Source organism: Micrococcus sp. 63XJN7_8_ISO-PGPR-S23-253 (assembly GCF_056173425.1).
In genome coordinates, this window is the sequence record NZ_CM149673.1 from 114,317 (window position 1) to 169,074 (window position 54,758).

Sequence of the window (54,758 nt, forward strand, 5' to 3'; positions counted from 1 at the left end):
GTCGGCAAGCCCGGCAAGCTGATCGAGTACGACGACACCGACGTCATCTTCAACAACCCCTCGAGCCAGCAGACCGAGGACTACGTCTCCGGCCGTTTCGGCTGAGCCGCCCCGCGCTCCGTCCCCGACCCCGTCCGGCCGCACGCCGGGCGGGGTCGCGGCGTCTGCGGGGCCGGGCGTCGTCGTCGGGCGCGGCCTCAGGCCAGCGGGAGGAGGGCCAGGGTGCCGAGGAGGCCGAGGAGCGCGCAGGCCACCGGCGTGAGCAGCCACCAGCCGACCACGCGCAGCACGGTGGGCCAGCGCACGGACGCGTAGGTCTGCGTCTGGCCGGCGCCCACGATGGCCGCCGTCGCCGTGTGGGTGGAGGACAGGGGCAGGTGGAACACCAGGGATCCGACGAACAGCAGGCCCGCGGGGATGACGGCGGCCACGGACGCCCGCAGGGGGTCGAGGCGCACGAGACGCTCGGTGAGGGTCCAGGCGATCCGCCAGGCGCCGCCCAGCGTGCCGAGCCCGACCGCGAACGCGAACAGGAACGCGCCCCCCACGAACTCGGCCGTCAGGGCGTCCGGCGCCAGGACGGACCCGGACCCCACCAGCACGGCGGCCCACAGCACCCCCATGCGCTGACCGGCCTGCAGGCCGTGGCCCATGGCCATGGCGCTGGCGGAGATGCCCAACGCGACGCGGGCCCGGTGTTGGACGTTGACCGTGGTGCCCCGGGTGGCGAGCCGCATGGCGGGGGCGGTGAGCAGGCGGGCGAGCGCCCACGCGATCAGGGGCGAGAGCAGCAGGCTGAGCAGCACCTCGGCGCGGACGAGGTCGAAGATGGTGTGGGCGACGTCGATGTGCAGGCTCAGGCGCACGGCGAGGTGGCTGCCCGCCAGCGCGGAGATCAGCGCGTGCGTGCTGGAGCCGGGCAGGCGCCGCCACCACAGCAGCAGACCCCACACGAGGGTCACCGCGCAGGACACGCCCACGGCCAGGGGGCCGATCTCGCTGCGCACCGCGGGCGAGGTGAAGTAGTGCACGCTCAGCGTGATGAACCCGATGCCCAGCAGGGCGCCCACGGTGTTGACCGCCCCGGTCAGGAGGAGGGCCCCGCGTGGGGTCAGCGCCCGGTACCGGACAGGCAGCGCCGCGGCGTTGGGGGCGTCGCGGAACCCCATCAGCGCGCCGACGGCGCACAGCAGCACGAGGACGACGGCGAGCCCCGCGGTCACGGCGCCTCCACCGGCTCAGGACTCACGGACAAGCACCATGCCCAGGTCCATGTTCACGCGGGAGAGGGCCTCGAGCGCCGCGTGCAGCGCCCAGGCGACCTCGCGCTGGCGGTTGTAGTCGCGCTGCAGCAGGTCCATGCCGAGGTCGGCGAGCCACTCGACCATGATCCGCTCCGTGCGGCGGGAGGCGCGCAGCAGCTGCATCCACGTGGCCTCCAGGGCATCGAGGTCGCGCACCTCGGCGGCGCCGCGGGCGAGCAGCTCGGCCTGCCGCCCCACGGTCTCGAGGACGTCGAGGGCGTGCGTCGGCAGCTCCTCCAGGTCGGCCCGCTGGATCAGCACGCCCGCCGACACGACGCGCCGGGTGGTCGCGTGCACGCCGCTGGCCAGCCGGTAGAGGTCCTGACGAGGCAGCGGAGTCACGTAGGCGCTGCGCAGCGCGGTGAGGAAGGCCATGAGGGTGGCGCTCGAGGACGAGTCGAGCTCCTCGAGCTCACGGGCGGCACGGTCCGCCTCGGGGCCCCGCGTCCCTGCGACCTGGGCCACCAGATGCACGGACCGGTGCAGGGCCTCGGCGAGGTCCGCCATGTGGCGCAGCGCCGGGGTGTCGCGCGTGACGAGCCAGGGCATGCGGGGGGACATGGGCAGCGGTCGCTCTCTCGTCGACGGGTGGCGAAGGGGTCGACGACGACGCCGGACCGGGAACGCCTCTCGGCGGAAGGCCGCTCGCAGCGGCTATGTGTTGGAGCCCGGGGTTACCAGCGGCCCGGCGCCGTCCCCATCAGTCTAGCGATCCGTCCCGAAACGCTCGACCCGCCGCCTCCAGGGCGTCGGCGGTGCTGACCAGGCGCGCGGCCCGGCGGGTGAGGGCGGCGGCGCGGTCCGGGGCGGCGGCCTCGGAGCCCTCGGCGTGCTCGACCTGGCCCAGGGCCACGACGCGGGCGTAGGCCGCGGCGCGCTCGAACGCGACGTCGATCTCGGAGCGGTAGGCGCCCGTGAGGATCGTGTCCGTGAGGCGGCGCAGCTCGGCCGGCCCCGGCGGCTCGACGGCGCCCGCCACGACGCGCGAGGCGTAGGCGGCGTGCCCGGCGCGGTACCAGGCGGCCCAGCGTTCGCCGTCGCGGGCCGTCGCCTCCTGGAGCACGTACAGGCGCCACAGGGCGCCGGCGAGCGAGACGGGCGGAACGTCCGCCCACAGCTCGGCGAGCGTCTCGACGCCCAGCTCGCGGACCAGCCCGACCAGCCGCTCGACGATGGCCGGGTCCTCCTCCGCGCGGCCGCCGGCCACGAGGGCGTGGGCCAGGCGCGAGGCCGCCGCGGCCACTTCCTGCGGGTCTTCGCCGCCGGCGAAGTGCGTGAGCTCCTGCGGCTCCGAGAGGCGGGGCCGGTGCGGGCGCAGCACACCCGAGGCGCTCGAGCTGGCGCCGCGGCCGGCGGGCAGGCGGTGACGTGCCATGGGCGGGCTCCCTTCGAGGGCGCATCGGGGTGGGGATGTGGTCGCCGGAGGCGGCGGCCCCGTCCACGGTAGTGCCCCGGACGCCTGGGCTACCATCGGAGGGCACCCGCAAGGGTCGCCGTCGTCGGCCGCACGCCGTCGTCGTCGGCCGCGGGTGGGGGCCTTTAGCTCAGCTGGCAGAGCATCGGACTTTTAATCCGCCGGTCGCGGGTTCGATCCCCGCAGGGCCCACCCGAGAGCGGCCCCTGACCAGGCATGACGCCTGGTCAGGGGCCGTCTCTATTGTGGGCCGGGGGCTACGATCCACGCGAAACCCACCCGATTCACTCTGACGGGCGATCGCCTTCCGTGGGCTCCGCCGGGAGAATCTTGCCGGAAGCCCACGCGGCGATGGCGACCCCCTCCATGGTCCTAGACGCCAGATTCCATAGCCAGTTCACCAATGAGGGGTCGGGGGCGCCTACGGCAACCATCACTGCCATGGCGAACCAGGCCACGGTTACCGCTGCAAACACTCCCCTGCGAACGTCCTCGCGGGATATCTCACCTGCCCCCTCCGGCGGGACGGCGGCGACGACCAGGTCGGCTACGGCTGTCAGGTCTTCGTTACTGGCCCCGGCTTGATCGACCGCGCCTGCGAGGTCCGTGTCCTCGGAAATTGCCCGCCCGACCGCCGCGAGTGCTGACAGGTCCAGTTGTCCAATCGGAATGCGAGTCTTGTGTTGAAACTGTGCCAGTACGTCCGTTGCCGCTCGCAGGCTCGGGGCGAGTTGTCGGTTCACCTGAGCGGTCACCTCGGCCATGGCTTCGAGGCTCGGGGCGAGTTGTCGGTTCACCCCCTGGATGACTTCGGCAAGTTGGCCGAGGGTGTCAGAAGGAAGTGAGGGGACCGGTACTTGAAAGGTCCCCTCCCAGGAACCTGTCGCTTGGCGGGCCGCTTCGCGGATCGATTGAACTGCCCGACGAAGCTCCTCCGACGACACTCCGAAGTCGCCGTCGTCGGGAAACGCTGTAGTGGTCATGATTGATTCTCTCCGTCCGATTCCCAGAATCCAGCCAGTACGGCTGTCATGCCCGTTGCTTTCGGCGCCTTGGCCCGGTAGTGCGGCCGCGTGACGGCCTCCCCGGAGTGGCCCAGGTACGTCGATGCCACAGCCAGGCACGCCGCATTCGCCAAGCGCGTGACCACAGTCCTATGGAACGTGTGCGGGGTGGCCCATCCGAATCCGATGACCTCACGCGCCGTCCGCCCCTGCTTCCGGTAGTTAGACGGGTCCCGGGCGGTAGCCGCGACCGAGGGGAACACCATCGGAGACAGCATGCCAAGGTCCATGGACCGCCCCCAGCAGCGCCGGAGCAAGTCCGCCGTGTACGTCTGGGGGGTGGCCAGCTTGGGGTGACCCTGACGCGCCGCGCCCCGGCGGCCCGCCACCACGACGGCGCCCGTGATGGCCACGTTCCGCGCGTCCACGACATCCGGGAGGTCGTCCGGGCGCCGCCGCTGTCCGTTCGCAGGCGGTTCCGACTGCCATGCCGCCAGGAGGATGCGCACGACGCCCATGCCCACCAGGACCCCGACCTCGCCCAAGACGCCCTGGACCGCCACCGCCAGGACCGCGAGGCCGTCGTCCGCACCCCTTACGCCCAGGCCCTCCGCCCGATCCGCGAGGACTACGACCGGGCGGCCCGCCTGAACGCCAAGGCCCTGGCCAAGTTCCCGACGCCCACCGGCTCCACCGCCGACGTCTGGCGGCGCGTGGAGATGCGCCTGGACGCGGGCGCCACCCTGGATCAGATCGTGGCCACGGCCGACGTTCCGACCCTCCAGGCCGGCCGGGGGTGGGTGCCCACGTGGCTGGCCGTGAACGGCGGGGACCCGGCCGCCGCCCCCACCCTGGGGGACCGCCTGGACCGGGCCACCCTGGACCGCTACGCCGACATTACCGAGGACGCGGACATGGCCGCCGCCCTGGCCAAGGCCCCCGCGCTGGCGGGCCTGGCCGTGACCCTGGCCGACGCCGAGGCTGAGGCCGACGGCGCACCCGGCGCCGGGGGACTGGCGGGCGCCGTGGCCGCGGCCTTGGCCGAGCGTGAGGCCGCTCGCGGGAATGTGGACCCCGGCGCCACTGTCTGACAACAGCAAAGCCCCGCGCCGTTCATCGGCGCGGGGCTTTGCGGGCGGCAGTCTCAGGCGGTCTCAAGGGTGCTTGAGGTGCGTCGAGACTTCCAAGTTGTCTGCGGGCGGAACCGCCCGTCACTGCCCGTGGACTGGGGGGCGTCCATGAGGCGCTCAAGTTCCTTGGCTGCGATAGCCAGGCAGGACCAGATGGCGCTGTCCCAGCCGTTCTCAGACACCATCTCGTCTACGGGGATGGAGCGCACAGGCCCAAACACCTCAAGGCCGTAGACGGTTCCGTCTGAGGCGAAATCAACTGCAAACAGGTCTCCGTAAGGGACCGTGCGGGCGACCTGGCCCTCCCCGAGGCGGACGTAGCCCAGGGCAAGGCCGCGGTCATAAGTGACTTCTCGGATCTCCATGTTGCTCTCTCCTCTTTTGTGGGGCAACGGCTCACGCCGAGCCCCTAGCACTCCCAGACTGACACGACGGTTACGGAACCGCCAGGGGGGCAGTCCTTTACGGGTGGCGTCGTGACCACTTCGATACGGCGGCCGTCGGGCAGTTCGACAAGGTGAACAACACGGCCCGGGAGTTGTCCTGGGCGCGTCTGGATAATCCTGTGAGGAGTAAGGACCTCGCGGACTTCCTGCGCGGTAATGCCTCGCTGACTCATCCGTTGGAGTGCGTGGCCCGAGAACGTGACGCCCATAGATCGCGTCAGTCGTCCGTCTCAGTGTACTCGGCTACCTCAAAGTACAGGTCGCGCACGACCTGCCCCTCCAGAATGACCTGCACCTGCTTCATGCCTGGAGACGCGAACGTCACTGGCAAGCCGACCGCGAACGTCATACCCGCTCGACCGCGATAAGGGGCGACGGCGTCGGCGGGATCTAGGGAGGTGACCATGATGACGGCCGGGTCCTCATGCGCCTTCCCAGCGTGGACCTCTACGGCGAAAGGGCCTCCATCCGCGGGGGCGCGGAAGCGACCCGCCACATAGATGGTGGTGCTGAACGGGACGACGGGGACGGCCAGCGAGGTGAAACTAGCCCCGACCGCCGTAAGGCTGTTGCCTTCAACTCGCGCGTATTCGGCCAAGAATGCGTAGTCGAGTTCAGGTCGTGAGATCGGCGCTGCATCCATGGGGCCAGGCTAGTCGGTGCCCACTCCGTATCCGGCGAGGTGCGGCGCCTGACTGTGAACCGCCCACCCTTTACTCACCCGAAACGTCCGGAAAGGACGTGCTTGGACAGGGGTAAGAGGAGATGGGGCGGGCCCGTGAACCGCAGAATCATGCGGCGGATGGGTAGACCTCTGAAGGGTCCAGGACCAGGCCCCGAGAATCCGCCGGTCGCGGGTTCGATCCCCGCAGGGCCCACCCGAGAGCGGCCCCTGGCCCGGCATGATGCCGAGTCAGGGCCCTCCCTAGGATGGAGCCATGAGCCCCACGCCCACACCAGTCACCGAGACGATCAGTTCCGGCCACAGCGTGGTGTGGTCGCGCCCGCCGGCGGAGCGCGCGGGCACGGACCTGGTGCTCGTGTTCCACGGCTACGGCTCCAACGAGGTCCGCGCGGCGCGCCGCCACTTCCCGATGCTCCCGGAGCGGTGCACCGGCCTGGCGGTGCGCGGCGGCTTCGAGATCGACGAGACGGCGTCCGAAGGCCCGGGCGACCCCGGCGCGCACGGCTGGTTCCTGCTCGACCTGCTGCTCCAGTCCGACTTCGCCCAGGTGCTCGCCGCCGCCCACCGCGTGTTCGACGTGCTCTCCGCCGAGGAGGTCGTGGTGGCCGGCTTCCGCACCGTCTCGGTGCTCGGCTTCTCCCAGGGCATGGCCATGGCGACGACTGTCCTGCGCCTGCGCCCCGAGGCGTTCACCTGCGGTGTGGGCCTGAGCGGCTTCGCCGTCGACAACGAGCTGCTGGCCATGCTTGACTCCCCGGCCGAGGGACCGGGCCCGCGCCCGTTCTTCTGGGGCCGGGACGCCGAGGACCCCGTGATCCATCCGGACGCCGTCGCCCACACCCGCGCGTGGGCCGAGGAGCACACCCGCCTGACCGTGCGCACCTACCCCGGGATCCTGCATGGGACCGGCCCCGACGAGGTCCGTGACGTGCGCATCTTCCTCGAGCATTCCCTGCGCGCGGCGACGCCCGGGTCCTGACCGCGGGGATCGCGCGCCGATACTCTGGCGCGCATGGCAAAGAACTCGACGATCGGCCGGTACGCGTCCGGGAAGGTGAAGGACTTCGCGCTGAAGTCGGCACTCGATGAGAACGGCGAGCCCACGGAGGGCTTCGAGAAGGCCCTCTCCACGGTGTTGGCGGTCCAGCGCCCCCTGGTCCTGAAGAACATCCAGCGCATGGCGGCGAAGCACCCGGGGGAGAGCCCGGAGCGTCTCGCCGAGCGGCTCGGGCAGCAGTACCTGACCACCGTCACGGGGGCCGGTGCCGCCGTGGGCGGCACCGCGATCGTCCCGGGCATCGGCACCGTGGCCGCGCTCGGCCTGTCCGGTGTCGCGGTCGCCGGCTTCATGGAGGCCACCGCCCTCTACGCGCAGTCCCTCGCCGAGCTGCACGGCATCACCACGCAGGACCCGCAGCGCGCCCAGGCCCTCGTCATGGGCCTCATGCTCGGCGACGACGCCAAGGAGCTGCTCCGCGAGGCCGCCGCCAAGGCCGGCCGTCCCTACGACCCGCAGTCCAGCCTCAACGCGCTCGCGGGCACCGCATCGGGCACCGGCATCAGCGCGTTCGTGGTGGATCGCCTCAAGAGGACGTTCATGCGCAAGATGCGCCTGCGGCAGGGTGCCGGCTTCGTGGGCCGCGCCGTGCCGTTCGGCGTGGGCGCCGTGATCGGCGGCGTGGGCAACCGCGCCATGGGCAAGGCCGTGATGGAGAACGCCGCGGAGCTCTTCAGCCCCCTGCCGATGGTGATCCCCGGCGAGATCCGCGAGGGCGCCGCACAGGGGCGCGCCGATGGCACCAAGGACGACGGCGGCGTCTTCGGTGCGATCCGTCGCGCCCTGCCCGGCGGCAAGGACGAGAAGGACAAGCCCGCCGCCTGACGGCCTCGTCCCCGCGCTTTCGAACGTGAGAGAGGCCCAATCTCACGTTCGAAAGCGCCCATTCGCCCCATTCCACGTTCGAAAGTGCGGGGCGGGAGCCGCGGCTCAGAGGAACAGCGTCGCCACCCCGTGGATCCCCAGGCCCGCGAGGGCGCCGACGATCGAGCCGTTGATGCGGATGAACTGCAGGTCCTTGCCCACGAACAGCTCGAGGGTGCGCGCGGTCTGCTCGCCGTCCCAGCGGGCGACCGTCTCCTCGATCACCCCGGTGAGCGCCGGGCCGTAGGAGCTCAGCGCATACGCGGCGGCGCGGCGGGCGTGGCCGTCCACGCGGTCGCGCAGCTCGGGGTCCTCCTGCAGGCGGGCGCCGAGGTCGCGCAGGGCGGCCACGAGCGCGCGGTGCAGGTCGGAGGACGGGTCCTCGAGCGCGCCCAGGAGCGAGTCCCGCAGGGAGACCCAGGCCCGCCCGGCCCACGCACGCAGCCGTTCGTCCGCGAACAGGTTCCGCTTGAACCGCTCCACCGAGGCGCGGGTGGCCGGCTCGTTCCGCATCTCGTCCGCGAGGCGGTCGAGCCAGTCGTCGACGGCGCGGCGGGCCTCGTGCTGCCGGTCGCGGCGGATGCCGGCGAGGTACTTGAGGGTCTCGGCGTGCAGTCGCTCGGCGAGGAGGCGGTCCACGAGGTCCGGGCTCCACTCGGGGGAGCGACGGCGCACCGTCTCGACGAACAGCTCGGGGTGGGCGGCCACCCAGTCCCCGGTGTGGGCGACCACGAGGTCCACCACGCGCTCGTGGTGGCGGCCGGCCACCACGTCCTCCAGCACGCCCGCGAGCGTGGGGGACCAGTCCGGGGCCACCATGTGGCGTTCCATCAGCTGGCGCAGCAGCTCCTGGACGGCGTCGTCGTCGGCCGCGGCCATGGCGCCCCGGGCCGCCGTCGCGATCTCCCGGGCGGTGCGGGCCGCGTTCTCCTCACGGCGCAGCCAGCCGCCGGCGGCCTCGGCCACCTTCAGTCCGTCGACCTTCTCGTGGGCGACCTCCGAGTCCAGGAAGTTCTCCTGCACGAACTCGGTCAGCGCGGCGCCGAGCTGGTCCTTCTTCCGCGGGATCAGGGCGGTGTGCGGCACGGGCACCCCCATCGGGTGGCGGAACAGCGCCGTGACCGCGAACCAGTCCGCCAGCGCGCCGACCATGCCGCCCTCCGCGGCGGCGCGCACGTAGCCCCACACCGGGTGGGTGTCCTGCAACGGGAACGCGACCACGAACACCACGGCCAGCAGGATGAGCAGCCCCAGGGCGACGGCCTTCATGCGCCGCAGGCCCGCCGCGCGTTCGAGGGCGCCGGCGCTGAGCAGCTGCTGGGCGGGGTCGGGGGAGAGGGACACGGGAGGCTCCTGATCGCGCGCACCGAATGGTCCCCACCAGTTAACCAGCCGGGCACCCTGCGGTGACGCGGCCGGCACACGCGCTCCCTAGCCTGGCGGCGTGCCCGCCCTCGTGATCGCCCACCGCGGTGCCTCCGCCGCTTTCCCCGAGCACACCCGCGCCGCCATGCTCCACGCCCTCGGCGTGGGCGCGGACGGTCTCGAATGCGACGTCCAGCTCACGCGGGACCGCGAGGTCGTCTGCTGGCACGACCCCACCGTGGACCGCACCTCGGACGGCCGCGGCGCCGTCGCGGACCACACGCTCGAGCGGCTGCGCGGCCTCGACGTCGTCTCGTGGCACGCCCGGCGTCCGGGGGGCGAGCCCACCACGACGACGGCGCCGCCCGCCGCGTACGGCGGCGCGGGGGAGCAGGTGCTCACCCTGGCCGACCTCCTGGCGATCGCGACGGCCGCGGACCGGCCGCTGCGTCTGGCCGTGGAGCTCAAGCACCCCTCCCCGTTCGGACATGAGCTCGAGGAGCGGGTGCTGCGGGAGCTGTTGCGGGCCGGCTGGGACCCGGAGACCGGCCGGGTGGGTCAGGTGCAGGTGTCTCTCATGAGCTTCCACCCGGACGCGCTGCGCCACGTGGCTCCGCTGGCCGGCACGGACCCCCTCTGCCCCCTGATGGACCTCCTGCCGACGGAGCTGCCGACCCGGCTCGCGCGGGGGCCACTGAGCCGGGCGGCGGTGCGCGCGGCGGCGCGCCAGTCGCTGGCCGGGTCCGAGGCGCTCGTCTGGCGCGGCCGGGCCGGGATGGCGGGGCCCTCCGTGGCCTACGTGCGGGAGCACCTGGCGGACGTGAAGGCCTGGCTGGCGGCGGGGCGGCGGCTGCGCGTGTGGACCGTCGACGAGCGCGAGGACGCCGAGTTCCTCCTCGCCCAGGGGGTGCAGGAGCTTACCACCAACCGTCCGGAGGACGTGCTGCGCTGGGTCCGCGAGCGAGCCTCCGCACGACGGGAGCAGGCGCCCACCGGGGCCTGAGGGTGCCGTGCCGCACGCGCAGACGCGGCCTGCGTTGCGTTCCTGCCCGCGCTTGTGCCTATAGTCACGTCCAAGACCGTGCTCCAGGTCACATCCGACGGTGCGGTCCCCTCGCACCCGCGTCTCGGCTGAGACCTCTCCCGGAGGAGCCCCCATGGCCACCCGTCTGCGTCACCGACTCCTGTCCGCCGCCGCGCTCACCGCGGCCGGCGCCCTGCTCGTCACCGGCTGCGCCCAGAGCCAGCGCGACGGCGGCGGCTCCGGCGGCTCGGGCGGGGGCGACGCCGCCCAGGTGGACGGCTCGTTCATCTTCGCCGCGTCCTCGGACCCGAAGACCCTGGACCCGGCCTTCGCCTCCGACGGCGAGACCTTCCGGGTCTCCCGCCAGATCTTCGAGGGCCTCGTGGGCACGAAGCCGGGCACCGCGGACCCCGCGCCGCTGCTGGCCGAGTCCTGGGAGTCCTCAGAGGACGGCCTCACGCACACCTTCACCCTGAAGGAGGGCGTGCGCTTCCACGACGGCGAGCCGTTCAACGGGGAGGCCGTGTGCGCCAACTTCGACCGCTGGTACAACTTCACGGGCATCCAGCAGTCGGAGACCCTCTCGTACTACTACGGCAAGCTGTTCCGCGGCTTCGCGGACAAGCCCGAGGACGCCGTCTACAAGGAGTGCGAGGCCACCGGCGAGCACGAGGCGAGGATCACGCTGGCGCAGCCGTTCGCGGGATTCATCCCCTCCCTGTCCCTGCCGGCCTTCGCCATGCAGTCGCCGAAGGCGCTCGAGGAGTACAAGGCGGACGAGGTGGGCGGCACCGCCGAGTCGCCGCAGCTGTCCGAGTACGCCCGGGCCCACCCCACCGGCACCGGCCCCTACAAGTTCGAGTCCTGGAGCGTGGGCGAGGACATCAAGCTCACCGCCAACGAGGACTACTGGGGCGAGGGCGGCGAGGTCACGGACATCACCTTCCGCGTGATCGACGACCCGGTGGCCCGCCGTCAGGCGCTCGAGGCCGGGGACATCGACGGCTATGACCTCGTGGCCCCCGCGGACACCGCGGCCCTGTCCGAGGCCGGCTTCAACGTGGTGGCCCGCGACCCGTTCACCATCCTCTACCTGGGCCTGAACCAGGAGAAGGAGGAGCTCCAGGACGTCCGGGTGCGCCAGGCGATCGCCCACGCGATCGACAAGGACGCCCTCATCGCGCAGACCCTCCCCGAGGGCACGGAGCCCGCCACCCAGTTCATCCCGAAGTCCGTGAACGGGTACAGCGAGGACGTCACCACGTACGAGCACGACCCCGCCAAGGCCAAGGCGCTGCTCGCCGAGGCCGGCTACCCGGACGGCTTCACGATCGACTTCAACTACCCCACGGGCGTCTCGCGCCCGTACATGCCGACCCCCGAGCAGGCGTTCTCCAACCTCTCGAGCCAGCTGGCCGAGGTGGGCATCACGGTGAACGCGAAGCCGGCCAAGTGGAGCCCGGACTACCTCGACCAGGTGCAGGGCTCCGCGGACCACGGCATCCACCTGCTCGGCTGGACCGGCGACTACAACGACACGGACAACTTCGTGGGCGTGTTCTTCGGCCAGGAGAAGCCCGAGTTCGGCTTCACCGACGAGGAGCTGTTCTCCGCCCTCGAGGAGGCCCGCCAGATCCCGACGCTCGAGGAGCAGACGCCGAAGTACCAGGAGATCAACGAGCAGATCTCCGAGATCGTCCCGGCGGTCCCGCTCGCCCACCCGGCCCCGTCGCTGGCCTTCGACAAGCGCGTGGCCTCCTACCCGGCGAGCCCGGTCAACGACGAGGTCTTCAACGAGATCGACCTGACCGAGTGAGCCCGGAGGGCCGGGGACGACCCGCCCCACCGGCGACGACGGCGCCGCGCCCCGGCGCCGTCGTCGCGGGCCCGCCCGCCACCGCCCGTCCCTCGCACCGACCGGCCCGGCCCCCGCGCCGGCATGGAGGCCCCTCGTGCTCAGACTCATCGGCAAGCGCCTGCTGCTGCTGATCCCCACCCTGTTCGGACTGTCCGTCCTGCTGTTCGTGTGGGTCCGCAGCCTGCCCGGCGGCCCCGCCACCGCCCTGCTCGGCGACCGCGCCACCCCCGAGGCCGTGGCCCGGGTGAACGCGGCGTACGGCTTCGACAAGCCCCTGCTCGAGCAGTACGTCACCTACATGGGGCGGCTGCTGCGCGGCGACTTCGGCACCTCGATCATGACGAATCGGTCCGTGGTCGAGGAGTTCGCGGACCGCTTCCCGGCCACGCTGGAGCTCTCGATCTTCGCGATCGTGTTCGCGGTGGTCATCGGCATCCCGCTCGGCTACTGGGCCGCCCGCCATGTGGGCCGGTGGCAGGACGACGTCGCCGTCGTGCTGTCCCTGATCGGCGTGGTGGTGCCCGTGTTCTTCCTGGCGTTCATCCTCAAGTGGGTGTTCGCGGTGAAGCTGGGCTGGCTGCCCACGGACGGCCGGCAGGACCCGCGGATCGACGCCACCCACTACACGAACTTCTACGTGTGGGACGGCATCATCACCGCCGAGTGGGACGCGGCCCTGAACGCGTTGACCCACCTGGTGCTGCCCGGCATCGCGCTGGGCACCATCCCGCTGGCGATCATCGCGCGCATCACCCGCGCCTCCGTGCTGGACGTGCAGGACGCGGACTTCGTGCGCACGGCCCGTGCCAAGGGCCTGGCCCCGCGCCTGATCCGGGACCGGTTCATCATGCGCAACGCCCTGCTGCCGGTGAGCACCACGCTCGGCCTGCAGCTGGGCCTGCTGATCTCCGGGGCGGTGCTCACCGAGACGGTGTTCGCGTTCAACGGGATCGGCCGGTTCCTCGCCCAGGCGATCTTCCAGCTCGACTTCCCGGTGCTGCAGGGCTTCATCATCTTCATCGCCCTGCTCTACTCGCTGATCAACCTGGTCGTGGACGTCTCCTACGGCCTCATCGACCCGAGGGTGCGTGTCTCATGAGCGTGAACCTGCCCCCCAGCCCCGGCGGCGGACCCACCGAGCACGCCGTCGACCACGCGCTGGCGCCCGTCGAGGCCGGGGCCACCCAGGCGACCACCGAGGCCGCCGCGGACGCACGCGGCACCTCCGTGTGGGGCGCCGCGTTCCAGCGGCTGCGCCGCAACCCGGCGGCGATCGCCGGCGCCGTGATCGTGCTGCTCTTCGTGCTCGTGGCCGTCCTCGCCCCGGTGCTGGCCCCGTACGCGGGCACGGCCACGCCCGGCATGCGCGAGATCCGCCCCACCCACGTGCCCGGCCCCGGCGAGGTGGCCGGCTACCCGCTGGGCCTGGACCGCTTCGGCGGGGACGTGCTCTCCAAGCTGATCTGGGGCGCGCAGGCCTCGCTGCTCATCGGCGTCATCTCGACGGCGTTCGGCCTGGTCGGTGGCATGCTGCTCGGCCTGCTGGCCGGCACGTTCGGCGGTTGGGTGGACTCCGTGGTGATGCGCGTGGTGGACATCCTGCTCTCGGTGCCGAATCTGCTGCTGGCGGTGTCCATCGCGGCGATCCTCGGGCAGACCCCGTTCGCGGTGATGATCGCGATCGGGGTGGCGCAGGTGCCCGTGTTCGCGCGGCTGCTTCGGTCCTCGATGCTCACGCAGAAGGGGTCGGACTACGTGCTCGCGGCGCAGACCCTCGGCCTCTCGCGCGGGCGGATCACGATGTCCCATGTGCTGCCGAACTCGCTGGGCCCCGTGATCGTGCAGGCCACGCTCACCCTGGCCACGGCCGTGATCGACGCGGCCGCCCTGTCCTTCCTCGGCCTCGGCGGCGGCCGCCCCGAGACCGCCGAGTGGGGCCGCATGCTCACCTACGCGCAGGCCGAGCTGGGCATCAACCCGTGGCTCGCGTTCCTGCCCGGCCTGTGCATCGCCATCACCGCGCTCGGCTTCACCCTGCTGGGCGAGTCCCTGCGCGAGGCCCTCGACCCGACCTCCCGGAGGCGCTGACCATGGACCCCAAGCACGACGACGGCGCGCCCGGCCCCGGCGCGGCGCCCGCGGTCCCCGCGGCCGGCGCCCCGCTGCTGGAGATCCGTGACCTGGACGTGGAGTTCACCACCCAGCAGGGCACCGTGCAGGCCGTGGAGGGCGCGTCCCTCACGCTCCCGGCCGGGGGCACGCTGGCGATCGTGGGCGAGTCCGGCTCGGGCAAGTCCACCACCGCGATGGCCGCGATCGGCCTGCTGCCCGGCAACGGCCGGGTCACGGCAGGCTCCGTCCGCTTCGCGGGCGAGGAGCTCGTGGGCCTGCCGGAGTCGCGGATGCGCGGCATCCGCGGCCGCCGGATCGGGCTGGTGCCGCAGGACCCGATGTCCAACCTCAACCCCGTGACCCGGGTGGGGCAGCAGATCGGGGAGACCCTGCTGACCCACGGCATGGCGACGAAGAAGGACGTGGGGGCCGCCGTCGTCGAGGTGATGGAGCGCGCCGGCATCCCCGAGCCCGCGCGGCGGGCCAAGCAGTATCCGCACGAGCTCTCGGGCGGCCTGCGTCAGCGCGTGCTGATCGCCATCGGCCTGGCGTGCCGGCCGCAGCTGCTGATCGCGGACGAGCCGACCTCCGCCCTGGACGTGACGGTGCAGCAGGTGATCCTGGACCAGATCGACGAGATGACCCGCGAGCTCGGCAGTTCCGTGCTGCTGATCACCCATGACCTCGGCCTCGCCGCCGAGCGGGCGCAGCAGCTCGTGGTGATGCACCGCGGACGCGTGGTGGAGTCCGGCGACGCGCGGGCCATCCTCGAGGACCCGCAGCACGCCTACACCCGCTCGCTCGTGGCGGCCGCGCCGTCGGTGGCGGCGGCCCGCCTGCTGCCCGAGGCCTTCGATCCCGCCCCGGCCGACCTGGCCGAGGACGACACCGCGGCTCTGACCACGGTGGCCCTGGCGAAGCAGGACCTCACCCCGCTGGTGGAGATCCGCGACCTCACGAAGGTCTACCCCGTGCGCGGGCACGAGGACTTCACCGCCGCGAAGGACGTCTCCCTGAAGATCCCGCGCGGCAAGACCGTCTCGATCGTCGGCGAGTCCGGCTCCGGCAAGACGACGACGGCGCGCATGCTGCTCAAGCTGATCGAGCCGACCTCGGGCGAGATCAGCTTCGAGGGCAAGGACGTGCTGGCGCTGAAGGGGGAGGGGCTCAAGGACTTCCGGCAGCGTGTGCAGGCCGTGTTCCAGAACCCCTTCTCCTCGCTCAACCCCTCGTTCACGGTGGGCCGGATCATCGAGGAGCCGCTGCAGACGTACCGGCGGGGCAACGCCAGGCAGCGGCGGGCGCGCGTGCTCGAGCTCATGGACCAGGTCGCCCTGCCCTCCCACTTCCATCGCCGGTACCCGGCCGAGCTCTCGGGCGGACAGCGCCAGCGCGTGGCGATCGCCCGCGCGCTCGCGCTGAACCCCGAGCTGATCGTGTGCGACGAGCCGGTCTCCGCACTGGACGTGCTCGTGCAGGACCAGATCCTCACGCTGCTGCGCCGCCTGCAGGACGAGCTGGGGCTGAGCTACCTGTTCATCTCGCACGACCTGGCGGTGGTGCGGCTCATCTCCGACTACGTGTGCGTCATGAAGGACGGCCAGGTGGTGGAGGCGGCCAGCTCCGAGGAGGTCTTCACCAACCCCCGGCACCCGTACACGCGGCGACTGCTCGCCTCGATCCCGGGCAACGAGCTGGGCATCGCCGTGGAGGCGGACGGGACGCACGTGTGAAGCACCGCGGAAGGATGTGAGCGGCGTCGCTTCCATGCGTGATACTTGTTGCGCCACTCGCATCACTCGCATCCCCGATCGCAGGAGCATCCCATGGCCCACGCCGTCGACCCCGGGCGCCCCGTGCACAACCCGGACATCGTCGGGTTCACCGACGCCGAACTGAACGAGACGCCGATCCGCCCGCGCTGGAACTCCCTCGGCCCGGGCATCGTCGCCGCGGCCACGGGCGTGGGCGCGGCGGACCTGGTGGCCACCCTGACCGCCGGCTCCCGCTACGGCTACATGCTGCTGTGGGCCGTGGTGCTGGGCGTGATCTTCAAGATCGTGCTCGTGGAGGGCGTGGGCCGCTACTACCTCTCCACCGGCAAGACGATCTTCCAGGGCTGGCGCACCCTCGGGGCCTGGACGTCCTGGTACTTCGGCCCGTACATCCTCATCTGGGGCATCGTGTACGGGGCGACGGCGATGTCCTCCACCGCCCTGCCGCTCGCGGCGCTGTTCCCCGGGGTGGACAGCAAGGTGTTCGCGATCGCCGCGGGCCTGATCGGCCTGGGGCTGGTCTGGCTGGACAGGTACCGCCTCATCGAGTGGCTCATGACGGTGCTGATCGGCGTCATGTTCGTGACCGTGCTGCTCTCCGCGGCGCTGACGGCCCCGAACCTGGGCGCGATCCTGGCCGGTCTCGTGCCGCAGCTGCCCTCCGGCGACCCGGACGTCATGTTCTACGTGCTCGGCCTCGCAGGCGGCGTCGGCGGCACCATCACGCTCGCCGCCTACGGCTACTGGCTGCGCGAGAAGGGCTGGAACGTCCCGAAGTACCTGAAGGTCATGCGGTTCGACAACGCGACCTCGTACATCCTCACGGGCATCTTCGTGATCGCCACCATGATCATGGGCGTCGAGCTGCTGCACTCGGCGGGGCTGGCGATCTCCTCGGGCGACAAGGGCCTGCTCGACGTCGGCGACGTGCTGGCCGAGCGCTACGGCTCGGCGTGGTCCACGGTGTTCCTCGTCGGATTCTTCGCCGCGTCCTTCTCCTCCCTGCTGGGCGTGTGGCACGGCGTCTCGCTGATGTTCGCGGACTTCTGGACGAACTTCCGCCGGCCCGCCGAGGAGCTGGACCAGGACGACGCGCCGTCGCTGTCCTCGAAGCCCGGCCGCTTCTTCCTGCTGTGGCTGACCCTGCCGCCCATGGCGCTGCTGTTCCTGGACCGGCCGATCTTCCTGATCCTGCTCTACGGCACGCTCGGCGCCCTGTTCATGCCGTTCCTGGCCGTGACCCTGCTGTTCCTCAACAACACGAAGGACGTGCCGCGGCAGTTCCGCAACGGCTGGGTCCGCAACACCCTGCTGGGCCTGACCGCGGCCGTGTTCGTGGCGATCGGCGTGAACGAGCTGATCAAGGCCCTGCAGCCGGTGCTCGGGGGGTGAGCCGGCGGCGGGAGCGAGGCACACTGGTGCCATGATCGTCGCCTTCTCCGTCGCCCCCTCCGGCCAACCTGCCGACGCCGAGCACCTGCCCGGTGACGCGGACACCGCGTCCGTGCACCGGGCGGTCGCGGCCGCCGTCGCCGTGGTGCGCGCCTCCGGCCTGCCGCACCGCACCTCCTCGATGTTCACCGAGATCGAGGGGGACTGGGACGAGGTGATGGAGGTCGTGCGTGCCGCCGTGGACGCCGTGTCCCCGTACGGCTCCCGCGTCTCGCTCGTGCTGAAGGCGGACATCCGCCCCGGCCACACCGACGAGCTGGACGGCAAGCTCGAGCGCCTCGAGTCGGCCCTCGCCGAGGATGAGGAACGGCGCGCCGCCCCGGCCCCGCGCGACGGCGACGCCGGGTGACCCCCCTCCCCGCTGCCCCCGGACGCTTTCGTTCGGGAAACGGCGGCGTGTCGAGGCGCTTTCGTTCGAGGAATGGCCGCCGCGCCGGCGGCCCGGAGGAGCAGCCCGTGCCTGAGCCCGTGACCGTGCGCCCCGCCGCCCCCGGGGACGTCGAGGCGCTGCTGCGCGTCAAGGCGCGGTCGTGGCGGGAGGCCTACGGCGCGCTCCTGCCGTCCGCCTACCTGGACGCGATCGAGGCCCGGATCCCGGAGGACGTGCCCGCGTGGACCGCGCTGATCGGATCGGACCGGGACCTCTGGGTCGCCGACGACGGCGGCCGGCTGCTCGGCGTGGCGCTCGCGGGCCCGCGTCGCTCGGCGGCGGAGACGGGCCGGACGGGTGCGGACGACGCGCCCGCGTCGCCCGCCGACCTGCCCGATGTGGAGCTCATGGTGCTCTACGTCCTGGCCGAGGCGTACGGCACCGGTGTGGGAGCGCGCCTGCTGGACGCCGTCGTGGGGGACCGCCCCGCGCTGCTGCGCGTCCTCGCCGAGAATCCGCGGGCCGTCGCGTTCTACGTCAAGCACGGCTTCGCGGCCGTGGGGGCGCCGGAGCCGATGACCGGCCCGTGGGCCGGCCTGCACGAGCAGCTGATGGTGCGCCGCCTCCCGCACGACGGCGGTGCGGCGTGAGTCGCCGGTCGTCGGCGCGCCGGGGCCGGGCCGCGGGCGGATCCGCCGGCCCCTCCGGGATCGAGCCGGGCGTCCACGCGATCACCCACGGCACCGCCGAGATCCGCGAGGACGCCTTCGAGCCGGGCGCGTTCATCCTCTACGTCAACGGCGTCGAGTCCTCGCCGCTGGACCCCGAGCGCCCCGAGCGCATGGCCTTCGAGTACATGCGCTGGGCCGCCGCAGCCGTCCGGGCGCACTGGCCGGAGCCCACACCGCTGCGTGCCCTGCACCTGGGCGGCGCGGGCTGCGCGCTCGCCCGCTGGGTGGACCACGCGTACCCGGGCTCCCACCAGACCGCGGTGGAGATCGACGTCGGCCTGGCCGCCCTCGCCCGCGAGCGCTTCGGCCTGCCCCGCGCCCCGGCCCTGCGCATCCGCGTGGCCGACGCCGCCGAGGTCCTGGCCACGGCCCACCCGGCCAGCCGCGACCTGATCATCCGCGACGTCTTCGCCCCGGACCCCACGGACCTGACCGGCGCCCGCCACATCACCCCGCCGGGCCTCACCGGCCTGGACGCGGCCCACGCCGCCGCGCGGGTCCTCGCCCCGGGCGGGCTGTACGTGCTCAACGTGGGCGGCGGGCCGGACCTGACGTCGGTGCGGGCGGACGTGGCCGCCGTCGTCGCCGCGTTCGAGCACGTCGAGGTGATCGCGGATCCGCCCATGCTCAAGGGGCGGCGCCGCGGCAACGTCATCGTGGCGGCCTCGGACACCCCCGTGGCCCGCCCCGCCGTGGACGCCCCGCCCGGCGCCGACCCCCGCGACCGCCTGGCCCGCGCCCTGCGCATGGACGCCTTCCCGGCCCGGCTCGCGGAGGATCCACGCGGCTTCCCCGCGGGCGTCGCGCCCGGGATCACGGGGCTCGTCCCGGGCCCCGAGGCGTAGACTGGAGGCACTCGGCCGGGTCCGCCCGGGGCCCGTCGAGTCCGACTCGAGGAGGTCGCCATGTCCGCCCAGACCCAGCCCGCCGCCCCCCGCCGTGAGGACGCACCGCTCGGCGTCCTGGTGGGTGTGGACGGCTCCGACCAGTCCGTCTCCGCCGCCCGCTGGGCCCAGCGCGAGGCCGGCCTGCGCGGCGAGCCGCTGACCCTCGTCACCGCCTACTCGATCCCCGCGTACTGGGGCTACGGCGCGGACGCCGGCGGCGCCGTCCTGGACGACTCCCGTCTCCGCGAGGGCGTGCAGGCCCTCCTGGAGGAGGTCGCCGGCAAGCTCGACGCCGACGGGGTGCGTCCGGAGCTGCGCGTGGAGATCGGGGACGCGGCCGGCGTCCTCGTGGAGCTCTCCGCCGACGCCTCCCTGCTCGTCTCGGGCGCCCGCGGCCGCGGCGGCTTCATGGGCCGCCTGCTCGGCTCGGTGGCCGCCGCGCTGCCCGGCCACGCGCACTGCCCGGTCGCCCTCATCCCCGCCGGGGTCGAGGCCAGCCGCGCGGGGGACAGGACCGCCGTCGTGGTGGGCGTCGACGGTTCCGAGCAGGGCCGTGCCGCCGCTCTCGAGGCCGCCGAGGAGGCCTGCCTCCGCCAGGCCCCGCTGAAGCTCGTGTGCGCCGTCCCGCCCCTGGGCGCGAACGCCGCGTGGCTGGCCGTCAGCCTGGACGAGGAGGCCCGCGAGCGGGAGCTGCGCGAGCGTCTCGACGCCGGCGCCGCGTGGATCAGCTCCGAGTTCCCCGGACTCGAGGTCCTCACCGAGCTCGTGGACGGCACCCCCGTGGACGTGTTGGTGGACCAGACCGCCACCGCCCGCCTCACCGTGGTGGGCACGCGCGGCCTGGGCGGCTTCGCCGGTGCGATCGTCGGCTCCACCAGCCGCGGCGTCGCGGACCACGCCAAGGGCCCGGTGCTCGTCGTCCCGTTCCGCGAGGACGTCCGCCTCGGCCGCCGCGCCTCGTTCGGCCCGGTCCAGGACCAGCCGGAGTCCTGACCGGCGCTCAGCCCCAGCCGAGCTCGTGGAGGCGCTCCTCGGAGATGCCGAAGAAATGCCCCACCTCGTGCATGACGGTGACGGTGATCTCGTCCTCGAGCTCGGCGCGGGAGGTGCAGTGGCGGGTGAGCGGGCCGCGGAACACCACGATCCGGTCCGGCATCTGCCACGCGAACTCGGCGCGCTCGGTCAGCGGCACGCCCTCGTAGAGGCCGAACAGCTCGGTGGCCGGGTCCTCCCAGCGCTGCGGCTCGTACTCGTCCTCCACCACCACGACGACGTTCGTCAGCAGCCGTGCCAGCTCGTCCGGGATGCGGGTGAGGGCCGCGGAGACGGCGTCGTCGAACTCCTGCTCGCTCATCCACGTGGCGGCGGGCTGCTCGGGCGACGGACGGTGGTCCACGGCGGCTCCTGGGGGTGCGGGGCTCCGCGGTGCGGAGGGCGGCCGGCCGGCGGCCGGACTTGCCGGAGGGTGTGCGGCCACCATAGACTCCCAGGGTCCACCTCGGGAATCTCGACACCGGACCTGCCCCTATCGTCTAGAGGCCTAGGACACCGCCCTTTCACGGCGGCGACACGGGTTCGAATCCCGTTGGGGGTACGCAGAACGGCCGCCCTCGGCGGCCGGAACGGCACGTGGAGCGTGGATTTGCACGACACTCGGAGGCTCTGCTAGAGTTTCCACTCGTTGCGAAAGCGGCGAGAACAACAGAACATGGCCCTGTAGCGCAGTTGGTTAGCGCGCCGCCCTGTCACGGCGGAGGTCGCGGGTTCAAGTCCCGTCAGGGTCGCTCGGATCGTCCGATCACCGGCATTCGGAAACGGAGTCCGGTGACGCATGGTCCTGGTGACGAAGGTCGCCGGGCTCTGTAGCTCAGTTGGTAGAGCGTACGACTGAAAATCGTAAGGTCACCGGATCGACGCCGGTCGGAGCCACCACTTCGAGAAGGCCCCCCGCAGACGCGGGGGGCCTTCGTCGTCCGGGGGGCTGCTCTGCTCGACCGGGGCTGAGGGGTGGTCACAGGATCTCGACGTCGCCCTCGCCCGCACGCGTGCGGTCCTGGGCATCCTCCTCGATGTGCATGGCGGCGGACTCCGCATTGCGCAGGGAGTCCGGGGCACGTCCCTCCCCGGCCCAGTGCTGCGGGTCGTCCGAGCCGCCGGGCACGGGCTGGCCGTCGCGGCCGTCCTCCGGCTCGGGGTCGCCGGCGGCGTTGGGATCGGCGAGCAGGTCCGTCTCGAGCTCTCGTTCGTCCTCGCGGTCCTCGAAGGGGACGTCGGTCATGGTGCGGGTCCTTCCTCTCACGGGCGGGCCCGTCCGGCGCCGCCGTCGTCGTGGTGTCCCACACCCTAGTGAGGCCGCCCACGCCTCACCAGGGGGCGCCCCCGCCGGGGCCGTGGGCGCGGTCACACCGCCGGGTGAGACCGTCCACTCGGCCGCGCCTCAGGCGGGGAGGCGGCGGGCGGGACCACGTAGGGTCGGGAGGATGAGCGATTCGACACCGCCCTCGACCGAGCCCAGGAGTCCCGAGCGACCCGGGTACCATCCGTCCCCGGCGACCGACCCGGACGCCGGCGTCACCCCAGACACCTCCGCCGCGGCCGCCCGTGACCGCGTCCTGCTGCCGTGGGTGTTCTGGCCCTCGGCGGTCATCGTGCTCTCCTTCGTGGTGGCCACGCTGCTCGCCCCCGAGCAGATGACCGTGGGCATCGGCCTGGTCCAGCAGGCCATCATCACGAACTTCTCGTGGTGGTACGCCCTCGTCGCCCTGTTCTTCGTGCTGTTCTGCGGCTACCTCGCGTTCTCCCGCAAGGGCGAGATCACGCTGGGCAAGCCCGATGAGAAGCCCGAGTTCACCACGCTGTCCTGGTTCTCCCTGCTCTTCGCGGCGGGCATGGGCATCGGCCTCGTGTTCTTCGGCATGACCGAGCCGCTCATGCACTTCACCTCGCCGCGGCCCGACCTGGCGGCCGCCAACCCCACCCAGGCAGAGGCCGCCCAGTCGGCGCTGGCCACCACGTTCCTGCACTGGGGCCTGCAGCCCTGGGCGATCTACGCGGTGGTCGGCGTAGCGGTCGCGCTGGCCATCCACCGGCGTGGCCGTCCCCTCGCGCTGCGCTGGGCCTTCGAGCCGCTGATCGGCGAGCGCCGCGTGCGCGGCGGCTGGGGCCACCTGATCGACAACATCGCCCTCATCGGCACCGTCTTCGGCGTGGCCACCTCGCTGGGCCTCGGCGTCACCCAGATGTCCGCGGGCCTGCGCGCGCTGGGCATCGTGCCCGAGGACAGCCCCTGGCTCGAGTACGCCATGATCGGCGCGGTCACCTGCGTGGTGCTCTACACCGTGGTCTCCGGCGTGGAGCGCGGCATGAAGTGGCTGTCCAACATCAACCTGATCCTGGCCGCCGGCCTGCTGCTGTTCATCGCGATCGTGGGGCCCACCGCGTTCCTGTTCAAGGAGATGGTGCAGTCCCTCGGCTCCTACATGCAGTACTTCTTCGCGAACTCGCTCAACGTCTCCGCGTTCTACGGCGCCGAGGGCGACGCGTGGCAGGCCGGCTGGAGCGCGTACTACTGGGGCTGGTGGATGTCCTGGACGCCGTTCGTCGGCATCTTCATCGCCCGCATCTCCCGCGGCCGCACCGTGCGCGAGTTCATCGCCGGCGTGCTGCTGGTGCCCACCCTGGTCTGCGTGGTCTGGTTCGGCATCCTGGGCGGCACCGCCGTCTTCCTCGAGACCACCCGCCCCGCCGGATACACCTCCGTGGTGGGCGCGGACGGCGCCATCGACTCCAACACCGCACTGTTCCAGGTGCTCGAGCAGCTGCCCGCGGGCACGATGCTCGTGGTCGGCGCCATCATCCTCTCGGGCATCTTCTTCATCACCTCCGCCGACTCGGGCTCGCTCGTGATGGGCATGCTCGCCACCGGCGGCGACGTGAACCCGAAGGCCACGGTGAAGATCTTCTTCGCCATCGCCACCTCGCTCATGGCCGCGGCCCTGCTGGCCGCCGGCGGCCTGTCCGCGATCCAGGTCCTGGCCATCACCATCGGCCTGCCGTTCTCCGTGATGATGCTGCTGATCTGCCTGGCCACGTTCCGCTCGCTCGGCTACTCCGTGGCGCGGGTGGAGGCGGTGCGCCGCCAGGCCATGCTGGCCTCCATCAAGGACCGCCTGGGCCTCGAGTCCGACGACGACGAGGTGGTCGACGCCGGCCCCGTGGCGGCCTCGCAGTGGTGGGCTTCGCTCAGCCGGGACCGCCGGCAGCGGATCGCCGATGCGGCCGCCGGCGTCCCGGCCTCGGAGGGGCCCCGCCGCACCCGGCTGCGCCGCTACGAGCACTGACGTCCGCCCCCCGGGCGCCCTCCCGGCCCGGACGAGAACGGCCCCTGTCCCGCGCGGGACAGGGGCCGTCGTCGTGGGGGGTCAGTCCTCGTGGGACTGGCGGGTGCGGACCACCGGCAGGGTGCCGGTGCGGTTGTGGGCCGCGGCCGACGCGCGGGTGCCCGTGACGAACCAGGCGAGGGTCAGGACGGCGACCCAGACGAGGCCGATGATGAGCGCCTGGCGCGAATCCGGGATGGTGGCCATGGTGATCACCACGGTGGCCACGAACGCCAGGCCCAGGTAGGTGCCGACGTTGCCCAGCGGCATGGGGAAGGGGGACGGCTCCGCGCCCTGCTCCGCGACGCGCCTGCGCATGGCGCGGTGGGACAGGAAGATCATGGCCCAGGTCAGCACCACGGCGAACGAGGCGACGCCGGCCACCAGGCTGAAGGCGTTCGGGTCCACGGTGATCAGCACCGCGCCGAGAACCATCACGCCCAGCGTCACGGCCACGGACAGCCACGGCACGCCGCCGCGGTTGGTGTGGGTGAAGGCTCGGGGCGCCTGGCCGTCGTGGGCCATCGCGTAGAGCAGGCGACCGGACGCGTAGATGCAGGCGTTGATCGCGGAGACGGCGGCCGTGAGCACCACGAAGTTCAGCAGGTGCGGGGCGAAGGGGACGCCGAGGCCCTCGAAGATCTGCACGAACGGGCTGGCCTTGCCGTCCACCTGGTTCCAGGGGACGAGGGCCATGATGACCGCCATCGTCAGCACGTAGAACAACAGGATGCGGATCGGCACCGTGTTGATGGCCTTGGGCAGCACCTTCTCCGGGTTCTTGGCCTCGCCCGCGGCCACGCCGAGGGTCTCGATGCCGCCGAAGGAGAAGGTCACGATGGTGAGCGCGGTCAGCACGCCCAGGATGCCGTGCGGCAGGAATCCGCCGTGGTCCACGAGGTTCGCCAGGCTGGCCTGGGTGCCGTCCGCGGTGGAGGCGCCGGTGAAGAGCAGGATCACACCGCCGAAGATCATCGCCACGATGGCCCCGACCTTCACGAGCGTCAGCCAGAACTCGGCCTCACCGAAGTTGCCGACGTGCGTGAAGTTGATCAGGCCGACCACGAGGATCGTGGCCGCGACCCAGGCCCAGGCCGGGACCCCCGGGAACCAGAACGCCATGTACGTGGTGATGGCGGCGGTGTCCGCGACGATCACGACGGCCAGCTCGAAGACGAAGGTCCAGCCGGTCACGTAGCCGGCGAAGGGGCCGAGATAACGGGAGGCGTAGGCGGCGAAGGACCCGGAGACGGGCTCACGGAGCGTCATCTCCCCGAGGGCGCGCATCACGAGGAACACGGCGGCGCCGGCGACGAGGAAGGACAGGATCACGCCCGGCCCGGCGGCCTGGATGCCGCCGGCCGAGCCGTAGAAGAGGCCGGTGCCCACCGCCGTGCCCAGGGCGATGAACATGATGTGCCGCTGGCTCAGGCCGCGGTGCAGCTGCCCGCGGTCCGCGGTGGCCGCGCCGGGCTCGGCGACGTGGGAGCCGGAGGGGGAGGTGCTCACGTGCGAAGTCTCCGCTCGAAGGGGGTGGATGAGGACACGCCATGGTGACTCGTGACACAGGGTTCATGCCACTTTGTCCGGTGTGATGCGAGTCATCGTGGATGTTACGCCGCGTTCGTCCGGCAGGGCCGGATGATGTGACCTCAGCCACCGCCGATTCCCCGCGGAAGGTCTATGGCGCCCCGGCGGGTCCCGGGGCGCGTCCGGCTCAGTCCATGAGCAGCCACGCGGCGGCATCGTGCGCGAGCCGCCCGTCCTGCACGGCCTCCGCCTCCTCGAGGGAGAACAGGGCCCGGGAATGGCCCGCGGGCAGATCGACGGGATCGGTCGACAGGTTCGCCATCACGAGCACGGTGCGCGCCGGGATCGGCTCGCCCGAGCCCAGGTGCCGGCCACCGCCCGAGGTGACCGTGAACGCCAGCACGCCGCGTGCGGGGTCGTGGTGCTCGGACCACGCGAACGTGCCCGTGCCCAGGTCGAGCTCGCCGCGGATCTGCAGCAGACGCCGGTACAGCTCGAACACGGAGCCCTCGACGCCGACCTGCCGGTCCGCCGCCAGCGCCCGGAAGGACGCGGGCTGGGGCAGCCACGGTGCGGCGACGCCCTCGGCGGCGGGCGCGGGGCCGTCGTCGTCCGCGGGGGTCGAGAAGCCGTAGGACGGCTCGTCCGCGGCCCACGGCAGCGGGATGCGGCTGCCGTCGCGGCCGGGCTCCTTGCCGTCCGTGCGGAAGAAGTACGGGTCCTGGCGGTGCTCGGCGGCCAGGGTGGTGTGCTCGGGCAGGCCCAGCTCGTCGCCCTGGTAGATGTACGCCGAGCCGGGCAGGCCCAGCTCCACCATCGCGGCCGCGCGGGCCCGACGGCGACCGACCGCCTCGTCCGGCTGCTCGTCCTCGGCCGTGATGCCGGCGGGGTAGGAGCTCGGGTCCGCGAGGCCGTAGCGGGAGGCGTGGCGCACCGTGTCGTGGTTCGAGAGCACCCAGGTGTTCGGTGCGCCGACCCGTCCGGCCTGCTCGAAGGACCGGTCGATCGCGTGGGTCAGCGAGGCGGCGTCCCAGCCGGCCATGAGGTAGGTGAAGTTGAAGGTCTGGTGCATCTCGCCGGGGCGGACGTACCGGAACATGCGCGAGAGCGGGGCCACCCACGCCTCGGCCACCATCATCGGCTCGTGGTCGTAGGAGTCCAGGACCCGCCGCCAGTCCCGGTAGACCTCGTGGACGCGGTCCTGGTCCATGAACGGGGTGAGCGGCTCGAAGGTGTCCGGGTCGAACGTGGGGTCGGCGTCCTCGCCCGCGTCCGTGACCATGCCCATGCGGGAGTGCTCGGTGTCCGGGTAGCCGGGCTGCTTGATGAGCCCGTGGGCCACGTCCACCCGGAAGCCGTCCACGCCGCGGTCCAGCCAGAACCGCAGGATGGAGCGGAACTCCTCGCGCACCTCCTCGTTCTCCCAGTTCAGGTCCGGCTGCGTGGTGTCGAACAGGTGCAGGTACCACTGGCCCGGGGTGCCGTCCGCCTCGGTCACACGGGTCCAGGCCCCGCCGCCGAACGTGGACTCCCAGTTGTTGGGGGGCAGCTCGCCGTGCTCGCCGCGGCCCTCGGCGAAGTGGTAGCGGGCGCGCTCGGGGGAGCCGGGGCCGGCGGCGAGGGCGGCCTGGAACCACGCGTGCTCGGACGAGGTGTGGTTCGGCACGAGGTCCACGACCACGCGGATGCCGGCCTCGTGCGCGGCGGCGATCATCTCGTCCGCGTCCGCGAGCGTGCCGAACCGCGGGTCCACGGCGCGGTAGTCCGCGACGTCGTAGCCGGCGTCGTGCTGCGGGGAGAGGTAGAAGGGCGAGAGCCAGATCGCGTCCACGCCCAGCTGGGCCAGGTAGTCGAGGCGCGAGGTGACGCCGCGCAGGTCGCCCATGCCGTCCCCGTCCGCGTCCGCGAAGGAGCGCGGATACACCTGGTAGATCACGGCGTCCACCCACCATGGCGTGACGGGCCGGTTCCGGGCTTCCGAGGGCGGGGTGCTCAGGTGCTGCGTGGTCATGGGATCCACCCTAGGCCCGACGCCGGAGTGCGCGCCCCGCGTGAGCGGCGTCGGCGGCGTGGTGTGCGTCTCGGGCGCCCGGCGCGGTCGGACGCAACGGCCGGCTCAGGTCAGCCGGGCCAGCATCCCGACGGCGGCCCAGCGGCGGTTCAGCCGTTCCTGCGCGACGCCGGCGGTCGCCTCGTCACCCTCCTCGAGGGCGTCGATGAGCGTCCACAGGTCGAAGACGGAGTCGTCCGGCCACACGTGCCGCGTGAGGCCGCCGTAGTCCAGCTCGACCCACGAGTCGGGGTGGAACGCGCCGAGCCACTCCACCATCACCGTGAGCTCACCGATCAGCTCCGCATCCGGGGCGTGCCGCGCGAGCACCGCCGCCGCATGCCCGGCCCGCTCCCGGGCGGCCACGATCGGCGCGCGCCGGTACGCCGTGCGCTCGCCGTCCACGAGGCGCTGCACGGGCTCCTCGGGGTCGAACACCGTGAGCCAGCCGTGCGGCACACCCCACGTGGCGGTGCGCGTCTGCACGCGGTGGTGGTCCGACGCGCCGTCCTCGCTGTGCGGGTCCTCGCCCGCCGCGTCCGGGTCGGGGGAGAGGCCCCACTCCTCCTCGAGCGCCACGAGGGCGCGGCCGCGGTTCATGGCCCGCGCCGCCGGCGGGATGGCGGCCTCGTGCAGCCGCGGCAGCATCGTCTCCTCGAGCATGGCCGCGGCCATCTCGGCGCGCAGGCCCCGCTCGTCCGGGCAGTAGAAGGCGGAGCGGTGCTCGTCCTGGAGGACCCGCACCAGGTCGTCCTCGCCGGGCTCCGGGAACGGGTCGGCCACGGGCCGGGCCAGGCGGCGCCGGGCCCGTTCGGCCGCCTCGGCCTCCACCTCGGCTCGCGTGCGGTGGCCGCCGGCGATCAGTCGCGCCTGGACCGCGTCCGGGAACGCGGCCAGCGGCTGGAAGACGCGCAGGTGCGCGGTGCCGCGCGCGACACCCGGGGGCGGGCCGTCGTCGTCGTCGTGGGTCATCGCGGGCTCACCCGTGGTTCAGCCCAGCTCGACGACCACGGGCGCGTGGTCCGAGGCGCCCTTGCCCTTGCGCTCCTCGCGGTCGATCCAGGCGTCCGTGACCGTCTGTGCGAGGGCGGGGGAGCACAGCTGGAAGTCGATGCGCATGCCCTTCTTCTTGGGGAAGGCCAGGCCCGTGTAGTCCCAGTACGTGTACACGCCGGGGCCGGGGTGGCGGGGGCGCACCACGTCCACCAGCCCGGCGTCCTCGAACGCGTGGAACGCCGCGCGCTCGGCCGGGGAGACGTGCGTGTAGCCCTCGCGCTGGAACAGCTCGATGTCCCACACGTCCTCGTCCTGCGGAGCGATGTTCCAGTCGCCGGCCAGGGCGAGCCGGGTGTCCGGGTCCTCGGCGAGGCGAGCGGCCGCGTGCTCCTGGAGCACGCGCAGCCACTCGAGCTTGTAGCCCATGTGCTCGTTCTCCAGGCCGCGCCCGTTGGGCACGTACAGGCTCCACAGGCGCACCGGGGCGACGCCGTCGGCCGCCTCGGCGCCCACGGTCGCCCCGATGGCGCGGGACTCCTCCTGCGGGTCCACGCCGCCCTTGCCGAAGTGCGGCTGGCCGGGGAAGCCGCGCTGCACGTCGCTCAGGCCGACGCGGGAGGCGATGGCCACGCCGTTCCACTGCGAGGTGCCGTTGTGCACCACCTCGTAGCCGGCGCGCTCGAAGAGCTCCCAGGGGAAGTTCTCGTCCCGGCACTTGGTCTCCTGGATGGCCAGGACGTCGATGTCATGGCGCTCGAGGAAGGCCTCGACGCGGTCGGCGCGGGCACGGAGGGAGTTGACGTTCCAGGTGGCGATCTTCACCCGGCCAGGCTATCGAAGGGCGCGGACACCGTGGGATCGGCGCCTCAGCGCCACCAGTCGTCGTGGATCGTCACCGGCGTGGTGCGCTTGTGGCGGCTGCGGAGCCAGATGCCCTCGAGCTTCTCCGCGACCTCGGTGGGGACGTCCTTGCCCTCGAGGTAGTCGTCGATGTCCTCGTACGTCATCCCGAGTTCGGCCTCGTCCGTCTGGCCCGGCGTGCCGTCCAGCAGGTCCGCGGTGGGCACCTTGTTCCACAGGGGCTCGGGGGCGCCGAGCTCGCGGCCCAGCGCCCGCACCTGCCGTTTGTTCAGGCCGGCCAGCGGCAGGACGTCCGCGCCGCCGTCGCCGAACTTCGTGTAGAACCCGGTGACGGCCTCGGCCGCGTGGTCCGTGCCGATCACCAGCTGCCCGTGGGCGCCGGCCACCGCGTACTGGGCCGTCATGCGGATGCGGGCCTTCACGTTGCCCTGGTTGTAGTCCGAGATCGGCTCCCCCACGGCCTCGGCGAAGGCGGCGGCCAGACCCTGCACGGGCTCCGCGATGTTCAGGGTGACGTCCTGATCCGCGCCCACGAAGTCCATGGCCGCCCGGGCATCCGCCTCGTCGTGCTGCACCTTGTAGGGCAGGCGCACGGCGGTGAACCGGGGGTTCTCGCGGGAGGGCACGACGTCGGCGCCCACCCCCGCCTCACCCGGCGGAGTGGTGCCGGGGCCGCCCAGGGCGACGGCGTCCGTGACGCCGAGCTGGGCGCGGCGACGCTCGACGGCGAGCTGGGCCAGCCGGCCGCCCACGGAGGAGTCCACGCCGCCGGAGATGCCCAGGACGAAGCCGGACGCACCCGTGGCTGCGAGGTAGTCGACGAGGAAGGCCACGCGCCGTTCGACTTCGGCCGCCGGGTCGATCTCGGGGAGGACGCCCTGCTGGGCGATGATCCGCTGCTGGAGTTCACGCATGCCGGTCAGCGTAGGACCGGCCCCGCGCACGGGGACAGGGGCGGTCGGCGACGGCGACTCACGCGTCCGGGTGCCCCAGGTTGCGGGCGATGCGGCGCAGGACGCGGACGGCGTCGTCGATCTGGTCCCGCGGGACGTCCGCCGTCGCCTCGGCACGCAGGGCCTCGACCGCCTCGCCCACGCGGGCGCCTGCGGTGCGTCCCGTGGCGGTGAGGGTGTAGAGGTCGCCCTCGACCGTCACCCAGTGGGACTCGACCAGCTCCTCCATCTGACCGGGCACCGCGCCGCGCTGCTCCTCCTCGAAGCCGGCCTCGAGCTCGGCGCGGGACTGCGGGGCCACCGTGAGGGTGTTCAGCAGCTGCCACTGGGCGCGGGTCAGGCCGTGCTCCTCGAGGCTCTCGGCCACGCGCGCCGCGATCAGGCCCTCGGTGAGGGTGAGCCAGTGCGCCAGGGGCAGGCCGGAGGGGTGCTGGACGGGGGCGTCGTCGTGCGGGATCTCGCTCATGGCCCGAGCCTAGCCAGGCCGGGACGGAAGCGGCAGGGGTGGCCGGGCCCGCACTAGCATGGGCGGCATGACCGACGCGCAGACCCCCACCGTCCCCACGCCCGAGCAGGACCGCGAGCGGCTCAAGCAGCTCATCCAGGAGCTCGCCGTGGTGCACGGCCGGGTGACCCTGTCCTCCGGCAAGGAGGCGGACTACTACGTGGACCTGCGTCGTGTCACCCTGCACCACGAGGCCGCCCCGCTGATCGGCCGCGTGATGCTGCGCCTGCTCGAGGAGAACGGGATCGAGTTCGACGCGGTGGGCGGTCTGACCATGGGCGCCGACCCCGTGGCCACCGCGATGATGCATCAGGCCGGCGCCGCGGGCCGCGCGCTCGACGCGTTCGTGGTGCGCAAGGCGCAGAAGTCATACGGCATGGGCCGGCAGGTGGAGGGCCCGGGCGTGGACGGGCGCCGCGTCGTCGTGCTGGAGGACACCTCGACGACGGGCGGCTCCGCGCTGACCGCCGTCGAGGGCGTGCGCAACGCGGGCGGCGACGTCCAGGCCGTGGCCGTGATCGTGGACCGTGCGACCGGCGCCGCCGAGCGCGTGGCCGAGGAGGCGGACGTGCCGTACCTGTACGCGTTCGGCAAGGACGAGCTCGGCCTCGACTGAGCCTCGGACCGCCCCGCGCGCCGCCCGCCTAGAGCCAGTCCGCGCGCTTGAACAGCACGAACAGCGTGAGGGCCACCGCCAGCATGAGTCCCAGGGCGAACGGATAGCCGAACGCCCAGTGCAGCTCGGGCATGCCGTCGAAGTTCATGCCGTAGACCGAGCCCACCAGCTGCGGCGCGAAGATGATCGCCGCCCAGGACGAGATCTGCTTGACCTGCTCGTTCTGGGCGATCGACTGCTCGGACAGCCGCTTCGACGCCAGCGTCGAGTCCAGCTCGAGGGCGCTGTGGAGCATCTGGCGCATGGTCGTCACGCGCTCGTTGATCTGGACGGCGTGGTCGTGGACGTCACGCAGGCGGCGCAGGTTCTCCACCTCGAGGCGCGCCTGATCGCTGAGCTCCTCGTCCTCCCAGGCGTGGGCGTCGTCGCGCCGGGGCAGGGCGTCGGCGTCGAGGTGGCGGGTGTCCTCGTGCAGGCGGGTGCGCACCTCCGCCTGGAGCTGCTCCACGATGGACGGCAGCGCGCGGATGGCGTGCTGGAAGTTCAGCACCTCGCGGGAGAGCTGGTAGATGCGCCGGGAGACGTGCCCGTCGCCGGCGAAGACCTGGTCCTCGATCTCCTCGATGTCCTGTTCGAGGCCGTCGGCCACGGGGAAGTAGTCGTCCACGACCCGGTCCAGGATCTCCAGGGTGACCTGCCACGGCCCCATCGCGAGGCGCTCGCGGCCCTCCGTCTCCAGGGATCGACGCACGGCGGCCAGGTCCGGCTCCTCCGCGTGACGCACCGTCACCACGTAGTGCTCGCCGGTGAAGACGCCCAGCTCGCCGAACTCCACGGTCTCGGTGCGGTCGATGTAGCGGGCCGGGTGCAGGACCATGAACGAGTCCTCGCCGTAGCGGTCCAGCTTGGCGCGCTCGCCCCCGGCGAGGGCGTCCTCGACGGCGAGCGGGTGCAGGCGCAGCTCCTCCGCGACCGCTTGGAGCTCGGCCACGTCCGGGCGGTACAGGCCCAGCCAGGCCATGCCGCCGGTGCGCTCGCACTCCTCCCAGGTGTCCTCGAGGGTGGAGGGGGCGTGGACGCGCCGCCCGTCCACGTACACGGCGTTGTCGATCATGCTCACTGGGACATTCTCCCCGACGGTGGCCCCCGGCGTATTCCAGGATGCGCGCGCTACGGTGGCGCCATGAAGACTCCGCGCCATGCCCCGCCCGTCGTCCGTGACGGCAAGACCCTGCTCCCCGCCCACGCCGTCTCCACGGCCCCGGTCACCGCGTTCGGTCTGATCGGCGGCTACCTGACCGCCCGGGAGACCGGCATCCGCCCGCTCGGCGGCGTCGTGCTGGCCGCCGCCGGCCTGTACGCCGGCCGGACGTGGCTGGCCACGCGGGGGCCGGCCGTCGCCGGAGGCCTGGCCGCCCTGTACCTCGGCGGCTTCGGCGCCTCCCACCCGCTGGCCAAGAAGATCGGTGCGTGGCCGGCCGTGCTCTCCGTGGCCGCCGTGTCCGCCGGGGCCGCCTGGGCCGCCGTCGACCGGTCCGAGGCCGGCCGCTGAGCGAGCCCGCGCCGGCCGAGGACGGCGCCGCGCCCCGCGAGGTCGGTGTCGGGCCGTGGCTCGGCCCGTGGCCGGAGGACCCCCGCTACGACCCGGAGCTGCTCGCGCACGGCGACCGCCGCAACGTCCTCGACCGCTACCGCTATTGGCGCCTCGAGGCGATCGTCGCGGACCTCGACGCGCGGCGGCACCCGTTCCACGTGGCCATCGAGAACTGGCAGCACGACCTGAACATCGGCACCGTCGTGCGCACCGCCAACGCGTTCAACGCCGCCGGGGTGCACATCATCGGGCGGCGCCGCTGGAACCGGCGCGGCGCCATGGTCACCGACCGCTACCTGCACGTGCACCACCACGAGACGGTGGAAGCGTTCACGGAGTGGGCGGCGGGGGAGGGGCTGCCCGTGCTCGGGGTGGACCTGTTCCCCGAGTCGGTGCCGGTGGAGACCTTCGACTTCCCGCGCGCCTGCGTGCTCGTCTTCGGGCAGGAGGGGCCGGGGCTCTCGGCGGAGGTGCGCGCGGCGTCGAGCGCGGTGCTGTCCATCGCGCAGTACGGCTCCACCCGCTCGATCAACGCGGGCGTGGCCGCCGGCATCGCGATGCACGCGTGGATCCGGCAGCACGCGGCGTCCCCTGAGTCCGGCGCGAGCCAGACGATTCCAGGCGCGAGCCAGACGATTCCGCGCTGAAAGGAGCCTTTGGGCCGCAGATTCGTCTGGCTCGCGGCGCAGGACCGCGCCGACGACGCGGGACCGCGCCGACGACGCAGGACGACGCAGGACGACGCAGGACGACGCGCGGTATCGGGCGCGGAGCGCCGTCAGCCCGCGAAGGGACGGGCCGGCAGGCCCGTCACCCCCGGACGGACGGCGAACAGGGCCCCGGCCAGCGGGTCCTCGCCGCGCTCCAGGTTCTCCCAGGAGGTGGTGATGTAGAGGGTGCCGAGGTCGTCGCCGCCGAAGGTACAGGCCGTGGTCTTCTGCACGGGCACCTCGATCACCTCGTCGAGCGCCCCCTCGGGCGTGTACCGGTGGATCTGCCCGTGGCTGATCACGGCCACCCAGATCCCGCCCTCGGCGTCCACGGTGAGTCCGTCCGGCTTGCCCTCGCCGTCGAGCACGTCCACGAGCACGCGGCGGTTCGTCAGGCCCTCCTCGCGGGAGTAGTCGAACACGGCCACCTGCCGCGTGGGGGTGTCGTTGTAGTAGGCCCGTGTGCCGTCCGGGCTCCACTCGAGGCCGTTGGACGTCGTCGCGCCGGTCAGCACGACGTCCACCTCGCCGGCGCCGCCGTCGGGGCCGGGGGCGAGCCGGTAGAGGTTCGCGGCGCCGGGGGTCTTGGCGTACGCCATGGTGCCGCAGTGGAACCGGCCGTCCGGGTCGCAGCCGCCCTCGTTCATGCGGATCCCGGCGTCCGCGCCCCACAGCTCGGGCAGCGTCGTCAGCGCGCCCTCGGGCGAGATCAGGGCGAAGCCCCGCTCCACCGCGACGACGGCGCCGCCCCCCGCACGCGGGCGCAGCGCGGCGGCCACGTCGCCGACGTGCGTGCGGTCCACCGTGCCGTCGGCGCGCAGGGACAGGACGTCCCCGGCGAGCATGTCCACCCAGCGCAGGCCGCCGCCGGCGGTCACGCCCTCGGCGGCGGTGCCCCACGAGGCGGCCCAGACGGGGCCCTCGCCGTGGTAGGTGATGGGATCGGTGACCTGCTCGGCGCGCATGACTGCTCCTTCGGTGGGCGGGACGGTCCTGGCCCCGACGCTAGCCGAGGCTCAGAACCACCCGCACGAGTCGGCGGTCCAGCGGTCGGCGAGGGTCGCGTCCAGGAACGCCCCCATCCGCGGCAGCGCGGCCACGTGGCCGCCCACGTGGGTCGGGGTGAGGAGCGGGTCGAAGCGCACCCGCGCACCCTCCGCGCACCAGCGGCGGCCCAGGTCGCGGCCGGCGCGGTACGGGATGACGTCGTCCGTGACGGAGTGCGCGATCATCACCGGCACATCGGGACGGCGGCCCTGCGCGCCGATCCGCTGCTCGGCGAGGATCCCGGCCAGCTCGGCGTCGGAGCGGACGAGCTCAGGGAAGTCCTGCCCCGTGTGGGTCAGCGTGGCGGAGTCGAGGTGCGCGTAGGCGAGGCTGCCTGCCATGCAGGTCTCGGCCGCGCCGGTGAGGGCCGCCAGGCCGGTCTCGTTGAGGTGCGTGGCCGGGTCCACGTCGTACGCGGCGAGCTGCCCTGCCATCGCGTAGAGCAGGAAGGCCGCGTAGAGGCCGCCGTCGATCCGGCCCGCGACCTGCACGAGGTCGGCCGGCGGGGCGCCCGCGTAGGCGCCCTTGAGGTCCAGCTCCGGGGCGTAGTCGGGCGCGAGCTCGGCGGCGGCCGCGCTCGCCCCGCCGCCCTGCGAGTAGCCCGCGAGCGCGACCGGCGCGGTCGCGGTGACGCCCGACCCCGCCACCTGGGCGGCCGCGCGCACCGCGTCGAGGACGGCGTGTGCCTGGGCCTCCCGGACCATGTAGGTGTGCGTGCCCGGGGTGCCCAGGCCCTCGTAGTCGGTGACCACCACGGCGTGGCCGCGGCTCAGCAGGGACGTGATCCCCACGCCTTCGTACTGCGCGCCGGTGGAGAGGGTGCGGGACGGGGCGCAGCGGTCCGCCGCCCCCTGGGTCCCCACCGCGTAGCCGATCACGGGGCGCTCGCCGCCGCCCGTCCACGGGGCGGTGGGGGTCAGCACGGTGCCGGTCACGGCGATGGGTCGGCCCTGGGCGTCCTGCGAGGCGTACATGATGCGCGTGGCGTGCGCCGGCACCTGCACCAGCCGCACCGGGTCCAGGTAGAAGGCGGTGGGCTCGGTGCGGATCAGGGCGCCGGGGGTCGCGGGCACGGTGGCGGGCGGCAGGTAGAAGGGGTCGTCGGCCGAGGCGGCCGCCAGGGCGTCCCGGGCCGCGTCCCAGCGGGCGTCCTCGGCCGTCGTGGCCGGCTGCGAGAGGTCCTCGACGGCGGAGCTCACCTCCGGCGCGTCGGGGGCCGGGGCGGACTCCTGGGCCAGGGCAGCGTGCGGCGCGCCGAACCCGGCGACGACGGCCACGGCGGCGGCCAGGGCGAGGGGGCGGGAGGGGCGGCGTGCGGGGGCCATGGTGGTCTCCGGTCTCTCGGATGCGATGTGACGCAGCTCACCCTAGGCCAGCGACGGGGCCGTGCCCAGGTCGGCGTCGCCGTCGGGCCCGGGGCCCTGGGGCGGGTCCGGCCGCGCGGATAGGATGAGCCCGAGGGTGTCGCGCCCGCCGCGCTCCCCCGCCTGCCCGAGTCGACGACGCCTAGGAGCTGCAGCATGCCCATCGCATCCCCGGAGAAGTACGCCGAGATGATCGACGCCGCCAAGAACGGCGCCTTCGCCTACCCGGCGATCAACGTCACCAGCTCCCAGACCCTGAACGCCGCCATCCGCGGCTTCGCCGAGGCCGGCTCGGACGGCATCATCCAGGTCTCCACCGGCGGTGCCGCCTACTTCTCCGGCTCCTCCGTGAAGGACATGGTCGCCGGCTCGCTGGCCTTCGCCGCGTTCGCGCGCGAGGTCGCCAAGAAGTACTCCGTGAACATCGCCCTGCACACGGACCACTGCCCCCAGGACAAGCTCGAGGGCTTCGTCCTGCCCCTGCTGGACGCCTCCGAGGCCGAGGTGAAGGCCGGGCGCGACCCGATCTTCAACTCCCACATGTGGGACGGCTCCGCCGAGACCCTCGAGGAGAACCTGCGGATCGGCCGCGAGCTGCTCGCGCGCACCCACGCCAACAAGCAGATCCTCGAGGTGGAGATCGGCGTCGTGGGCGGCGAGGAGGACGGCGTGGCCCACGAGATCAACGAGAAGCTCTACACCACCGTCCAGGACGGCATCGCCACCGTGGAGGCCCTCGGCCTCGGCGAGCACGGCCGCTACCTCACCGCGCTGACCTTCGGCAACGTGCACGGCGTCTACAAGCCGGGCAACGTGAAGCTGCGTCCGGAGATCCTGCAGGAGATCCAGCAGGCCGTGGGCGAGAAGTTCGGCAGGGAGCGCCCGTTCGACCTCGTGTTCCACGGCGGCTCCGGCTCCGCCGCCCAGGAGATCGCCGACTCGGTGGAGTACGGCGTCGTGAAGATGAACGTGGACACGGACACCCAGTACGCGTTCACCCGCCCCGTGGCCGGGCACATGTTCGCGAACTACGACGGCGTCCTGAAGGTCGACGGCGAGGTCGGCGACAAGAAGCAGTACGACCCCCGCGTGTGGGGTGCCAAGGCCGAGGAGGCCATGGCCGCCCGCGTGGTCCAGGCCTGCACCGAGCTGAACTCGGCCGGCAAGAGCATCGGCTGACCCCGCCGTCCGCCGCACCGGCCCGCACCCTGGCGTGAGGGTGCGGGCCGGCGTCGTCCTCAGCCCTCCCGCTCCTCCTGGGCCTGGAGGAACTCGAAGACCTCGCGCTCGTCCACACCGGGGAAGGTCTGCGTGGGCATGGCCGCCAGGAGGTGCGCGTGCATGCGGGCCGCGGGCCACACGTGCCCGCCCCACGCCGCCTCGAGCTCGGGGTCGGGGCGGCGGCAGCAGCGCGGATCGGGGCAGGTGGAGGTGACCCGGTGGCGGGTGTCCGCGCCGCGGAAGTGCCGGGCATGCTCGAACGGGGTGCCCACGGAGAGGGCGAACTGCCCGTCGGGGCCGTTCTCGATCATCGAGGTGCACCAGAACGTCCCGTTGGGCGAGTCCGTGTACTGCGTGTGGGCGCGGAACCGGTCGTTGCGGGAGAAGGCCTGCCGCGCGCCCCACTTCCGGCACGCCTGCTGGCCCTCGATCGCACCGGTGTGGTCGGCGGGGAACACGATCCCGTCGTTCTCGTAGGCCTTGTGGATCACCCCGGTCTCGTGGACCTTCTGGAAGTGGCAGCGGATGCCCAGGTCCACGGTGGCCAGGTTGGTGAACCGGTGCGCGGCGGCCTCGTAGGAGACGCCGAACGCGTCCTTCAGGTCGTCCACGGAGAGGTCCCGGCGCTTCTGGGCGGCCCGCAGCAGCGACGATGCCGCCCGCTGCGGCATGAGCAGCGCGCCCGCCAGGTAGTTCACCGCCACACGCTGGGCGAGGAAGTCCTCGTAGTCCCGCGGCTCGCCGTGGCCCAGGACGGCGGCGGCGAGGGCCTGGAGCACCACCGTGCGGCGGTCGTGGTCCGAGGAGCGGGAGCCGCTGATGTGGATACGCCCGTGCTTGAGGTCCGTGACGGAGCGCGTGGAGTGCGGCAGGTCCGGGACGAAGCGCAGGGTGAAGCCGAGGTGCTCGGCCAGCTCCGAGACCGCATGCAGGCCCAGCGGCCCGCCCGTGTGGCCGATCGCGTCGAGCAGCCGATGCGCCTCGGCCTCGAGGTCGGGGTAGTGGTTGTCCACCGCGCGCATCTGGGCGCGCAGCTGGGCGTTGGCGCGGCGCGCCTCCTCGGGGGTGGCGGCCTGCTCCTCCAGGCGACGGCGCAGCTCGGCCTCCAGCCCCGCGATCACCTCGAGGACCTCGGTGGGGGTGCGGGGCCCGATGCGCAGCGGCGGCAGGCCGAGGGAGGCGTAGTGCTCCGAGCGCGCGAACCGTTCGACCTCGATCTCCAGTTCGGCCCGACGGGTGGGGGCCCGGCCGGTGAGCAGGTCCTCGACCGGCACGCCCAGGACCTCCGCGATCCGCTGGACCAGCGAGAGCCGCGGCTCGCGGCGGGCGTTCTCCACGAGGGACAGGTGCGAACCGCTCACGCCCGTGCGCTCCGCGAGCTGGTCCAGGGTGAGGCCGGCCTGCTTGCGCAGGTGCCGGACTCGGCGGCCCAGTGCGACGGCGTCCACGGTCGCGCTGTCCTCGGGAAGCGGGCGGGTCATCATGCGCGGAACTGTAGACGGATCCGGGGCAGGAGATCACGTGTGACGGAAAGAAGGTCACATTCTTGACAAGCGGGGGGCTGTTGTCGTGATCCAGGCCACACCGGGGCGCAAGGACGGTCACGTTCTGACCCAGCGGCAGGAACGGCCGGAGTTTCCACCGATTTTGTGCTCCAGAGGGCCTTGTCCGGGGCCAGAGTGGAGGTCAACGGCAGCGACGGACACGTCGCACCGAACCCCTCACCGAACCGGACCGATCCCCAGGAGGACGTCATGACCACCCAGCCCCACCACTCCACTCCCGCCTCCGCCGAGCAGCTCCAGCATGACTGGGAGCACAACCCCCGCTGGGCCGGCGTCGAGCGCAGCTTCACCGCCGAGGACGTCGTCCGTCTCCGCGGCCGGATCCAGGAGGAGCACACGCTGGCCCGCCGCGGCGCCGAGAAGCTGTGGACCCAGCTGAAGGACGAGAACGCCCGCGGTGAGTTCACCAACGCCCTCGGCGCCCTCACCGGCAACCAGGCGGTCCAGCAGGTCAAGGCCGGGCTGCGCGCCATCTACCTCTCCGGCTGGCAGGTCGCCGCGGACGCCAACCTCTCCGGCCACACGTACCCGGACCAGTCCCTGTACCCGGCCAACTCCGTGCCGCAGGTGGTGCGCCGCATCAACAACGCCCTGCTGCGCGCGGACCAGATCGAGCACGCCGAGGGCGTCAGCAGCGTCGAGGACTGGCTCGTGCCGATCGTGGCCGACGCCGAGGCCGGCTTCGGCGGCCCGCTCAACGCCTACGAGCTCATGAAGTCGATGATCACCGCCGGCGCCTCCGGCGTGCACTGGGAGGACCAGCTGGCCTCCGAGAAGAAGTGCGGCCACCTCGGCGGCAAGGTGCTCATCCCCACCGGCCAGCACATCCGCACGCTCAACGCCGCCCGCCTGGCCGCCGACGTCGCCGACGTGCCCAGCGTGATCATCGCCCGCACCGACGCCGAGGCGGCCACCCTGATCACCTCGGACGTGGACGAGCGCGACGCCGAGTTCATCACCGGTGAGCGCACCGCGGAGGGCTTCTACAAGGTCCGCAACGGCGTCGAGCCCTGCATCGCCCGCGCCAAGGCCTACGCCCCGCACGCGGACCTGATCTGGATGGAGACCGGCACCCCGGACCTCGAGCTGGCCCGGAAGTTCGCCGAGGCCGTCAAGGCCGAGTTCCCGGACCAGATGCTGGCCTACAACTGCTCGCCGTCCTTCAACTGGAAGAAGAACCTCGACGACGACACCATCGCCAAGTTCCAGCGCGAGCTGGGCGCCATGGGCTACACCTTCCAGTTCATCACGCTGGCCGGCTTCCACGCCCTGAACCACTCGATGTTCGACCTGGCCAAGGGCTACCACGAGCGCCAGATGTCCGCGTACGTCGAGCTGCAGGAGCGCGAGTTCGCCGACGAGGCCCGCGGCTACACCGCGACCAAGCACCAGCGCGAGGTCGGCACCGGCTACTTCGACGCCGTGTCCACCGCCATCAACCCGGACAGCTCCACGGTGGCCCTGGCGGGCTCCACGGAGTCCGGCCAGTTCCACTGAACCGCTCAGCCGAGACCGCGAGGAGGCAGTCCCATGAGCCCGCAGACCATGACCCCCACCCTGCACGAGATCCATGCCGACGACGCTCGGGAGCACACGCCCCTGCCGCATGACGTGAGCACCCAGGCCATCCCCGTCGTCATCCCCGAGGGCGCCGCCCCCGTGGTGACCGTCCACGGGCCGGTCGACGGGCGTCAGGCTGAGATCCTCACGGACGAGGCGCTGGCGTTCCTCGGCCGCCTGCACCGGCTGGCCGAGGACCGCCGCCGGCGGCTGCTCGAGGAGCGGGAGTACACCCGGCGCCGCATCACCGACGGCTGGAACCCGCACTACCTGCGGTCCACCCGCCGGGTCCGCGAGGACGACTCCTGGCGGGTGGCGCCGCTGGCCCCCGGCCTGCACGACCGCCGCGTGGAGATCACCGGCCCCGTGGATCGGAAGATGACCATCAACGCCCTCAACTCGGGCGCCTCGGGCTGGCTCGCCGACTTCGAGGACTCCTCGACGCCGTCCTGGGACCGGATGCTGGACGGGCAGGTCAACCTGTTCGACGCGATCCGCGACCAGATCGACTTCACCTCCCCCGAGGGCAAGGAGTACCGGCTGCGCGAGCGCGAGCTCACGGACCGGCCGACCATCATCGTCCGCCCGCGCGGCTGGCACCTCGTCGAGGACCACATCCGCGTGGACGGCGAGCCGATGGCCGGCGCCCTCGTGGACTTCGGCCTGTACTTCTTCCATAACGCCGACGAGCTGATCCGCCGCGGCCACGGCCCGTACTTCTACCTGCCCAAGCTCGAGTCCCATCTCGAGGCGCGGCTGTGGAACTGCGTGTTCGTGGCGGCGCAGGACGAGCTGGGCATCCCCCAGGGCACCATCCGGGCCACCGTGCTGATCGAGACGATCACCGCGGCGTTCCAGATGGAGGAGATCCTGTACCAGCTGCGCAACCACGCCGCTGGCCTGAACGCCGGCCGCTGGGACTACATCTTCTCCATCATCAAGAACTTCCGGGACCGCGGGGCCGAGTTCGTCCTCCCGGACCGCTCGGAGGTGACCATGACCCAGCCGATGATGCGGGCCTACACCGAGCAGCTGGTCCGGGCCTGCCACCGGCGCGGCGCCTCGGCGATCGGCGGCATGTCCGCCGTGATCCCGGACCGCCGGAACGAGGAGGCCAACGCCGCCGCGCTGGAGAAGGTGCGCGCGGACAAGGCCCGCGAGGCCGGCGACGGCTTCGACGGCTCGTGGGTGGCGCACCCGGACCTCGTGCCGGTCGCCCGGAAGGAGTTCGACGCCGTGCTCGGCGAGGCCCCGAACCAGATCCGCACCCGCCGCCGCGAGGACGTGGAGCCGGACGAGGCCGCCCTGCTCGACGTCGCCGCGACCACGGGCTCGGTGACCGAGGCCGGCGTGCGGATGAACATCGAGGTCGGGATCCGCTACATCGAGTCCTGGCTGCGGGGGAACGGCGCCGCCGCGATCCACGGACTCATGGAGGACGCCGCCACGGCGGAGATCTCCCGGTCCCAGATCTGGCAGTGGGCCCACAACGGCACCGGTGTGCAGCTGACCGAGGGCGGCGTGCGGACCGCCAACCGCGGCTGGATGGAGCAGCTGATCCGCGAGGAGCACGCTCGGATCCTCGCCGGCCCGCTGCCCGAGGGCCACCGGTTCGAGGACGCGGTGCGCGTGTTCTGCGAGTCGGCTCTGCCGCCGGAGTACCCGGCGTTCCTCACCCTGGGCGCGTACCGCCGGCACTTCGCCGGCCAGGGCGACGCCGCGGCGAAGGCCTGATCCGCCGGGTCACACGACGACGGCCGGTCACCTCACGAGGTGACCGGCCGTCGTCGTGCCGGGTGTCAGTCCCCGGACGTGGAGGGGGACGGCGAGGCCGAGGCCGACTTCGTCGGTGACGGGCTGGCCGACGCCGAGGCGGACGCCTCCGCGGCCCGCTGGGATTCTGCGGCCTCCCGCGCGGCACCCTGGAACGGCCGCGGCGGCTGGCCCGGGGCCACGGGGCCGGGGGCGCCCTCGGGGCGGTCGATCGTGGACTGGTTGTTCAGCAGCTCGTCGGGCACGCGACCGGTGGGGATCTCCCGGGCCTGGGCCAGGGTCTCCTCGTCCATCTGCGCGTTCAGGAAGAACGGCGAGCTGAGCTTGATGACCTCCTGGAACTCCCCGGCGTCCTTCAGCACGGTGTCCGCGAGGTGGTCGCGGGTCTCGGTGACGAGGGTGGTGCTCTGTGCGACCGGCGAATTCTTCACCTGGGTGAGGCCGCCGTTGGCGTCACCGAAGCCCTCCATGGAGCCCATGGTCACGGAGACCATCTCGCTGCCGTCCTCGGAGCAGGCCCACGCGGTGCGCTGGGGCAGCAGGGGGGCGCCGTCCTGGCCGCCGACCATGCCGGGGCGCAGCAGGGCGAGCAGCCCCTTGCCGGTCTTCGGGTCGAACGTGTACTCGTCCGCCACGGCGGCGGGCTCCTCCTGGCACCACTCCAGGCGGGAGCCGTCCAGGTTGTGCTGGTAATGGACCTGCGCCAGGGGCATGCCGGGGCTGTACTCGAAGTAGCCGTTGTAGACGCAGGTGAGGAACTCGTGGGTCTCGTCCTGCGAGGCGAACAGCTGCACGATCTCGATGTTCGAGCTGTCCGGGATGTGCGTGGCGACAGCGTCCAGGGTGCGCTGGTCCAGGACGTCGCGCGTGCAGTCCATCACGGAGACGGTGTCGTTGCGGACCGCGGCCGTGTTCTTCCAGGCCTCGGTGGCGGCGCCGTCCTTGATGCCCGGGCCGACGGTCTCGAACGCCTGACGCGGCTCGGCGCGCGGGGTGCCCTCGGCGGACTCCGACGCGCGGGCCTCACGGACGCGGGACGCCGCGGCGGACGCCGGGTCGGTGGGGCTCTCCGTGGCCGAGCCGGCCGCGGCCGAGGCCGCCGATCCGCTGGGCGCCGCGGCAGTCGACGAGGCGGGCTCACCGGACTGGCCGGCCGAGCCGCAGCCGGCCAGGGCGAGGGCGAGGGCGGCGACGCCGACGGCCAGCGGGGCACGGCGGCGGGCGGGCGCGGGGTGGGTCATGGAGGCTCCTTCGACGGCATCGGCGGCCCGGCCCCGGGAGCGTGGGGCGGCGGACGGACGCTGCGCCTACGGTACCGGACCGTCCTGGACGCAGGGACGGCCATCCGTCCGGCGTCCGGCGCCGTCGATAGACTCGGCCGCGACCGCATCGTCCGCGAGGAGAAGAGGCATCCCATGTCCGAGTCCCTGATCGGCAAGAACCTGATGGAGCCGCCGGCCACGCGCCTGCCGGAGGAGCCGGAGGTGCTGGCCCGGCTCGAGGCCGGTGACCTGCCCGAGGACATCGTGCCGGTGGCGCCCGAGTCCTCCCTGGTGTGGGCGCTCATGGCGGAGGACGCGTGGGCCGAGGGCCGGACCGTGGACTCCTATGCGTACGCCCGCGTCGGCTACCACCGGGGCCTGGACGCGCTGCGCCGGGCGGGGTGGCGCGGCGCCGGCCCGGTGCCGTACACCCACGAGCCCAACCGCGGCTTCCTGCGCGCCCTGTACGCGTTGGGCCGCGCGGCCGCCGGGATCGGGGAGTCCGAGGAGGTCGAGCGCATCCGCACCTTCCTGCGGGACTCGGACCCCACGGCCGAGGAGCAGATCGAGGCCGACCAGGGCCGCGCCCGGGGCTGAGCGGAGCCGTGGCCAAGCTCTACTTCCGCTACGGGGCCATGAACTCCGGCAAGTCCACGGGCCTGCTGCAGGCCGCCTTCAACTACGAGGAGCGCGGCCAGCGGGTGCTGCTGGCCAAGCCGGAGGTGGACGTGAAGGGGGAGGGCGACGTCGTCTCCCGCCTCGGTGTGACCCGCGCCGTGGACCTCCTCGTCCCGGCGGGAGCGGACGTGCGGGAGCTGTTCCGCCGGCACGCCACCGGTGACGACCCGGACGCCCTCGTGGGGCACGTGGAGGCCCCGCCCGTGGCGTGTCTGCTCGTGGACGAGGCGCAGTTCCTCGAGCCGGCGCAGGTGGACGACCTGCTGCGCATCGCCGTGCTCGACGGCGTCCCCGTGATCGCCTACGGGCTGCGCACCGACTTCCGCACCCGCTCCTTCCCGGGCTCCGCGCGGCTGCTGGAGCTGGCGCACTCCCTCGAGGAGCTGAAGACCATCTGCCGGTGCGGCCGGAAGGCGGTGTTCAACACGCGCAAGGTCGTGGACCCGGCCACGGGCGCCGAGCACTTCGTGTTCGAGGGGGACCAGGTGGCGATCGACGGTGTCCAGGTGACCTACGAATCCCTGTGCGGCACGTGCTACCTGGCCGAGTCCGGCGGCGCCCTGGGCTGAGGCGACCATTGCCAGGCAACTGCCAGGCTGCATGACGGCTGCGCCCATGCTCGGTTCGTACGGTAGAACCACTTCATCGAGGTGCGAGTGATGAAGGTGCGAGTGATGACAGGCGAAGGGCCCCGGTGATCCCGGGGCCCTTCGTCTGTCCTGGCCCGGCCCGCATCGGCCGGCCGGTCAGAGCGAGACGAGCAGGAGCGTGCCGCCGAAGACGAGCCCCGACGCGAGCAGCACGACCGTGGTGTACCCCAGGATGTCGCGCATCTTCAGGCCGGCGATCGCCAGAAGGGGGATCGCCCAGAACGGCTGGATCATGTTGGTCCACTGGTCGCCGTAGGAGACGGCCATGATGGTGATGGCCGGATCCACGCCGAGCGCGTCGCCCGCCTGGAGCATGATCGGGCCCTGCACGGCGAACTGTCCGCCGCCGGAGGGGACGAAGAAGTTCACGAGGCCCGCGGCCAGGAACGCCAGCAGGCCGAACGTCACCGGGTTCGAGATCGCCACGAAGGCGTCCGAGAGCACCGCCACCAGGCCGGTGGACGTCATCATGCCGAGGATGCCCGCGTAGAGGGGAAACTGCAGCAGGATCTCGCCCACGTTGGACGCGGCCGACTGGGTGAGGCCGATCAGCTCGTGCGGGCTGCGCACCAGCAGCAGGATCAGCGCGAGGAAGGACCAGTTGACGATGTCCAGGGTGAGGGTGCCGCCGCCGACGAAGTGCATCACCAGATAGACCACAAGCATGGCGCCGACGAGGAGCGTGGGGACACGGGAGGCGTCGAGGCGGTCCGCCGGCGTCTCGATCTCCGGTGCGGACACGGCGTCCTGGTCCCGCGCGTCGATCTCCAGCTCCACGATCCGGTCCCCGGCGCGCGGGGCGACGAGGAACAGGGCCAGGGCCACGACGAGCACGGTCACCACGGCGGCGGTGATGTTCCACCAGGAGAAGGTGGTCTCCGAGACCGGGACCGTCCGGCCGTCCAGGCTTTCCGTGAGGAACGAACCGGGGGTGGCGGCCGTCAGCGGGCCGGAGCCGGAGTACCCCATGTGCCACACCACGAACCCGGAGAACCCGGCGGCCACCAGCATCGGGAAGTGCAGGGCCAGCCCGCGCTCACGGGCCTGCGCCGCGACCTCCTTGGCCAGCAGCGCACCGACCACCAGGCCCAGGCCCCACGTGATGAGGGAGGCCGCTGCCGCCACCACGAACACGAAGATGTAGGCGGCCAGGGGCGTGCGGGGGATGCTGGCGAGCCGGGCGAGCAGGCGGCGCACCGGACCGGTGTTCGCCAGGATGTGGCCGAGCATGAGCACCAGCGCCATCTGCGTGATGAACGCCAGCAGCCCGGACAGGCCGTCACCCCAGCCCACGACGACGTCGGCCGGCCCGGCCGGAGTGAGCAGCAGGCACAGGGCTGCCACCGCGAACGTGAGCACGATGGTGAACACGAGCGAGGACGGGATGAACCGCTCCATCGTCGTGTTCAGCGGGCGCATGGCGCGACTGAAGAACGTGCCCTCACGGACGGCGCGGCCCGAGGGGCCGGGTGTGGGCGGACGTGTGGACGTGGCGGACATGAGGCTCCTGTTCAGGACGAGAGGTCGAGGCGAGAGTGATGTGGATCACTCTAGGCGCTCGATCGTCGTGGGCAGGGCCTGGTTCACGTCCATGGCCGGGCGCTAGCTGACGAGGGCGCCGGCACGGTCGATCCCCCATCAGTCGAAGACGTCGCGGCCCGGCTCCGCGGCGAGCACCCGGCCGCCGCGGGTGAGCTGAAAGGTGCCCATCCTGGGGAGGAAGTACGAGGAGACGGCTGAGGTGATCATGGGCCACATGCCCGCAGAACCGGCCTGAGGAAGACTGTCACCTATGCGTGCGCCAGTCCCTCCCGCCGGCCTCACTGGCCCCGGTACGTGTCAACAACGTCATGCCCTCCTACACCTAGGGCGCGTCTGAGGATGGATCCAGGGATCGCTGAGACCCGGGGAGGCATGTCCCGGTTCCAGGTCGTCCCCGACGCCCGATGAGAGCTGATCGCCCCGCTGCCCCAGACCGCACGGGCCGGCAGGGCCGACCCTTCTCGGAGGCCTGCACGATGGTCGAAGCGGTCGTCCACCGATGCAGGTGGGGGATTCCGTGGTGGGATCTGCCGGAGGTCTACGGGCCCTGACCGGCCGCGTGGACCCGGCATCGACGCAGGGTGTGGAGACGGGTCTGCCCGGGGGCTGACTCGAGGACTTCTGTTCGTACCCTGTCTGTCATGGCCACCCCTCTCCTGGAGCTCGCCGCGAGTCGAGGCGTCTGCTTCCCGCTGCGAGCCCGCCGGCTGACCCTCACCCCGTTCCGGGGTCTCGATGCACCCGCCGTGTGGGGCTTCTGCCGACTCGAGCAGGTGTGGTCGTGGACCTCCGGCCGCCCGGAGAGTGAGGGCGCGCTGCGAGAGTCCTATCTCGCGGCGGGGGACCGCCTCACCGTGCGGGTCGGAGACGTCATCGTCGGTGTCGGGAAGGCCGCGGTGCAGGACGCGTGGAGTCAGGGCGGCCTGCGGGAGGAAGCCCGGGACGCCCAGGCCGAGATCGGCTGGACGATCGATCCGCGCCAGGCGGGGCAGGGCTATGGCACGGAGCTTGCTCGAGCCCTGCTGGGCTTCACATTCGACGATCTGGGTGTGCGACGCGTGGAGGCTCATGCCTTCGCGGACAACGCCCCGAGTCTGCGCATCATGGAGAAGGTGGGGATGCGTCACGAGGGCACGTTCAAGGAGGAGTCTCTGCATCTCACGCGCGGCTGGGTGGATGGTGCCACCTACGCGATGCTCGCCTCCGAGTTCCCTTCGTCCCTCACGCGGGAGTGATCCCTCCGGCCACGACCGCATCATCTGCCGCTCCACCGCCGAGGGCCGTGTGGCAGCAAGGGGGCTGTGAGCAGGGTGGGGAATGAGCGTGAGTGGCGGTGGCGCATCGGTGTGGCGTCCGCCCTGGTGGGTTCGGCCGGTGTGCTCGCGGGGCTGCGGCAGGACCTGGGACTGGGGTGGGGTCTGACGCTGGTGGCCGTCACGGCCCTCGGAGCGATGCTCGCCTTGCGAGGGGTGCATCACCGGGTCGAGGCGGAGCGGGCTCGCCGCAACGTGTTCGACGCCGGAGCCGGCTCCACCGCGTGGGTGATGCTGCTGATGGGGGCCGCGGTCGTTCCGGGGCTGGTGCTGAACGTGATCGACGACGCCGGCGTCCGGGCGGTTGTAGAGATGCAGCCAAGATTTCACACGACACGCGGTGGACACTTCCGGCATCCGGTGAGGATGAATCGCTCCGGGTCTGGTGGAGGCTCTGATCCAACGGAAGGATGCAGAGCATGCCCGCACCACGGAAGTACCCCGACGAGCTCCGCGAACGCGCCACGCGGATGACTCTGGAAGCCCGTCAAGACCCCGCCACGAGGACCGGAGCGTTCCGCCGCGTAGGAGAACAGCTCGGGATCAATCCCGAGACGCTGCGCAACTGGGTCCGCCAAACCGAGATCGACCACGGCCACCGCCCCGGAATCACGACCAGCGAAGCCGCCCGGGTGGCCGAGCTGGAGAAGGAGAACCGTGAACTACGGCGGGCGAACGCGATCCTGCGCTCGGCGTCGGCTTTCTTCGCGGCGGATGCTCGAGACGCCCACAGCGCTGATCGTGGACTACATCGACGAACACAAGCACGAGTTCGGTGTCGAGCCGATCTGCGCCACGCTGTCCGCGGCAGGCACACAGATCGCACCGAGCACGTACTACGCGGCCAAGACGCGCCCTCCTTCAGTGCGCAGCCTGCGCGATGAGCAGGTGCTCGTGGAAATCCGGCGGGTGCATGAGGCCAACTACGGGGTCTACGGGGCCCGGAAGGTCCACGCGCAACTGCGGAGGGAGGGCCTGCAGGTGGCCAGGTGCACGGTGGAGCGGCTCATGCGAGCCGCAGGCCTGCGCGGGATCAGCCGCGCGAAGGGACCGAGGACCACGGTCCCAGGCCGCGGCCCGGATGAGCGTCAAGACCTGGTCCAGCGAGACTTCACCGCGGCGGCTCCGAACCAGCTGTGGGTCGCTGACATCACCTACTGCCGCACTTTCAGCGGATGGGTGTACGCCGCGTTCATCATCGACGTGTTCTCCCGACGGGTGCTGGGCTGGCAGCTGTCGAAGTCGCTGCGCACGGACCTGGCCCTGGACGCCCTCGAGATGGCGTTCTGGACGCGTCAGCGTGCAGGCCAAGACGTGGCCGGGCTACGGCATCACAGCGATAAAGGAGTCCAGTACGTCGCCGTGCGATACACCCAGCGGCTCGCCCAGGCCGGCGCAGTCGCCTCAGTCGGCACGACGGGGGACTCGTATGACAATGCCCTCGCGGAGGCGTTCAACTCGCTGTTCAAGGCGGAGCTGATCCGGAACAAGGGGCCATTCAAGTCCATCGAGGACCTGGAGATCGCGGTCGCGGAGTACATCGACTGGTTCAACCATCGTCGTGCGCACGGCGAGATCAGGCTGGTCCCTCCGGTCGAGTTCGAGGACGTCTACCATCATGAGAACCCCGTGCCGGCGCCCGCCGGGACGGCACTTACGAGCCTCTAACAAACCCGGGGCGATTCACACGGTGAAGCCGCGGCCCTCGTGCTCGAACCGGCCGACCGGCTCCCCGCCCAGCCGGGTGTGCGCGGCCATGGAGGCGGTGTTCTCGTCCTCCACGAAGGCGACGGCGGCGCGGTGGGCAGCAGCCGTGGCGGTGAGCACGTGCTCGGCCACGGCCCGCAGCACCCCGCGTCCCCGGGCGCTCTCGGCGGGCGAGGTGAGCAGCACCCCGGCAGGGCGGCCGTCCACCTCGGCGACGACGCTGCCGGGACCGTCCAGCCGGGCGCGCAGGGCCTGCGCGCTCATCCGGCCCTGGACGAAGCCGTGCTCGGCGCGCTGCTCCGGGGTGAGCGCGTCCCGGCTGTTGGCGGCGTAGAGGGGCTGGACCCAGGCCGCGTCCTCGGCGCGGAGCGGGCGGACGTGGACGGATTCGTCGGTGGTGCTCATGGTCATGAGGGTAGCCCCGCGCCGCCGGCGGCGCCGCGGATGGTGGTGACCACGCGGGTGAGCGCGGGCCGGCGGGGCGTGGACGAGAAACCGAAGCGCGTGGGCGGGTCCACCGGAGCCAGCGCCCCGAGGTCCTGCCCCTCCCAGCGGGCCCCGATGCCGACGACGTCCCGCACGTCCGTGGCTCCGTAGAACTCGCGCCGGCCCTGCCCCGCGGTGCCGCGCGTGCGAACCCCGGGCATCACCACGCGGGCGATCGGGTCCGAGAGCGCGCAGAACGCGGGATGGGAGGCCACGGACGCCGGGACCAGGCGCAGCGCCCAGCCCAGCGGCCGGCGTCGGCCCAGGTGCGCTGTCAGGGTGAGCGACGGCGTCGTGACGGTGAGGGCGCCGGCGGTGAGGTCCGCGGTGACGGGCGCGATGCGCACCTCGTCGAAGCGGTAGGTGGCGGTCACGAAGTCGGCGACCTGAGGGGTGGGCGCGAGGAGGAGCCGGTGCCCGTCCGCGCGTTCGACCATGACGTCCGCGAAGGACCCCAGCGGGGAGTCCGGCCAGACCCCGACGACGATCCGGGTGCCCTCCACGGTGCCGACGCCGAGGATGTGGCCGCGGAAGCGCCAGACGACCGGGGACGGCGACGGAGTGGAGGCGGCGGTCATGCCCCCGAGCGTAGCCGCAGCGGCGGGAGCCCCCGTCGGGCCACGGGCACCGGACCGAGACGGCTCAGCGTGCCCCGCGCCACTGCAGGACCTGCAGGGCGGCGGCGACGTCGACGGGGTTCTCGGCCAGCGGCCGCGGGAGCAGCTCGTCCGCGCGGGCGAGGCGCCGGATGACGGTGTTGCGGTGGGTGTGCAGCCGCTCGGCGGTGCGCGAGGTGTTAAACCGCTCCTGCACGAGGGTCAGGACGGCGTCGTGGATCTCCTGGGCCGCGGTGGCGAGGTCTCCCAGGACGTCAGTGACGTACCCGTCCGCCCGCACGGGCTCGGCGGTGAGGACGTCGACCAGCTGGACGTCCTGGTACCGCGCGATGCGCTGGGGGGACGCCAGGCGGGTCATCATCCGCTGGGCGGCGGCCGCGTCGAGATGGCTGCGGCGGAACCCGACGACGTCATGGCCCGGGCGCCCGATGGCGACGCTCACCTCGGGGTGCCCGGCCAGCCGGGAGGCGACGTCGTCGACCGCGGGCGCGGCGGCGAGGGGGAGCCAGAGCCAGTGGGAGGCGGAGCTGGCGACGACGGTGAGCCGTCGGGCCGTCCCGCCGGCCTGGGCCAGCGCCTCCGCGGCCGCTTCGAGCGCGGCGGGGTCCCCCTCCAGGGTGGTCCACACGACGGCGGCGACGTGCGGCCCGGTCAGCGGGTGGCCGAGCTGGGTCTCGGCACGCGCCCGGCTGATGGGCGCCCCCTCGACGATGCGGGCGACGACGGCCCGGCGCTCAGCATGGCTGCCGCGGTGGAGCTGATCGCGCTCGGCCTCGAGGACCGCGAAGACGGCGTCGAGGGTGTCGTCGATGAAGGTGGCGATGGACAGCAGCGAGACGTCGAGGAGCTCGTGGAGGAGGCTCAGGTCCTGGGTGAGCTCGAAGCAGATCGCCATCCAGCGCCGCGAGGCCAGGCTCTGGCCGGTGCGGTAGCTGTCCAGCGCGGTCCGTCCCAGGCCGCGCCGGGCGAGGTCGCGCGCGGTCTCCAGGTTGTCCGGCTCGAGGTTCGGCGGGACCCTCCGGCCGGGCGCCTTCACGTTCGCGGCGGCCCAGTGCAGCAGGTTGGCCGTGGTGGTGCGGCGGATGCCCTCCGCGAGGACCGGGTCCGCGGCGATGACCTCCATGCGGGTGCCGGCCAGAGCCGCGGCGTCGATGTCGGCCGTCCATTCCGGACGCGGCCGGAGCGCGAGCTCGGCGGCCTGGCGGAGGAGGCGCCGCACCGGCGGCGAGGGGGCCGGCCACGGCTCGGTCATAGTGGCATTGTGCACCACGCGGCTCAATGATCAGGGGCGGATCGCCCTATCCGTGGACGCGGCGGCGTCGGAGACTGTGACACATAAGACATCGAACGCCGTGGGGCCCTCCGCGCCCACGCACCGAACCGCCAGGAGACACCATGCCGCATCCATCCATGCCCGACACCGAGAGCGCGCCGCTCGGCGCCGTCGAGCAGGTCGACGTCCTCATCGTCGGGGCCGGCCTCTCCGGCATCGGCGTGGGCTGCTACCTCACGAGGACGCTGCCGCAGAAGAGCTTCGTCATCCTCGAGGGCCGGGGAGCCTCCGGCGGCACCTGGGACCTGTTCCGGTACCCCGGCATCCGCTCGGACTCCGACCTCACGACGTTCGGGTACGAGTTCAAGCCCTGGCGCGAGGAGGAGTCCATCGCGGACGCCTCACAGATCCTGGACTACCTGCGCGAGACCGTCCGCGAGAACGACCTCGAGCAGCACATCCGCTACCACCACCGCGTGGTGGGGGCCGAATGGTCGTCGGAGACCGCCCGCTGGCTCGTGACGGTGGAGCACGCGGAGACGGGTGAGCAGCGCCTCTTCAGCGCGGGCTGGCTGTTCTCCGCGGGCGGCTACTACGACTACGCGGAGGGCTACACCCCCCACTTCGAGGGCCGCGAGCGCTTCCAGGGGCAGATCGTGCACCCGCAGCACTGGCCCGAGGACCTGGACTACGAGGGCAAGAAGGTCGTGGTCATCGGCAGCGGCGCCACCGCCGTCACCCTGGTGCCCTCGATGTCCGACGAGGCCGCCCACGTCACCATGCTGCAGCGCACCCCCACCTACGTGATGCCCATCCCCCGCGAGGACAAGCTCGCCATCCGCCTGCGGCGCCGCTTCGGGGACGAGCGGGGCCACGCGCTGGCCCGGCGCAAGAACATCGTCAAGCAGCGGGCCATCTGGACGTTCGCCCAGAAGTTCCCCGGCCCGGCGCGCAAGGCCATCCGACGGTTCAACGAGCAGCGCCTGCCCGCGGGCTTCCCCGTGGACGAGCACTTCAACCCCCCGTACAACCCGTGGGACCAGCGGCTGTGCGCCGTCCCCGACGGAGACCTCTTCCGTGCCATCCGCAGCGGCGACGCCTCCGTGGTCACCGACCGGATCGTCACGTTCACCGAGACCGGCATCCTCCTGGAGTCGGGTCAGGAGCTGCAGGCGGATGTGATCGTGACGGCGACCGGGCTCAACATCAAGCTCTTCGGCGGCGTCGACCTCACCGTCGACGGCCAACCCGTGGACGTCGCCGACAGCGTCGCCTACCGCGGCATGATGCTCAGCGGCATCCCGAACTTCGCGATGGCGATCGGCTACACGAACTCGTCGTGGACGCTGAAGATCGGGCTGGTGTGCGAGTACTTCTGCCGGATGCTCGGCTACATGGACGAGCACGGCCACGACGCCGTGTGGGCGGTGGCCGACCCCGACATGGAGACGCGTCCGCTGCTGGACTTCGGCGCCGGATACGTCCAGCGTGCCCTGGGCTCCATGCCCAGGCAGGGCACGGCCGCGCCGTGGCTGATGTCGATGGACTACTTCCAGGACGTCAAGACCCTGCGCCGCGCCGCCGTCGTGGACGAGCACCTGAGGTTCGCGGACGCGGGGTCGGGGGCGACGCCGTCCGGCCCGGACGCCGCGGACGGCGCCTCGCGAGGCGAAGTGGCGACGAGCGCCGCGGGCGCCGCGGCGACGGACCAGCTCGTCGGCTCCGGATCGGGGGCCCGCGCATGAGCGCCGCGGTCGAGTGGCAGCCCGACATCCTCGGCGAGGGCTACGAGCAGACGGTCTTCGAGCTCGGCCCCGACCCGGACGGTCAGGGCGACGTGCGCGCGGTGCTGGTGCGGCGCGTCCCCCGGGCGGGCGAGGACGTGCGGGGAGCCGTGCTGTACGTGCACGGCTTCGCGGACTACTTCTTCCAGACCGAGCTGGCCGACTTCTTCGCCGCCCGGGGCTTCGCCTTCTATGCCCTGGACCTGCGCAAGAGCGGCCGGGCCCGGGTGGCCGAGCAGCACGGCCACTACGCCTCGAACCTGCGCCAGTACGACCTCGAGCTCGACCGTGCCGTCAAGGTCATCACCCTGGAGAACCCCAAGAAGCCGCTCCTCGTGGTGGCGCACTCCACCGGCGGGCTCATCACCCCCCTCTGGCTCGACCGGCGGCGACGCGAGCGTCGCACCGGGCGCATCGTCGGCCTGGTGCTGAACAGCCCGTGGCTCGACCTCCAGGGCCGCCCCGCCATGCGCACCCGCGCCTTCACGACCGGGCTCCACACGCTCGCCCGGGTGCGCCCGTTCCATCCCATCGAGATGGCCGCCGGCGTGTACGGGCAGTCGCTGCACGTCAGCCACGGCGGAGAGTGGGACTACGACCTGGAGCTGAAGCCCGACGCCGCCTTCCCGGTGACCGCCGGCTGGCTCAGCGCGGTCCGCCGCGGCCATGCCCGCGTGCACCGCGGCGTCGAGGTGGGGGTCCCCACCCTCGTCCTGCACTCCGACCGCAGCCACTTCTCGCGCACCTTCTCGGAGGAGACCCACAAGGCCGACGTCGTCCTCGACGTCACGCAGATCGCCGCGCGGGCGCCGTCGCTGGGGAAGGACGTCGAGGTCGTCGAGGTCCCCGGCGCCCGCCACGACGTGTTCCTCTCCCAGGAGGCCGCGCGTCGGGACGCCTACGCGAAGGTCGCCGACTGGCTCGGGCGGCACCCGATGACCGCCGCGGAACGGGTGTGAGGGCCGGACGGAGCACGAACGGGCCGACGACGACGTCGAGGAGCCGGTCGAGAAGACCTACGGAGAGGCCTCCGAGGAGGGGGCCGACCGGCTGCACCGCTCGTGGCCGGCCCTGCTGACCACCGGATTCCTCGGCGGGGTGGAGATCACCATCGGACTGCTGGCGTACCTGCTCGCCCTGCACGAGACCGGCAGCCACCTGCTGGCGGGCGTGGCGCTCTCAGTGGGGTTCATCGCCCTGTTCCTGGCGCACTCCGAGCTGTTCACCGAGGGGTTCTTCTACCC

General features: G+C 72.4%; 52 protein-coding genes, 4 tRNA genes and 2 pseudogenes (2 of these 58 running past the window's edge). 33 read left to right on the top strand and 25 right to left on the bottom strand.

Annotated features, from left to right (window positions below; translation table 11 throughout):
• Positions 1–105, top strand: partial view of a phosphate ABC transporter ATP-binding protein PstB gene (gene pstB, locus AC0VX4_RS00525; protein WP_002856095.1) — the 3' end only. It extends 675 nt beyond the left edge of the window; only the last 105 of its 780 coding nucleotides appear in the window; its start codon lies beyond the left edge, outside the window; the stop codon is at positions 103–105.
• A gap of 92 nt (positions 106–197) precedes the next feature.
• Here pstB and AC0VX4_RS00530 read toward each other — a convergent pair whose 3' ends face one another.
• The 3 genes from AC0VX4_RS00530 to AC0VX4_RS00540 all read right to left on the bottom strand — a co-directional run bounded on the left by AC0VX4_RS00530 (position 198) and on the right by AC0VX4_RS00540 (position 2,679).
• Positions 198–1,223, bottom strand: a complete 1,026-nt coding sequence (locus AC0VX4_RS00530; protein WP_060774555.1) for an inorganic phosphate transporter — start codon at positions 1,221–1,223, stop codon at positions 198–200.
• Positions 1,224–1,238: 15 nt separating this feature from the next.
• Positions 1,239–1,865 (bottom strand): hypothetical protein, encoded by a 627-nt coding sequence (locus AC0VX4_RS00535; protein WP_227448974.1) that lies wholly within the window; start codon positions 1,863–1,865, stop codon positions 1,239–1,241.
• A gap of 139 nt (positions 1,866–2,004) precedes the next feature.
• Positions 2,005–2,679 carry a hypothetical protein gene (locus tag AC0VX4_RS00540; protein WP_475464449.1) on the bottom strand — a complete coding sequence of 225 codons (675 nt, stop codon included), beginning with the start codon at positions 2,677–2,679 and terminating at the stop codon, positions 2,005–2,007.
• Between the two features lie 158 nt (positions 2,680–2,837).
• Here AC0VX4_RS00540 and AC0VX4_RS00545 point away from each other — a divergent pair.
• A tRNA-Lys gene (locus tag AC0VX4_RS00545) sits at positions 2,838–2,910 on the top strand.
• 92 nt (positions 2,911–3,002) lie between these two features.
• Here the strand turns inward: AC0VX4_RS00545 and AC0VX4_RS00550 are convergent.
• Positions 3,003–3,701, bottom strand: coding sequence for a hypothetical protein (locus AC0VX4_RS00550; protein ID WP_145033046.1), 699 nt, complete (start codon positions 3,699–3,701; stop codon positions 3,003–3,005).
• A 374-nt stretch (positions 3,702–4,075) separates the two neighbouring features.
• On the opposite strand from AC0VX4_RS00550, the gene AC0VX4_RS00555 reads away from it, so the two are divergent.
• Positions 4,076–4,813, top strand: a complete 738-nt coding sequence (locus AC0VX4_RS00555; protein WP_186321692.1) for a hypothetical protein — start codon at positions 4,076–4,078, stop codon at positions 4,811–4,813.
• Between the two features lie 53 nt (positions 4,814–4,866).
• On the opposite strand, the gene AC0VX4_RS00560 is transcribed toward AC0VX4_RS00555, so the two are convergent.
• From AC0VX4_RS00560 to AC0VX4_RS00570, 3 genes are read right to left on the bottom strand one after another with little or no spacing between them, the layout of a single operon-like run.
• The gene (locus AC0VX4_RS00560) at positions 4,867–5,217 is read right to left on the bottom strand and encodes a DUF2283 domain-containing protein (protein WP_145033043.1); all 351 of its coding nucleotides are present in this window, start codon (positions 5,215–5,217) and stop codon (positions 4,867–4,869) included.
• Between the two features lie 44 nt (positions 5,218–5,261).
• Complete coding sequence (locus tag AC0VX4_RS00565; protein WP_145033041.1) at positions 5,262–5,507, bottom strand: DUF4258 domain-containing protein; 246 nt, start codon at positions 5,505–5,507, stop codon at positions 5,262–5,264.
• An 8-nt stretch (positions 5,508–5,515) separates the two neighbouring features.
• Positions 5,516–5,941: a hypothetical protein gene (locus AC0VX4_RS00570; RefSeq protein WP_145033039.1), complete on the bottom strand. Its 426-nt coding sequence runs from the start codon at positions 5,939–5,941 to the stop codon at positions 5,516–5,518.
• A gap of 295 nt (positions 5,942–6,236) precedes the next feature.
• On the opposite strand from AC0VX4_RS00570, the gene AC0VX4_RS00575 reads away from it, so the two are divergent.
• Together AC0VX4_RS00575 and AC0VX4_RS00580 are read left to right on the top strand one after the other, a co-directional pair.
• Positions 6,237–6,962 (top strand): alpha/beta hydrolase, encoded by a 726-nt coding sequence (locus AC0VX4_RS00575; protein ID WP_145033037.1) that lies wholly within the window; start codon positions 6,237–6,239, stop codon positions 6,960–6,962.
• Positions 6,963–6,995: 33 nt separating this feature from the next.
• Complete coding sequence (locus tag AC0VX4_RS00580) at positions 6,996–7,865, top strand: hypothetical protein (RefSeq protein WP_145033034.1); 870 nt, start codon at positions 6,996–6,998, stop codon at positions 7,863–7,865.
• Positions 7,866–7,970: 105 nt separating this feature from the next.
• Here AC0VX4_RS00580 and AC0VX4_RS00585 read toward each other — a convergent pair whose 3' ends face one another.
• Positions 7,971–9,248, bottom strand: coding sequence for a DUF445 domain-containing protein (locus AC0VX4_RS00585; RefSeq protein WP_144825045.1), 1,278 nt, complete (start codon positions 9,246–9,248; stop codon positions 7,971–7,973).
• A gap of 100 nt (positions 9,249–9,348) precedes the next feature.
• Between AC0VX4_RS00585 and AC0VX4_RS00590 the strand changes: the two genes are divergently transcribed.
• From AC0VX4_RS00590 to AC0VX4_RS00635, 10 genes are all read left to right on the top strand, one after another.
• Positions 9,349–10,272: a glycerophosphodiester phosphodiesterase gene (locus AC0VX4_RS00590; protein WP_060774557.1), complete on the top strand. Its 924-nt coding sequence runs from the start codon at positions 9,349–9,351 to the stop codon at positions 10,270–10,272.
• Between the two features lie 154 nt (positions 10,273–10,426).
• Entirely contained in the window at positions 10,427–12,109 is a 1,683-nt protein-coding gene (locus AC0VX4_RS00595) for an ABC transporter substrate-binding protein (RefSeq protein WP_475464450.1), read from the top strand.
• 136 nt (positions 12,110–12,245) lie between these two features.
• Positions 12,246–13,250: an ABC transporter permease gene (locus tag AC0VX4_RS00600; protein WP_002856116.1), complete on the top strand. Its 1,005-nt coding sequence runs from the start codon at positions 12,246–12,248 to the stop codon at positions 13,248–13,250.
• On the top strand, positions 13,247–14,239 hold the full coding sequence (locus tag AC0VX4_RS00605; protein WP_049158139.1) for an ABC transporter permease: 993 nt from the start codon (positions 13,247–13,249) through the stop codon (positions 14,237–14,239). Before AC0VX4_RS00600 ends, AC0VX4_RS00605 begins: the two co-directional genes overlap by 4 nt.
• Before the next feature lie 2 nt (positions 14,240–14,241).
• Entirely contained in the window at positions 14,242–15,996 is a 1,755-nt protein-coding gene (locus AC0VX4_RS00610) for a dipeptide ABC transporter ATP-binding protein (RefSeq protein ID WP_475464451.1), read from the top strand.
• Positions 15,997–16,089: 93 nt separating this feature from the next.
• Positions 16,090–17,430, top strand: a complete 1,341-nt coding sequence (locus AC0VX4_RS00615; protein WP_060774560.1) for an Nramp family divalent metal transporter — start codon at positions 16,090–16,092, stop codon at positions 17,428–17,430.
• A gap of 31 nt (positions 17,431–17,461) precedes the next feature.
• Positions 17,462–17,839: a thiamine-binding protein gene (locus AC0VX4_RS00620; RefSeq protein WP_256835929.1), complete on the top strand. Its 378-nt coding sequence runs from the start codon at positions 17,462–17,464 to the stop codon at positions 17,837–17,839.
• 107 nt (positions 17,840–17,946) lie between these two features.
• Positions 17,947–18,510: a GNAT family N-acetyltransferase gene (locus tag AC0VX4_RS00625; protein WP_144825051.1), complete on the top strand. Its 564-nt coding sequence runs from the start codon at positions 17,947–17,949 to the stop codon at positions 18,508–18,510.
• Complete coding sequence (locus AC0VX4_RS00630; RefSeq protein ID WP_475464452.1) at positions 18,507–19,436, top strand: spermidine synthase; 930 nt, start codon at positions 18,507–18,509, stop codon at positions 19,434–19,436. The genes AC0VX4_RS00625 and AC0VX4_RS00630 overlap by 4 nt, the downstream gene beginning before the upstream one ends.
• A gap of 60 nt (positions 19,437–19,496) precedes the next feature.
• Positions 19,497–20,471 (top strand): universal stress protein, encoded by a 975-nt coding sequence (locus tag AC0VX4_RS00635; RefSeq protein ID WP_475464453.1) that lies wholly within the window; start codon positions 19,497–19,499, stop codon positions 20,469–20,471.
• Between the two features lie 7 nt (positions 20,472–20,478).
• Here AC0VX4_RS00635 and AC0VX4_RS00640 read toward each other — a convergent pair whose 3' ends face one another.
• Positions 20,479–20,874: a metallopeptidase family protein gene (locus AC0VX4_RS00640; protein ID WP_002856128.1), complete on the bottom strand. Its 396-nt coding sequence runs from the start codon at positions 20,872–20,874 to the stop codon at positions 20,479–20,481.
• Positions 20,875–20,999: 125 nt separating this feature from the next.
• Between AC0VX4_RS00640 and AC0VX4_RS00645 the strand changes: the two genes are divergently transcribed.
• The 3 genes from AC0VX4_RS00645 to AC0VX4_RS00655 all read left to right on the top strand — a co-directional run bounded on the left by AC0VX4_RS00645 (position 21,000) and on the right by AC0VX4_RS00655 (position 21,410).
• Positions 21,000–21,072, top strand: a tRNA-Glu gene (locus tag AC0VX4_RS00645).
• 116 nt (positions 21,073–21,188) lie between these two features.
• Positions 21,189–21,262, top strand: a tRNA-Asp gene (locus AC0VX4_RS00650).
• A 72-nt stretch (positions 21,263–21,334) separates the two neighbouring features.
• A tRNA-Phe gene (locus tag AC0VX4_RS00655) sits at positions 21,335–21,410 on the top strand.
• A 79-nt stretch (positions 21,411–21,489) separates the two neighbouring features.
• Here the strand turns inward: AC0VX4_RS00655 and AC0VX4_RS00660 are convergent.
• The gene (locus AC0VX4_RS00660; protein ID WP_049158132.1) at positions 21,490–21,756 is read right to left on the bottom strand and encodes a hypothetical protein; all 267 of its coding nucleotides are present in this window, start codon (positions 21,754–21,756) and stop codon (positions 21,490–21,492) included.
• A gap of 202 nt (positions 21,757–21,958) precedes the next feature.
• Here AC0VX4_RS00660 and AC0VX4_RS00665 point away from each other — a divergent pair, with 202 nt between their 5' ends.
• Positions 21,959–23,818, top strand: a complete 1,860-nt coding sequence (locus AC0VX4_RS00665) for a BCCT family transporter (RefSeq protein ID WP_060774565.1) — start codon at positions 21,959–21,961, stop codon at positions 23,816–23,818.
• 81 nt (positions 23,819–23,899) lie between these two features.
• Here the strand turns inward: AC0VX4_RS00665 and AC0VX4_RS00670 are convergent, their stop codons facing one another.
• The 6 genes from AC0VX4_RS00670 to AC0VX4_RS00695 form a co-directional block, all read right to left on the bottom strand.
• Positions 23,900–25,366 (bottom strand): amino acid permease, encoded by a 1,467-nt coding sequence (locus tag AC0VX4_RS00670; RefSeq protein WP_475464454.1) that lies wholly within the window; start codon positions 25,364–25,366, stop codon positions 23,900–23,902.
• A gap of 208 nt (positions 25,367–25,574) precedes the next feature.
• On the bottom strand, positions 25,575–27,398 hold the full coding sequence (locus AC0VX4_RS00675; protein WP_002856140.1) for a glycoside hydrolase family 13 protein: 1,824 nt from the start codon (positions 27,396–27,398) through the stop codon (positions 25,575–25,577).
• Positions 27,399–27,503: 105 nt separating this feature from the next.
• Positions 27,504–28,409 (bottom strand): DUF8083 family protein, encoded by a 906-nt coding sequence (locus AC0VX4_RS00680; RefSeq protein ID WP_002856141.1) that lies wholly within the window; start codon positions 28,407–28,409, stop codon positions 27,504–27,506.
• 18 nt (positions 28,410–28,427) lie between these two features.
• Positions 28,428–29,255: an exodeoxyribonuclease III gene (locus AC0VX4_RS00685; protein WP_002856143.1), complete on the bottom strand. Its 828-nt coding sequence runs from the start codon at positions 29,253–29,255 to the stop codon at positions 28,428–28,430.
• 44 nt (positions 29,256–29,299) lie between these two features.
• Positions 29,300–30,208 (bottom strand): ammonia-dependent NAD(+) synthetase, encoded by a 909-nt coding sequence (nadE, locus tag AC0VX4_RS00690; RefSeq protein WP_060774568.1) that lies wholly within the window; start codon positions 30,206–30,208, stop codon positions 29,300–29,302.
• A gap of 58 nt (positions 30,209–30,266) precedes the next feature.
• Entirely contained in the window at positions 30,267–30,713 is a 447-nt protein-coding gene (locus AC0VX4_RS00695) for a MarR family winged helix-turn-helix transcriptional regulator (RefSeq protein ID WP_002856148.1), read from the bottom strand.
• A gap of 58 nt (positions 30,714–30,771) precedes the next feature.
• Between AC0VX4_RS00695 and pyrE the strand changes: the two genes are divergently transcribed.
• Positions 30,772–31,368 carry an orotate phosphoribosyltransferase gene (gene pyrE / locus AC0VX4_RS00700; protein ID WP_002856150.1) on the top strand — a complete coding sequence of 199 codons (597 nt, stop codon included), beginning with the start codon at positions 30,772–30,774 and terminating at the stop codon, positions 31,366–31,368.
• Between the two features lie 28 nt (positions 31,369–31,396).
• On the opposite strand, the gene AC0VX4_RS00705 is transcribed toward pyrE, so the two are convergent.
• Positions 31,397–32,482, bottom strand: coding sequence for a magnesium and cobalt transport protein CorA (locus AC0VX4_RS00705; RefSeq protein ID WP_475464679.1), 1,086 nt, complete (start codon positions 32,480–32,482; stop codon positions 31,397–31,399).
• A gap of 69 nt (positions 32,483–32,551) precedes the next feature.
• Between AC0VX4_RS00705 and AC0VX4_RS00710 the strand changes: the two genes are divergently transcribed.
• Positions 32,552–32,920, top strand: a complete 369-nt coding sequence (locus AC0VX4_RS00710) for a hypothetical protein (protein ID WP_036334633.1) — start codon at positions 32,552–32,554, stop codon at positions 32,918–32,920.
• The gene (locus AC0VX4_RS00715; protein WP_036334645.1) at positions 32,884–33,609 is read left to right on the top strand and encodes a TrmH family RNA methyltransferase; all 726 of its coding nucleotides are present in this window, start codon (positions 32,884–32,886) and stop codon (positions 33,607–33,609) included. Before AC0VX4_RS00710 ends, AC0VX4_RS00715 begins: the two co-directional genes overlap by 37 nt.
• 131 nt (positions 33,610–33,740) lie before the next feature.
• Here AC0VX4_RS00715 and AC0VX4_RS00720 read toward each other — a convergent pair whose 3' ends face one another.
• On the bottom strand, positions 33,741–34,637 hold the full coding sequence (locus AC0VX4_RS00720; protein ID WP_098471093.1) for an SMP-30/gluconolactonase/LRE family protein: 897 nt from the start codon (positions 34,635–34,637) through the stop codon (positions 33,741–33,743).
• A 51-nt stretch (positions 34,638–34,688) separates the two neighbouring features.
• On the bottom strand, positions 34,689–36,044 hold the full coding sequence (locus AC0VX4_RS00725; protein ID WP_475464455.1) for a lipase family protein: 1,356 nt from the start codon (positions 36,042–36,044) through the stop codon (positions 34,689–34,691).
• A gap of 195 nt (positions 36,045–36,239) precedes the next feature.
• Here AC0VX4_RS00725 and fbaA point away from each other — a divergent pair, with 195 nt between their 5' ends.
• Positions 36,240–37,262 carry a class II fructose-bisphosphate aldolase gene (fbaA, locus tag AC0VX4_RS00730; protein ID WP_060774572.1) on the top strand — a complete coding sequence of 341 codons (1,023 nt, stop codon included), beginning with the start codon at positions 36,240–36,242 and terminating at the stop codon, positions 37,260–37,262.
• 59 nt (positions 37,263–37,321) lie between these two features.
• On the opposite strand, the gene AC0VX4_RS00735 is transcribed toward fbaA, so the two are convergent.
• A complete protein-coding gene (locus tag AC0VX4_RS00735; RefSeq protein ID WP_036334635.1) occupies positions 37,322–38,788 on the bottom strand; it encodes a helix-turn-helix domain-containing protein in 1,467 nt (488 codons plus the stop codon).
• Between the two features lie 270 nt (positions 38,789–39,058).
• Here AC0VX4_RS00735 and aceA point away from each other — a divergent pair, with 270 nt between their 5' ends.
• Complete coding sequence (gene aceA / locus AC0VX4_RS00740) at positions 39,059–40,366, top strand: isocitrate lyase (protein ID WP_002856164.1); 1,308 nt, start codon at positions 39,059–39,061, stop codon at positions 40,364–40,366.
• Between the two features lie 33 nt (positions 40,367–40,399).
• A complete protein-coding gene (gene aceB / locus AC0VX4_RS00745; protein WP_475464456.1) occupies positions 40,400–42,163 on the top strand; it encodes a malate synthase A in 1,764 nt (587 codons plus the stop codon).
• Between the two features lie 65 nt (positions 42,164–42,228).
• On the opposite strand, the gene AC0VX4_RS00750 is transcribed toward aceB, so the two are convergent.
• Entirely contained in the window at positions 42,229–43,443 is a 1,215-nt protein-coding gene (locus AC0VX4_RS00750) for a hypothetical protein (protein ID WP_002856168.1), read from the bottom strand.
• Positions 43,444–43,617: 174 nt separating this feature from the next.
• Here AC0VX4_RS00750 and AC0VX4_RS00755 point away from each other — a divergent pair, with 174 nt between their 5' ends.
• A complete protein-coding gene (locus AC0VX4_RS00755; protein ID WP_036334637.1) occupies positions 43,618–44,061 on the top strand; it encodes a DUF3151 domain-containing protein in 444 nt (147 codons plus the stop codon).
• Positions 44,062–44,069: 8 nt separating this feature from the next.
• Positions 44,070–44,711 (top strand): thymidine kinase, encoded by a 642-nt coding sequence (locus AC0VX4_RS00760; protein WP_002856172.1) that lies wholly within the window; start codon positions 44,070–44,072, stop codon positions 44,709–44,711.
• A 177-nt stretch (positions 44,712–44,888) separates the two neighbouring features.
• Here the strand turns inward: AC0VX4_RS00760 and AC0VX4_RS00765 are convergent, their stop codons facing one another.
• On the bottom strand, positions 44,889–46,211 hold the full coding sequence (locus tag AC0VX4_RS00765; protein ID WP_169577956.1) for a short-chain fatty acid transporter: 1,323 nt from the start codon (positions 46,209–46,211) through the stop codon (positions 44,889–44,891).
• Between the two features lie 534 nt (positions 46,212–46,745).
• Between AC0VX4_RS00765 and AC0VX4_RS00770 the strand changes: the two are divergent.
• The 3 genes and pseudogenes from AC0VX4_RS00770 to AC0VX4_RS00780 form a co-directional block, all read left to right on the top strand.
• A pseudogene (locus AC0VX4_RS00770) lies at positions 46,746–46,882 on the top strand (IS5/IS1182 family transposase); the annotation flags it as partial.
• Between the two features lie 93 nt (positions 46,883–46,975).
• Positions 46,976–47,569: a GNAT family N-acetyltransferase gene (locus AC0VX4_RS00775; protein ID WP_050773825.1), complete on the top strand. Its 594-nt coding sequence runs from the start codon at positions 46,976–46,978 to the stop codon at positions 47,567–47,569.
• Between the two features lie 497 nt (positions 47,570–48,066).
• Positions 48,067–49,315, top strand: a protein-coding gene (locus AC0VX4_RS00780) for an IS3 family transposase (protein WP_396831660.1) whose coding sequence is annotated in 2 segments (ribosomal slippage) — positions 48,067–48,368 and positions 48,367–49,315 — 1,251 coding nt in all. Because the reading frame shifts where the segments join, the coding sequence is not laid out codon by codon here.
• 15 nt (positions 49,316–49,330) lie between these two features.
• Here AC0VX4_RS00780 and AC0VX4_RS00785 read toward each other — a convergent pair.
• The 3 genes from AC0VX4_RS00785 to AC0VX4_RS00795 all read right to left on the bottom strand — a co-directional run bounded on the left by AC0VX4_RS00785 (position 49,331) and on the right by AC0VX4_RS00795 (position 51,709).
• Positions 49,331–49,759: a GNAT family N-acetyltransferase gene (locus tag AC0VX4_RS00785; RefSeq protein ID WP_136940443.1), complete on the bottom strand. Its 429-nt coding sequence runs from the start codon at positions 49,757–49,759 to the stop codon at positions 49,331–49,333.
• A gap of 2 nt (positions 49,760–49,761) precedes the next feature.
• Positions 49,762–50,418: a hypothetical protein gene (locus AC0VX4_RS00790; RefSeq protein ID WP_049161051.1), complete on the bottom strand. Its 657-nt coding sequence runs from the start codon at positions 50,416–50,418 to the stop codon at positions 49,762–49,764.
• A 64-nt stretch (positions 50,419–50,482) separates the two neighbouring features.
• A complete protein-coding gene (locus AC0VX4_RS00795; RefSeq protein ID WP_100069106.1) occupies positions 50,483–51,709 on the bottom strand; it encodes a PucR family transcriptional regulator in 1,227 nt (408 codons plus the stop codon).
• Between the two features lie 158 nt (positions 51,710–51,867).
• Here AC0VX4_RS00795 and AC0VX4_RS00800 point away from each other — a divergent pair, with 158 nt between their 5' ends.
• The 3 genes and pseudogenes from AC0VX4_RS00800 to AC0VX4_RS00810 form a co-directional block, all read left to right on the top strand.
• Positions 51,868–53,475 carry a flavin-containing monooxygenase gene (locus AC0VX4_RS00800; RefSeq protein ID WP_080464788.1) on the top strand — a complete coding sequence of 536 codons (1,608 nt, stop codon included), beginning with the start codon at positions 51,868–51,870 and terminating at the stop codon, positions 53,473–53,475.
• Positions 53,472–54,473 (top strand): alpha/beta hydrolase, encoded by a 1,002-nt coding sequence (locus AC0VX4_RS00805; protein ID WP_002856199.1) that lies wholly within the window; start codon positions 53,472–53,474, stop codon positions 54,471–54,473. Before AC0VX4_RS00800 ends, AC0VX4_RS00805 begins: the two co-directional genes overlap by 4 nt.
• Positions 54,474–54,543: 70 nt before the next feature.
• Positions 54,544–54,758, top strand: a pseudogene (locus tag AC0VX4_RS00810) (formate/nitrite transporter family protein) (its annotated part continues 496 nt past the right edge of the window); the annotation flags it as partial.

Excerpts from the sequence above, each read along its gene's own strand:
- AC0VX4_RS00750 (WP_002856168.1), bottom strand. The coding sequence starts at position 43,443 with ATGACCCACCCCGCGCCCGCCCGCCGCCGTGCCCCGCTGGCCGTCGGC.
- AC0VX4_RS00610 (WP_475464451.1), top strand. The coding sequence starts at position 14,242 with ATGGACCCCAAGCACGACGACGGCGCGCCCGGCCCCGGCGCGGCGCCC.
- AC0VX4_RS00540 (WP_475464449.1), bottom strand. The coding sequence starts at position 2,679 with ATGGCACGTCACCGCCTGCCCGCCGGCCGCGGCGCCAGCTCGAGCGCC.
- AC0VX4_RS00785 (WP_136940443.1), bottom strand. The coding sequence starts at position 49,759 with ATGAGCACCACCGACGAATCCGTCCACGTCCGCCCGCTCCGCGCCGAG.
- AC0VX4_RS00680 (WP_002856141.1), bottom strand. The coding sequence starts at position 28,409 with ATGACCCACGACGACGACGACGGCCCGCCCCCGGGTGTCGCGCGCGGC.
- AC0VX4_RS00660 (WP_049158132.1), bottom strand. The coding sequence starts at position 21,756 with ATGACCGACGTCCCCTTCGAGGACCGCGAGGACGAACGAGAGCTCGAG.
- AC0VX4_RS00725 (WP_475464455.1), bottom strand. The coding sequence starts at position 36,044 with ATGGCCCCCGCACGCCGCCCCTCCCGCCCCCTCGCCCTGGCCGCCGCC.
- AC0VX4_RS00605 (WP_049158139.1), top strand. The coding sequence starts at position 13,247 with ATGAGCGTGAACCTGCCCCCCAGCCCCGGCGGCGGACCCACCGAGCAC.
- AC0VX4_RS00805 (WP_002856199.1), top strand. The coding sequence starts at position 53,472 with ATGAGCGCCGCGGTCGAGTGGCAGCCCGACATCCTCGGCGAGGGCTAC.
- AC0VX4_RS00795 (WP_100069106.1), bottom strand. The coding sequence starts at position 51,709 with ATGACCGAGCCGTGGCCGGCCCCCTCGCCGCCGGTGCGGCGCCTCCTC.
- AC0VX4_RS00565 (WP_145033041.1), bottom strand. The coding sequence starts at position 5,507 with ATGGGCGTCACGTTCTCGGGCCACGCACTCCAACGGATGAGTCAGCGA.
- AC0VX4_RS00675 (WP_002856140.1), bottom strand. The coding sequence starts at position 27,398 with ATGACCACGCAGCACCTGAGCACCCCGCCCTCGGAAGCCCGGAACCGG.
- nadE (WP_060774568.1), bottom strand. The coding sequence starts at position 30,208 with ATGCGTGAACTCCAGCAGCGGATCATCGCCCAGCAGGGCGTCCTCCCC.
- pyrE (WP_002856150.1), top strand. The coding sequence starts at position 30,772 with ATGGGCGGCATGACCGACGCGCAGACCCCCACCGTCCCCACGCCCGAG.
- AC0VX4_RS00635 (WP_475464453.1), top strand. The coding sequence starts at position 19,497 with ATGTCCGCCCAGACCCAGCCCGCCGCCCCCCGCCGTGAGGACGCACCG.
- AC0VX4_RS00570 (WP_145033039.1), bottom strand. The coding sequence starts at position 5,941 with ATGGATGCAGCGCCGATCTCACGACCTGAACTCGACTACGCATTCTTG.
- fbaA (WP_060774572.1), top strand. The coding sequence starts at position 36,240 with ATGCCCATCGCATCCCCGGAGAAGTACGCCGAGATGATCGACGCCGCC.
- AC0VX4_RS00665 (WP_060774565.1), top strand. The coding sequence starts at position 21,959 with ATGAGCGATTCGACACCGCCCTCGACCGAGCCCAGGAGTCCCGAGCGA.
- AC0VX4_RS00775 (WP_050773825.1), top strand. The coding sequence starts at position 46,976 with ATGGCCACCCCTCTCCTGGAGCTCGCCGCGAGTCGAGGCGTCTGCTTC.
- AC0VX4_RS00705 (WP_475464679.1), bottom strand. The coding sequence starts at position 32,482 with ATGATCGACAACGCCGTGTACGTGGACGGGCGGCGCGTCCACGCCCCC.
- aceA (WP_002856164.1), top strand. The coding sequence starts at position 39,059 with ATGACCACCCAGCCCCACCACTCCACTCCCGCCTCCGCCGAGCAGCTC.
- AC0VX4_RS00755 (WP_036334637.1), top strand. The coding sequence starts at position 43,618 with ATGTCCGAGTCCCTGATCGGCAAGAACCTGATGGAGCCGCCGGCCACG.
- aceB (WP_475464456.1), top strand. The coding sequence starts at position 40,400 with ATGAGCCCGCAGACCATGACCCCCACCCTGCACGAGATCCATGCCGAC.
- AC0VX4_RS00695 (WP_002856148.1), bottom strand. The coding sequence starts at position 30,713 with ATGAGCGAGATCCCGCACGACGACGCCCCCGTCCAGCACCCCTCCGGC.
- AC0VX4_RS00620 (WP_256835929.1), top strand. The coding sequence starts at position 17,462 with ATGATCGTCGCCTTCTCCGTCGCCCCCTCCGGCCAACCTGCCGACGCC.
- AC0VX4_RS00560 (WP_145033043.1), bottom strand. The coding sequence starts at position 5,217 with ATGGAGATCCGAGAAGTCACTTATGACCGCGGCCTTGCCCTGGGCTAC.
- AC0VX4_RS00580 (WP_145033034.1), top strand. The coding sequence starts at position 6,996 with ATGGCAAAGAACTCGACGATCGGCCGGTACGCGTCCGGGAAGGTGAAG.
- AC0VX4_RS00765 (WP_169577956.1), bottom strand. The coding sequence starts at position 46,211 with ATGCGCCCGCTGAACACGACGATGGAGCGGTTCATCCCGTCCTCGCTC.
- AC0VX4_RS00800 (WP_080464788.1), top strand. The coding sequence starts at position 51,868 with ATGCCCGACACCGAGAGCGCGCCGCTCGGCGCCGTCGAGCAGGTCGAC.
- AC0VX4_RS00535 (WP_227448974.1), bottom strand. The coding sequence starts at position 1,865 with ATGTCCCCCCGCATGCCCTGGCTCGTCACGCGCGACACCCCGGCGCTG.
- AC0VX4_RS00710 (WP_036334633.1), top strand. The coding sequence starts at position 32,552 with ATGAAGACTCCGCGCCATGCCCCGCCCGTCGTCCGTGACGGCAAGACC.
- AC0VX4_RS00735 (WP_036334635.1), bottom strand. The coding sequence starts at position 38,788 with ATGATGACCCGCCCGCTTCCCGAGGACAGCGCGACCGTGGACGCCGTC.
- AC0VX4_RS00550 (WP_145033046.1), bottom strand. The coding sequence starts at position 3,701 with ATGACCACTACAGCGTTTCCCGACGACGGCGACTTCGGAGTGTCGTCG.
- AC0VX4_RS00615 (WP_060774560.1), top strand. The coding sequence starts at position 16,090 with ATGGCCCACGCCGTCGACCCCGGGCGCCCCGTGCACAACCCGGACATC.
- AC0VX4_RS00595 (WP_475464450.1), top strand. The coding sequence starts at position 10,427 with ATGGCCACCCGTCTGCGTCACCGACTCCTGTCCGCCGCCGCGCTCACC.
- AC0VX4_RS00720 (WP_098471093.1), bottom strand. The coding sequence starts at position 34,637 with ATGCGCGCCGAGCAGGTCACCGATCCCATCACCTACCACGGCGAGGGC.
- AC0VX4_RS00790 (WP_049161051.1), bottom strand. The coding sequence starts at position 50,418 with ATGACCGCCGCCTCCACTCCGTCGCCGTCCCCGGTCGTCTGGCGCTTC.
- AC0VX4_RS00575 (WP_145033037.1), top strand. The coding sequence starts at position 6,237 with ATGAGCCCCACGCCCACACCAGTCACCGAGACGATCAGTTCCGGCCAC.